The organism is Massilia sp. Masssp94, from assembly GCF_059491305.1.
On sequence record NZ_CP168501.1, the window covers coordinates 6,838,726 to 6,896,396 of the forward strand.

Here is a 57,671-nt window from a genome sequence, read left to right on the forward strand (position 1 = left end):
TCGGCGTCGGCGGCACCTTGTGGCTGCGCGACCAGGCGCGCCAGCGCGGCGGCGAACCCACGCTCGACAAGAGTCCGCCCGCCACGATCATGCTGGACGCTGCCGCCGCGACGCTGAAGCACGGCGGTGTCGACGCCTTGCGCGACCTCGCCGCCGGCAGCCGCCGCATGCATTTGTATGTGCTCGACGAACAGGGTCATGAACTGCTCGGCCGGCCCGTGCCCGCCAGGCTGCGCGAGGAAGTCGAGCGCAACCTGAACGGCGACGGCCACACGCACGCCGTCGCCCAGCTGACGAGCGCCGACGGCCGCCGCTACACGGCCTTCGCTTCGCGCGCATGGCATATGCCGGGCATGGACGGTCCACCTCCTCGCGGCTTCGGCACCGGGCCGGGCGGCGGGCCACAAGTGGCAGGCCCGGGCGATGGCGGACCGGGCGCGCGCACGGACGGCGCACCCGGCGGCCCCGGCGGTCCAGGCGGCGGCTGGTTCGGCCTGCCGCCCGAATTCGGCCGCCACGTGGGGCCCTGGCTGCCGATCGTCGCCGCCACGCTGGCCAGCCTGTTGTTCGCCGCCCTCCTCGCCTGGTATTTCTCGCGCCCGATCCGCGCCCTGCAGCGCGCCTTCGATGCCGCCGCAGCGGGCGACCTCGCGCCCAGGTTCGCCCACGCGGCGCCGCGCCTCATCGGCGACGAGCTCGCGGAACTGGGCCACGATTTCGACCGCATGAGCGCCCAGCTGCGCGCGCTGATGGACGGCCAGCGCCGCCTGCTGCACGACGTCTCGCACGAACTGCGCTCGCCGCTCGCGCGCCTGCAGGCCGCCATCGGCCTCGCGCACCAGCGGCCGGACCGGCTGCAGGCGTCGCTCGAACGCATCGAACGCGAGAGCGTGCGCATGGACCGCCTCGTCGGCGAGCTGCTGACCTTGTCGCGCCTGGAAGCGGCGACCACGTTGCCCGCCACCGAACCCGTGGACCTCGTCGAGATGGTCGACCAGATCGCCGACGACGCCCGCTTCGAAGCCGGCGCGGTGGTGGACGTCGACGCGCCGGAACCGGTCACGGTGCGCGGCGCCCCGGACCTGCTGTGGAGCGCCGTCGAAAACATCGTGCGCAACGCCGTCAAGCACGGTCCGGGCGGCCCCGTGGACGTCCGCGTGCATCCGGACGGCGGCCTCGTTCACATCGAAGTCCTCGACAAGGGACCCGGCATCGCGTCCGAACACCTGGGCGACGTGTTCGAACCCTTCTTCCGCTCCAACCCCACGCGCAACAACGTCGACGGCCACGGGCTCGGTCTCGCGATCGCCAAGCGGGTCGTGGAGACGCATGGCGGACGGATCTCGGCCGCCAACCGGGCCGAAGGCGGCTTGCGGGTCACGATCACGCTGCCGCGCGTGGTCTGATCAGCGCCCGTACCAATAGCGCGCGTGGTCGGTGCGGTAGCTGCGCCAGGCCACGTCCTCGCCGAAGTCCAGCACCAGCGCGCCCGCGTCGTCCGTCCTGAGTCGCTCGACCCCGAGCGCACCGTAACGCTCATACACCTCCAGCTTCGGGTGGTGGTAGCGATTGCGGTATCCGACCTGGAACACCGCGACTTCCGGCCGCACGGCCTGCAGGAAGGCCAGCGTGGACGACGTGCCGCTGCCGTGGTGCGGCGCCAGCAGGACGTCCGCGCGCAGGCGATCCGGGGCGCGCTCGACCAGCGCCGCTTCCTGCGCAGCCTCGATGTCGCCGGCCAGCAGCACCGTGCGCCGGCCGTTGCTGATACGGAGCGTGCAGCTGCGGGCATTCGTCTTCAGGTGCGCGTCATCGTAGCTGGCCGGCGTCGGATGCAGCATGTCGAACGCGATGCCGTCCCATTCCCAATGCTGGCCGGCGCTGCAGCGCACGTGGCGCGGCGCCGCGCGGACGATGGCGTGATCGGCGGGCAGCGACGAGGCGAGCCAGCCGGCGCCGACGCCTTCCAGCACCGCCAGCGCGCCGCCCGTGTGGTCCGTGTCGCCATGGCTGACGACGATCCCGTCGAGCGTGGCGATGCCGCGCATCCGCAGGTACGGCAGGATCACGCGGCTGCCGCCGTCCGCGCCCGGGGCGTACGCGGGGCCCGTGTCGTACAGCAGGCGGTGCCGCTCCGTTTCGACGAGCAGCGCCATGCCCTGCCCCACGTCGAACGCGGTCACGCGAAAGGTGTTGTCGCGGGGATGGTCCGGGAGCTGCAGCAGCATCGGCAGCAGCGCGACGGCCCCGGCCCAGCGGTGCGGCCAGCCGCGCGGCATCAGCAGCCACAGGATGCCGCCGAGTCCGAGCGCGAACACCCACGCCTGCGGTGCCGGCGCGCGCCACACGGCGCCGGGCCAGCCGGCCATCAGCCGCAGCAGCCAGGCGAGCATCTCCACCGTCCAGTGCGCGAGCAGGAGCAGCCAGTCGCCCGGCGGTCCGGGCACCAGGCTGCCGGCCAGCGCGAGCGGCGTCACGACGAAGCTGACGAGCGGGATCGCCACCGCGTTCGCGACCGGGCTCACGATCGACACCTGCCCGAACAACAGCAACGTCAACGGCACCAGCCCGGCCGTGACGGCCCATTGCGTCCGGCCGGCCAGCAGCAGCGCGCCGCGCGGACCCGCGGGCGGGGGCCCGATGCGGCCATGACCCGCGAACAGGATGACGGCCACGGCCCCGAACGACAGCCAGAACCCCGGCCACAGCACGGCCCACGGATCGAGCAGCACGACGACCGCGAGCGCCGCGCACAGCACGTGCGACACGGCCGCGAGACGCCCCATCCACAATGCGAGCGCGACGACGGACAGCATGTACAGGGTGCGTTGTGCCGGCACGCCGAAGCCGGCCAGCAGCACGTAGAGGAAGGCGACGGTGGTGCCGGCCAGCGCGGCGGCCTTCTGTGCCGGCAGCCGCAGCGGCAGGCGCGCATCGGTGAAGAACGAGCGGCGCCACAGCGCCGACATGGCCCACGCGGCGAGTCCCGCGATCATCGTGATGTGCAGGCCCGAGATCGAAATGAGGTGGCCGATGCCGGTGCGGTTGAACACCTGCCAGTCGGCCTGCTCGATGCCGCGCTGGTCGCCGATCACGAGCGCCACGATCACGCCCGCGTACGTGCGTCCCGCGAGCGCCGCCTGGATGCGCGCGCGCAGCGCCGCGCGGACGCGCTCGACGACCGCGCCGGGACCGGCCACGAACGCGTCCAGCAGCCGGTTGCCGTCGTCGGCCCGCACATAGCCGGTGGCGCGCACGCCCTGTTCCAGCAGCCACGCTTCGTAATCGAATCCGCCCGGATTCGCGTTGCCGTGCGGGTGCTGCAGGCGCACCGTCAATTGCCAGCGCTGGCCTGGCTGGACGTCGCCCACGGCCTGGCGTATGCCATAGCGGCCCTGGTACCACGACAGCGCGATGTGGGAAGGCACGCGTACCTGGTCATCGATGGTGCGCTCCACGCGGAAATCGAAGCGGACGCCCTGGTCGAAGCGGTAGGGCAGCGTCTCGACGATCCCGACGACCCGCACGTCGCGGCCCTCGTCGCGCCTGGCCAGCTCCGCCGACAGCGTCGCCTGGGCCAGGAAGGCGGCCCACGCGTAGCCGGACAGCAGGCCGGCGGCGGCGAGCGCGATGATGCGTGCCGGCGGGGAGCGGATCATGGCGGCGCAGGCCAGCACGAAGAGTGCCGTGGCTGCGCCGATAGCCATCCGGCCGGATGTCGGCAGCGTGGCGCTGGTTTGCAGGTACGTGACGCCGGCGACGAAGCCCAGGATGAAGCTGCGCATGGCAGGCGGGCCGGGAGCCGGCAGCCCTCACGCAAGCCGCGACGGCCCGACCGCGGGCGGCGCCATGCCGTCTTGCGCCTCCTGCCCGGAATCGGCAAGAAGCGCGACACATTCGGCTTCGGCAAGGCGCATCAGTTGCCAGCTACTGCGCCGCTGGATCACCTCCGGACCGGCAGAACGGCCGAATATGCCGACCGGTATCTGGAACGTCGCAGCCGGAAGCGTGCTCCCACGGGGAAACCAGCGTGTCCCGTCGAGGGCATGCGTCTCTCCGCAGCGCCACCAGCCGCTGGCGGGACAGACCTCGCCGGTCCGGACGTTCGCGCCGAGTGCCGCTGCCGGTGCGTGGACGGCGTCGTCTTCCAGGGCGGCACTGACCGGTCCGGGCGGGGCAAGCGTAACCAGCGTAGGCGTACGCGGCCGCAGGCGCTTGTCGACCAGTCTCCACATGGTCGGCCGCGACGGTTCGATGCTCGGCTGGAGGCCACGCAGCTTTTGCCACAGGGTCTGCCGCGGTAACAGCAACGCCTGCGGCATGCGGTCGCCTTTGCGAATCCACTGGACTGCACCGCCTTGCACATCCACACCGGGTCCGCCCTCACGGCATTTCCACCAGCCTGACTGTGGACAGACCTCCCCGGCCGAAGCCAATGCACCCAGCGCCGGTCCGGGCGGTTCAGGTGGAGGCTCGGCCGCCGGCGCCGGGCCGGACTTGCGCAAGCGGATGCTGGACGAGATACTGTCCCATAGGGCCAGAACGGCGTCTTCGTGCAGGCTGGAGTCGACTGGCTTACCGCCCGGACGCGGGTTGGTGCCTGTCTCCATGTTCAGCAACAGATGTGGCTGCAACAAATCGTCGACGCCCCCACCGGCCTCCCACATGAAGCCATAGCCGGTCGTAAAATTCAGTTCGCGCACGCGCTCGAGGACCTCTTCACCCTCGATTCCGTTGATGTTGCGTTTGCCCGAACGTATCTTAGTTACACGCAGCATCTCGTCGGCACTCGCTTCTGCATCCGCGAGAGCGACGCGCTCGAGCAACCCGTCGTCGACGTGGCCGCCCGCGACGCTGCTGAGAGCCAGCCCCATGTCAGGATGGCCTGGCAGGCCGAGATGAAAGACGACGTGTTCGTTCGTATGCTCAGGCAGCGGCTCCGCGAATACGCCGCGCCAGACACAAAACCCTGGAAACGCCGGGATGTCGTCGCTGCCACGCACGTGCAGGCGCGTCAATAATGCTTCAGCCAATCTTGCGTCGCCCTCATTGGCAACTTTTTTCGACAGGGTAAAACTAACCCCTTCCAGGTGAGCATGGACCTCCACCGCTACCCATTCGACATCGACACGACGCCCACCCTCGAATCCATAGGTGCGATCCCTGCCATATTCGAGCGCGCGCCCAATCATTCCGGCAATTCGTAGATCGCGTGCTTCGATCATCCCCCCTGCCCGGGCCGGGTCCGCATCGTTTTCTTGCGCGGCTATGGCGGACTCTCGTGTGTTGACCCGTGCCCGAAACGCCGCCTCGCTTTCTTCGACCGTATCGATCGAGAATCCGGATATCATTTCCCCGGAAAGGCTCGTTTCTGCCTCGCTCGGCACATCGACCAAGTAGCGTCCGACACATACCGTTTTCATCTGTTCGGTCATTTTTGCCACCTCGGATCTGTCTCGTATGCTGCGGACCTGACCGGCGGCCCAGGTTCCCGCACAGGCGAGAGCTGCGCACAATACGATGAGCTCTCGCCATCCGCGCTTCCTCGTTCGCGTCATGGCAACATCGACACCAGCTTGACGACAGGGTCGAAGGCTAACGATCGTGGCGACTGCCGCTCGAGCGCAGTCCTGTCGTCAAACCTACCGGTGTCAAACATTACCTCACCTGACCTGCATACTGGTTTGTCCAATGGCAAGCAAGCCTGTTGCCCTGCCGCGTACGCGTCGACACCGCTCGACACCAGGGGCAAGACGACTGCCTTCCGCAATCCGCGTTTCAATGTGCGCTTCATGGCAGCTTTTGTACCAGCTTGACGATAAGGTGATGTGTCAGCAACAGGATCGCGTCGGCATTGAACGCGCCCTGATGATCGAAACCACGGACATCGAATAGCTGGCCAACTTTACCGCGTGGACCCGCACCGGACTGGTGCGGCACGGTACCGTCACCAGCCACGTCCTGGCGTGCCGGTACGAAGTGCAGATTGGTGCGCCCCTCGACTTGCACGCGGCGCCCTCCGGACGGGCCGTAGCCGTTACCGACCGCGCCCCGCAGGTTTGATTCCGTGAAAACGGCGCCGGTGCCGGGGTCGCGCGCGACCCAGCGAACGGCCCCGAAGGACATATGTCCGGGATCGGCACCGTAGAAGGCATACGTGTTCGGATGATAGTAGGTGCCCAGCGTCTGACGATGAAACTCTTCGGCACTGCCGATTGCCTTCCACATGATTTCCCTGATTCCGGGACTGCCTTTGTACTTGCCGGCAGGGTCTGCGAGATCCGGGTCTGCCAGGCGGTACCATGCGTCGAAGTCGCGATACATGTCATAGGGATTACCGACCGGTAAATGCACAACATCCCGCGGTACATCCTTGTTATTGATCCGGCTGACCAGCGAGACATGCAGCCACGGTTGCGGATACAAATGGTTGGGCAGTAATTGCAAAGCACCTGGCGCGGTGGCCATGACCGCCATTGTGTCTTTCGGCATTTCACCGAGGATTTCAGCGATGTGCTCAGCTTTGACGTTGTCCACCTTCCCATTGCTTGGACTCCACTTCTCCGTTCCGCAAGCGATCCGGCGATAGCAAACAGGTGCGCCGAGTGCCGGCATCGCGCCATGAATCACCCCCAGGATCAGATCGGGTATCTCCTTGGCGCAAGCGCGCGCGACCAGGCCGCCCATCGAATGGGTCACCAGGATGACTTGTCGGCATTCGCGCTTGCGCTCCGTCCAGAACGCAATGATGCGCTCGATGCGTTGACGCAGCCGCCTGGCCGAGTCTGCGCACGATTCGAGCCAGTTATAGCCACACGCGTAAACCGGGTAGTAATAGCCAGCGTGCTTTTCCAGCTCTTCCTCGCTGACCTTGTCGATACCGCGCACGCCCCACTTGGCAGGGTCGCACTCCATGACGTCCTTCCAGTGGCGGCATATCACGCGCACGTTGTCGAGCTGATCCATTTCGAACGTATGGTTGAGACCCACATGCAAGCCGTAAAGCAGGTTTCCGTAGGAATCCCAGTGCACTTCGCCCCACGACCGTTGGCGCACCTCGGCCTCCGTCATCCCGTAATTGCGTGCCTCAAGAGGCAAATGGATGTCGCCGCGATTATCGGTCTCGAGCGTTCGGCCATCCAACAGTAGTTGCCGTGTCCCGGCATCGTATTTCTTCCATTTACGCGACGTATTCAACCCCTCGAACGTCCCATTCGGTGCCCGCCACGCCGGCTCCCCCGGATCCAGCACCTCGTTCGCCCGCATCGCCGGACTGGTCGCGGCCCGCAGGTTGCTCCCCATGATCCCCGGTACGACGATGACCGGAACGACCTTCGACGGCGGCAAGGTGAACAGCCCGCGTGTCGTGAACGAGGTGGGGGTCAGGACGGTTCGGCCCGTCCAGCTGCCGTCGGGCTGCGGGACGAGGTTGGGCAAGGGGCGGGTCGGGTCTGCCATGCGCGCTCCGTGGTCTGGGTTGAGTTTGCGGGAAATTCGGCGTCAACGGGCCGGGTCGTCGTCGGGGAGGAAGGCCATGGCGACGTCGCCGATCATTTCGCCGATCAGCAACGAGGTGCGGCCCTGTTCGTCGGTGCGTCCGGTGACGGTGCGGCCGTCTTCGAACGTCGCCTCGTAGCGTTGGTTCGGGACCGGCTTGCCGGTCTGCTGGTGCCGCAGCACCACGTATTCGTCCGTGTGCAGATGCGACGTCGGCATGCGCACGCCCTCCGGTGTCGCGCCGCCGGGGCCGACCTCGTCGAATTCGCTCGCCTTGAAGACCTGGCGGCCGCTCGTCTGCTGGGTGACCGTGCCGTCGGCCCAGTCGGTCTGCGCGCCCGGCGCGATGATCTTCACGGCCGGCGCTTCCAGCTCGATGCGTTCGGCGGCGATCAGGCTGATGCGGCCCGCCGACTTGATCTGGATATTGCCCACGTGCGTGTGCACGATGATGTCGCCGCGGCCCGCGACGAGGCGCACGCCCAGTTCGTGGGCGAACAGGCTCAGGCGGCGGGCGGCGCGCACGAAGATGTTGGCGCCGGCCGCGAGCTCGGCGTCGCCCGCGCTGACGACGTCCACCTTGCCGCCCGCGCCCAGTGCCAGGTTGTCGTTGCTGGCGACGATGATGCCGTTCGGCGCCGTCGCGGCCAGGATAGGTTCCCCGCCCCCCGCCGCGCCTTCCGCGACGTTGCTGCCGGCGTGCCACCGTTTCAGCTTGTCGACGAGGGCGGCAAGGCGCCGGCCCGTCGGCTCGTCGTCCGTATGGACGGCCGCCAGCTTGCCCACTTCGTCGAGGATGCCCTGCATGACGTCGGCCAGGCCCGCCAGTCCGGCGCGGTCGAGCTGGCCACCTTCCGCCTGCGGGCTCGCCTCCGCGCTGATCAGGACGCCCTGGGCGCCGCGCACGGCCACCGACAGGTCGCTGCGCAGCTCGGCGCCCTCCCCGCGCGGCGTGCCGGTGCCGTCGGCGCGCGGACGCGTCAGCCAGCCGAGGTTCAGTTCCGACGTGCCGTGGTCGCTGGCCAGCTGCGCGCTGATCTCGCCGCGCGTGTCGTCGAAGCGCAGCTGGTTGCCGCGCGCCCCCTGGATCTCGTGCGTGCGCGTGCCGGATACGTAGCGGTTGCCCGGCAGCGCGCCCGCCTGGCTGAACGCGGGCGGCGCCGTGCGCTGGTTGTACAGCTGGGCGAGGATGATCGGGCGGTCCGGGTCGCCGCCGAGGAAGGCCACCAGCACTTCGGAACCGACGCGCGGCAGCGACAGCGCGCCAGCCTGCTGCTGGCTGCCGTTGCCGTTGCCGGCCCAGTTGGACGCGACGCGTACCCAGGCCGAATCGGCCGGCGAATCGGACGCGCCGGCGCCGTGCGCATGGCGATGGTCGGCGACGCGCATGCCCGGGAAGCGGATTTTTACCCGGCCCAGCGCGTCGCAATGGACGTCCTCGCCGGCCGGCCCGACGACGATGGCGCTCTGCAGCGGCGGCTGCGGCAGGTCGGTGCGCGGATCGTAAGCGGGCACGATCGGAATGCCGCGCCGGACGGCGGAAAAGCTGACGCGCACGCGCGCCTGCCCGTCGCCAGCGCGCGGCGCCGGCAGCGCGCTCAGGGCGGCGTCCGCCGACACCTGTCTGGCGTGGCGTTCCAGTTCGCGCGGCAGGTTGTTGTCGGCCACGACGTGCAGTTCCGTGATCACAAAATCGCGCTCCGCGGCGGGGTGCGTGTCGATCTCGGGATGGCCTTCGAGCGCAAAATACTGGCCGGCGCAGAAGTCGCGCACGCTGCCCTCGCCCTGGAAGCACTTCGATTCGAATTCGTGGCGGCTCGTGCGCACCTGGCCCAGGCGCCAGTGGTCCTCGACGTCGTTGCCCGCGTGCGGCATCTCGATCAGGTAGTCGTCCAGCGACGCGGCGAGCGTGTTGCCGCTCGGGCCCTGGTCCACGTTGCTGCGCGCGGAGGCCGTCATGAACTGCGCGGCGCCGGGATTCTTGTAGTCCCAGCTGTGGCGCGTGGCGACGCCCGGCTGCAGGCGGCGCGCGGCGCGCCAGGAACTGACGGTGTCGCGGCCGTCCGCCATGCTGTCGCGGTGGTAACGCACCGTGCCGGCCGCGTTCTGCGGCAGGCCGTTCGGGTCGTTGAACAGCACCAGCGTGTGCGCGGGCGTGCGGTCGTGCGCGGGGTCGACGGGGCTGCCGCGGCTGCGTCCCGGCCGGAACACCCACGCGATGCCGCGCCGCTTGAGCAGGCGGCGCACGAACGCGGCGTCCGACTCGTTGTACTGCATGGTCTGTTCGCGCGGCGGGAACTGGCGCATGTCGAACAGCGGATCGAGTTCGAGTTCGAAGGCGTTGGCCAGCACCGTGTTCGACTGGCGCCATTCGTCGCACAACACCTGCACGATCTCCAACTCGTTCTGGTAGCGGAACACACGGCTGTTGGTGCGCTTTTCCATCACGGCGAACACGTCGCGCAAGACGAGCTCGTAGCCGGCCAGGCCGCCGTCGGCGTCGCCCGCGCGCGCCTCGGTGACGATGCCGCACACGCTGCGGAGCATGCCGCGGTCGGTGACGAACTGCAGTTCGGCCGGCAGCGCGATCAGGTCCTTCAGCGCGATGTGCGGGCTGCTGGCGAGGCAGGCGACGCGGTAGTCGATGCCGCCGCAGATCGCCTCGTGGCCCACGACCCGCTGGGGCAGCAGCACGTCCTCCGCGAGCTGGCCGCCTTGGGCCAGGCGCAGGCGCAACGGCCGGTGCGCGGTGCTCAGGACCTTCTCGTGCTGCAGAACCCGCAGGAACTCGCTCGCGCTTTCCACTGTCTCTCCCGTGAACACGCCGCGGCTGCGGCACGAGAATGGATTCTTCCATGCTTCAACCGGCGCGAGATTAACGTGCGTCAGGGTGTACAGGAGCGAACTTCGGCGCATGCGGATGGTCCCACGCTACGCGCCGCGCGGGTGCGCACCGCGCGCCGGCACGACTCGATGGAACCGGACACTCCCGGCGCGGTCGCGCCGTCATGAGGGCCGGGTAGGACCCATGTGCTTCATGCGCGGCGCGTGGCCGGCCCGGCATCAGCCCGGCATCAGCCCAGCAGCGCGGCCAGGCGCGGCATCGTCGCCAGCGCGCTCGCATGCGTCGCCGCGCGCACGGCGTCCGGATCGAGCCCGCGCATGTCGGCGAGCGCCGCACCGATCGCGGGCAATTGCTCCGGGCTGTTGCGGCCCGGGTGGAGCCACGCCGGCGCGATGTCCGGCGCGTCCGTCTCCAGCACGATGGACTCCAGCGGCAGGTCCACGGCGAGCCTGCGGATCTGCAGCGCGCGCGTAAAGGTCATGGCGCCGCCGAAGCCGAGGTGGAAGCCGGCGTCGATGAAGGCCTTCGCCTGCTGGAAGCTGCCGTTGAAGGCGTGCGCGATGCCGCCCGCGGGACGGATCTGGCGCACGTGCTTCAGCACCTGGTCCTGCGAGCGGCGCACGTGCGTGAGCACGGGAAGGTCGAAGTCGCGCGCGATGCGCAGCTGCTCGCGCAGGAAGCGTTCCTGCTTCGCGCGCATCGCGGGCTCGCACAGCATCGGAATGAAGAAGTCCAGGCCGATCTCGCCGATGGCCACGAAGTTCGGGTCCGCCAGCGACGCCTCGACCTGGCGCCGCAGTTCGGCGAGGTCGTCGTGCGTCGCCTGCGGCACGTAGATCGGATGGATGCCCAGCGCATAGCTGGCGTTGGGCAGGCTGCCTGCCAGAGCGCGCACGACGCCGAAGTTATCGCGCGCGACGGCCGGTATCACGATCATGCCGACCCCGAGTTCCTGCGCACGCTGAGCGATGGCTCCCGACGCCGTGCCGAATTCGTGGGCGTCGAGGTGGCAGTGGGTGTCGATCCACATGGAAGGGTCAAGCCCCGGCCGGCTGCAGGCCGTGCTCCGTCATGCGCAGCACGCGGTCGCAGCGGCGCGCCAGTTCCGGGTCGTGCGTGACGATGACGAAGGCGGTGCCGAGGGTCTTCGACAGTTCGAGCATCAGGTCGAAGATGCCCTGCGCCGTCGAGTGGTCGAGGTTGCCGGTCGGTTCGTCCGCCAGCACGCACGCCGGTTCCGTGACGAGGGCGCGGGCCAGCGCCACGCGCTGGCGCTCGCCGCCGGACAGTTCGCCCGGCCGGTGGATGGCGCGCTGCGTCAGGCCCACGCGCGCCAGGATCGCCTCGGCGCGCGCGACGGCGTCCGCGCGCTTCATGCGCCGGATCAGCAGCGGCATCGCGACGTTGTCCAGCGCCGTGAACTCCGGCAGCAGGTGGTGGAACTGGTAGACGAAGCCGAGCGAGCGGTTGCGCAGCTCGCCGCGGCGCGTCTCCGACAAGGTCGCGAAGTCCTCGCCCTGCAGCGTGACGCTGCCCGTGCTGGGCGTGTCCAGCCCGCCCAGGATGTGCAGCAGCGTCGATTTGCCGGAACCGGACGCGCCGACGATGGCCACGCGCTCGCCGCGGGCGATCGAGAAATCGATGTTGTCCAGCACCTGGACCGAGTAGTCTCCCTGGCGGAAGGTCTTGGCGACGTTGCGGCAGGCAAGTACAGCGGTATTCACATTCATGTCATTCATAGCGGAGTGCCTCCGCCGGTTTCACGCGCGACGCGGACCAGCTGGGGTAGATGGTCGCGACGAAGGCCAGCAGCACGGAGACGCCGCCGATCTTGGAGACGTCCGGCCAGCGCAGGTCGGACGGGATTTCGCTGATCAGGTAAATATCCTTGGACAGGAACTGCACACCGAGCAGGTGCTCGATGAACGGGACGATGACGTCGATATTGAGCGCCACCAGCACGCCCAGGCCCACGCCCGCCGCGGTGCCCATGATGCCGACGAGGGCGCCCTGGATCATGAAGATCTTCGTGATCGAGCGCGGCGACGCGCCGAGGGTGCGCAGGATGGCGATGTCGGGCTGCTTGTCGGTCACCGTCATGACGAGGGTCGAGACCAGGTTGAACGCGGCGACGGCGATGATCAGCGTGAGGATGATGAACATCATGCGCTTTTCCGTCTGCACGGCGGCGAACCAGTTGGCGTTCAGCTGCGACCAGTCGCGCATGATCAGCTCGCCCGACATGCTGCGCTTGAGTTCCTGCGCGACGAACGGGGCCTGGTGCATGTCGGCGATGCGCAGGCGCAGGCCGTTCGGCGCGTCGATCCGCACCATGCGCTGCGCGTCCTCGATGTTGATGAACGCGAGCGCCGAATCGAATTCGTAGTGGCCGGCCTCGAAGATGCCGCTCACCGTGAACACGCGCGAGCGCGGGACCATGCCGGCCGGCGTCGTCTGGCCCTGCGCCAGCAGCATGTTGACCTTGTCGCCGATGCCCACGCCGAGCGAGCGCGCGAGCGCGTAGCCGATGACGATGTTGTACTCGCCGGACTTGAGGCTCTCGATGCTGCCCTGGCGGATCTGCTTCGCCACGTCCGACACCTTGTGCTCTTCCGCCGGCAGGATGCCGCGGATGACGGCCGGCTTCATCGTGTCCTCGCGCACCAGCAGGCCCTGCGTCTCGACGAACGGCGCGGCGCCGCGTACGGCCGGGTTGCGGAAGGCTTCCTGCTCGGCCTGGCGCCAGTTCGCCATGGTGCCGCTCGCGTCGAACACTTCGATGTGCGCGAGCACGGACAGCATGCGGTCCGTGACCTCCTTCTGGAACCCGTTCATCACCGACAGCACGACGATCAGGGCGGCCACGCCGAGGGCGATGCCGGACACGGAGATCAGCGAGATGAAGGAAATGAAGCTGTTGCGGCTGCTGCGCTTGCCGGCGCGCGTGTAGCGCAAGCCGACCAGCCATTCGTACGGCAGTTTGTGGATGAGGCTCATGGGCTCCAGGGTAAATGCTTGGGTCCCGCAGTTTGCCACACAACGCTCATCCATGTGGGGCGTTGTCACAATTGGAAGTACTTTTTCTATCTTGCACACACCATAAAAAGTCCGGAACTCCGGACGCGGCAAGACTATCGAACCCAGACAGGAGGCCCACCATGGCATTTTCCGTCTTCGATTCGAAGGGCACGCCGCTCGACCGGCAGCACACCACGTGGCGCGACATGGTGCGCAGGCCGATCAGCAAGCTGGACGACGATGCCTTTACCCGCATGCGCATCATCCTCATGAACGGCATCGAGCTCGAGGCCCTGCGCTTCTCGCACATGGCCGCGCGCTGCAACATGGCGCTGCGCCAGCCGCTGGCCGACGTCAGGCGGGTCGAGCAGCACCAGGCCACGATGGTGAACTGGCTGCTGGCGCCCGATCATTCTCCGCTCGAGACGACCATCGCCTACGAACAGCTGGCCATCGAGCTGACGGCGAGCGTGGCCCGGGCCGAGCCGGACGACTACCTGTCCGGCGTGTATCGTTTCGGGCTGCTGGAAGACTTCGACCACCTGTACCGCTACGCGGCGCTGCTCGACCGCGTGGAGGGCAAGGATGCGAACAATATCCTGCAGAGCTATACGGACATCCTCCCCGGCCGCCCCACGCCCGAGCACCACCGCGCCCCGCGCGACGACCTGCGCATCCCGTACGACCGCAGCATGGCCGCGATGCTCAGCAAGCTGCATGCGCTGACGATCACGGCGGCCGAGGCGCAGACCCACAACTATTATATGAACGTGGGCCCGACGTTCGCCGACCCGGTCGCGCGCCAGCTGTATGCGGAGATCGCCTCCGTGGAAGAACAGCACGTCACGCAATACGAATCGCTGCTGGACCCGACGGAGACGTGGGTCGAGCAGTGGATGCTGCACGAGGCGAACGAGTGCTACACCTATTACAGCTGCGTCGAGACGGAGACGAACCACCACGTCAAGGCCATCTGGGAGCGCTGCCTCGACTACGAGCTGGGCCACTTCCACATGGCCGCCGACGCCTTCCGGCGCTACGAGCGGCGCGATCCGGCCGAGATCGTCGGCGATTTTTCAGGCCCGATCCCGTTCCGCAGCCAGCGCGACTACGTGCGGCAGGTGCTGGCCAGCGAAGTCGACCTGCGCGCGCTGGGCACGCAATTCGTGCCGAAGGCGCACGAAGACCAGGCCAGCATCGATTACCGCCGGCAGATGAACGGCGACGGCTCGCCCAGCGCGGCGGTGGCGGCCGGCTACGTCTGGACGCCGGGCACGGAACTCGTGAGCCATGGCGCCGCCACCACGACGGCCATCACGACGACCCTGCCCGCCAACCAGGGCGGCGTCGTCCAGCCCTGAACCGCAACGGAGACACCATGGCACAGCAGACCGAACACCTCGGCATGAACCGGACGGGCGTGCAGATGTCGCCCATCGACACGGCGGCCATGCAGGGCAGCGACAACGCGCCGATCCGCGGCGCGCCGGGCGACGAGCGCGCCCTGCTGGACGCGCGCGAGGCGCTCATCATGGACGCCGGCGACATCGGCTCCATCCCCATGCCGGGCTCGGTCGCGGGCGCCGTCAACATGGGCATGCACATGCTCAAGGGCGACCGGCCGCAGATCCTGCTCGACAAGCTGGGCGAACGCCTCGCGTTCGAACGCACGGGCACCCGTCTGTACGACGCGCTGCTGGCGAAATGCGACGTGATGCAGGGCGGCCCCGCCGGCATGACGCGCGACCACGTCGCCGCCATCCGCCGCGACGAAGCCCGCCACTTCCTGCTGCTGAAGGACGCGATCGAATCGCTGGGCGGCGATCCGACGGCGCAGACGCCCAGCGCGGACGTGACCGGCGTCGAGTCGCTGGGTTTCGTGCAGGTGCTGAACGATCCGCGCACGAGCCTCGCCCAGTCGCTGCACGCGCTGCTGACGGCCGAACTGGCCGATCGCGCCGGCTGGGAGACGCTGATCGCGCTCGCGGGCGAGGCCGGCCAGGACGACCTCGTGGCCGGCTTCACGCTGGCGCTGGAGGACGAGCACCGGCACCTCGTCCTCGTCCAGGGGTGGTATCACGAGGCGATCGGGCTGACGCCCGTTCCCGGGATGCTGCCGCCGGGCGGGTCGGCCGGCATGCCGCCCGATTCGACCACCGCGCCGACGACCTCGCCGGACGTGACGACGCCGGGACCGGGGGCGGACATCTGAGCCCATTTCGCCTAAAATAGAGGGATGGCCCACATTTCGCTCGTCCTGCCGTTCGCCCTCCCCGTTCCCGAATTCGCGCCCGACCTGACCCGCGCCCTGCAGGCGCCGGCGCTGGCCGCGCTGTTGTCGAAAATATCAGACGCGCGCTACCGCCCGCTCGACACCGACGCGCGCGTCCTGCCGCATGAGCTCTGGATCGCGCGGGCGCTGGGCGTCGCGCACGGGCTCGTGCCGGGGGTCGCGACCAGCGCGATGCGCGCAATCGGCCTCGATCCGGAGGACGGCATGTGGTTCGTCGTGAACCCGACCCATATCCAGATCGCGCGCACGCATTTGCAGATGGACGACATGCGCCAGCTCGACCTGCGCGAGGACGAAGCGCGCGCCCTGTTCGACAGCGCCCGGCCCTGCTTCGAGGACGCCGGCTACGCGCTCGCGTGGGGCGCGCCCGACACGTGGTTCATGCGCGCGGACGACTGGACGGAAATCGCGACGGCGAGCCCGGACGCGGCCGTCAACATGAACCTGACCGACTGGATGCCGTCCGGCCCGCAGGTGCGCGCGTTCCGCAAGCTGCAGAACGACGTGCAGGTGACGTGGTTCACGGACCCGGCCAACGCGGCGCGCGAGGCGCGCGGCCAGTTACCGATCAATTCCTTCTGGCCGTGGGGGAATGCGAGCATGGCGACCGAACACGCCCAGCAACTGGTGGCGAAGGTCTCCGGCAAGCCGCTCGTGCGCCCGCGCGTGGCGGCGTTCGACACGCCCGGCTGGCTGACGGCGCTGGCCGACCGCCGCCTGGGCAGCCTGGCGGACGTCGACGCGCTGCTGGACGGCGGCGACGACTGGCTGCTCGCCTGCGGCAACGTGGCGGCACCCGGCATCGCGGCCGACTGGCATGGCTGGCTGCAGCAGATGCAGCGCCTGGAGACCGGGCTGTTCGCGCCCTTGCTGGCCGCATTGAAAACCGGCCGCATCAAGGAGGTGCGCCTCGTGCTGAGCCACCGCGACGGCCACCTCGAAACGACGACGACCCCGCTGGCGCAACGTAAATTCTGGCGCCGCCCGACCCTGGAACGACTGCTTTGAAAACCCGCATCACCATCCGCCCCTGCCCCGTAAGACTATCCGAAATGCTGCGCCAGGGCGGGATCCACCCCGTCCTCGCGCGCGTGTACGCGGCCCGCGGCCTGACCGACCCGCGCGAGCTGGAGACTGGACTTCAAGCATTGGTACCGCCCGGCGCGCTGCGCCAGATCGACGCGGCGGCCGTCTACCTCGCCGACGCCATCGCGGCCGGCAAGAAGATGACCATCGTCGCCGATTACGACTGCGACGGCGCCACCGCCTGCGCCACGGCGATCCGCGGCCTCACCGCGATGGGCGCGCGCGTCGACTACATCGTGCCGAACCGCTTCGAATACGGCTACGGCCTGACGCCGGAAATCGTCGAACTGACGGCGCGCGAGAAAGCGCCGGACATCATCATCACGGTCGACAACGGCATCGCCAGCATCGACGGCGTGGCGGCGGCAAAGGCGCGCGGCATCGACGTCGTCGTCACCGACCACCACCTGCCGGGCGACGCGCTGCCGGACGCGCGCGTGATCGTGAACCCGAACCAGCCGGAATGCGGCTTCCCCAGCAAGCACCTGGCCGGCGTGGGCGTCGTGTTCTACGTGCTGCTGGCCCTTCGGGCGGAATTGCGCAAGCGGGGCGTGTTCGACGCGCAGACGCAGCCCAAGCTCGACAACCTGCTCGACCTCGTCGCGCTGGGCACCGTCGCCGACGTGGTGAAACTCGACACGAACAACCGCATCCTCGTCGCCCAGGGGTTGAAGCGCATGCGCGCGGGCCGGATGCACGCGGGTGTCGCGGCGCTGTTCCGCGTGGCGGGGCGCGAGGCGCGCTGCGCGTCGCCGTTCGACCTCGGCTTCGCCCTCGGCCCGCGCCTGAACGCCGCCGGCCGCCTGGAAGACATGGCGCTCGGGATCGAATGCCTGATCACGGACGACGAGGGCCGCGCCTGGGCCATCGCGCAGGAACTCAACGACATCAACTTGAAACGGCGCGAGATCGAGGCCGACATGCAGGGTACGGCCCTGCTGCACCTGGACGATTTCGAGCCGGCGGACGCCAGCACCATCGCCGTGTTCGACGACGGCTGGCACCAGGGCGTGATCGGCATCGTCGCCTCGCGCCTGAAAGAGAAATTCTACCGGCCGACGATCACGTTCGCGCCCGCGGGCGACGGCTGGATCAAGGGTTCCGGCCGCTCGATCCCGGGCTTCCACCTGCGCGACGCGCTCGACCTCGTGTCGAAGAAGGTGCCGGGGCTGATCGACAAGTTCGGCGGGCACGCGATGGCAGCCGGCCTGTCGATCCGCGGCGACCATTTCGACACGTTCGCGCAGGCGTTCGAAGCCGTCGGCCGCGCGTGGCTGACGGAGGCGCAGCTGGAGCGCGTCGTCGAGACGGACGGCCCGCTGGAAGACGATTTCTACAGCACGCAATTCATCGAACTGCTGGACAGCCAGGTGTGGGGCCAGGGGTTCGCGCCGCCCGTGTTCTGCGACGAATTCCGTGTCGTCAGCCAGCGCATCCTGAAGGACAAGCATCTCAAGCTGCTGCTGGAGCGGAATGGGCGGCGCTACGATGCCATCTGGTTCGGGCATACGGATGCGCTGGGCGACAAGGCGCGGGTGGCGTTCCGGCTCGATGCCAATGAGTACAACGGCGTGACCAAGGTTCAACTGCTCGTCGAGCACGCGGAACCTGTATAACCCGTCGTCCCCGCGAAAGCGGGGACCCATACTGAGCAACCGACTTCGGAACCTCAGCATGGATTCCCGCCTGCGCGGGAATGACGGTGTTACGTTACGGACCTAGCGGGTAAAAATCGGCGCCTGCGTCACCGCGCCCATCCCCTCGCCCAGGTAAAAGCTGGGATGCGGCGGCTGGTTATACCCCGCATTCTGCCCCGCCACCTGCGCCCGGTACTGCGGATCGTGCATCAAGGTCGGAATGCGCGCCGTCGTCGGCGCCGTCGTCGTGAACACGAGCAGGGCCGAGTTGTCGGCCGTGCGCCACACGACTTCCTCGCGCCAGTCGCCGAGGATGTCGGCCGACAGCACCGGCGTCGCCTTGGTCCCATTGTTCGACGCCGCCCCGTACGGTGCACCGTCGAGCAGGCGCACGACGCTCCCCGTCGCCGGCTGCCATTTGTTGATCACGGTGCCGTCGAGCAGTTCGCGGCCCAGGTCGCCATCCCACCAGCTGGCGAAATTCATGTTCCCCGGACGCGCCGTGGAAATCTGGTGCCCGTTCGCCGCCATCAGCCCGCCGCGCGACGCCCAGCATTCCTCGCCCAGGTAGTTCGGATCGATGTCCGCGCACACGCCGCGGCCGACGTCGGCGCCGCTGCCGCTGACGCCCCACAGGATCCGGCCCGTCGCCGCGTCGTGCATCTCGGAGCCGGTGGCGCCGTAGCAGGACGGGGTTTCGTGCACCATGTACGCCTGCAGGCCGGCGCGGGTCGGGTCCAGCTTGCCGACGTGCAGCGCGTCGCCGTGGCACAGGCCGGTGCTGTACAGCATGTGTCCATCGCTGCCGATCGCGGCCGCGCCGTAGACGATGTCGTCGCGGCCGTCGCCGTCGACGTCCGCCACGGCGAACCAGTGCGAGCCCTGGCCGCGCACGGCGCTGCCTTCCTTGTCCGTATCGAACACCCAGCGGCTGGACAGCACGCCGTCGCGGTAATCCCACGCCGCGACCACGGCGCGCGTGTAATAGCCGCGCGAGAAGATGGCGCTGGGCCGACGGCCGTCCAGGTAGGCGACGCCGCCCAGGAAACGGTCGACGCGGTTGCCGTAGTTGTCGCCCCACGCCGCCACCGAGCCGCGCGCCGGCAGATAATCCGTGGTCGCCAGCGCCTTGCCCGTGCGGCCATCGAATACCGTCAAATACTCCGGGCCGGACAGGATGTAGCCGTTGGCATTGCGGTAGTCGGCATTGGCGTCGCCGATCACCTTGCCCTGCCCGTCCACGGTGCCGTCGGCCGTCTTCAGCATCACCTCGGCCTTGCCATTGCCGTCGAAGTCGTACGCGACCACCGTCGTGTAATGGGCGCCCGCGCGGATATTGCGGCCCAGGTCGATGCGCCACAGCCGCGTGCCGTCGAGTTTATAGGCGTCGACATACGTGTTGCCGGTATAGCCCGACTGCGAATTGTCCTTGGCATTGGTCGGCTGCCATTTGACGATCAGCTCGTACTGGCCGTCGCCGTCCAGGTCGGCCGGCGTGCCGTCGTTGATGTCGTAGGTGTAGGCCTCACCCTTCGGCGTGACGCCGCCCGTCGGCCGCTGCACGGGAATGCGCAGGACGGGCTGGCTCCACGTGGCGCCGGCCGCTTCGTCCTTCTTTTCGTGCCCGTCGACGATCGCCCGCACGGTGTAGCGGGCCACCGGCGTGCCGTTGGTGTCCGTAAAATTGCTCGCCGTAAGTGGCGCGCCGTTCAGGCGGACGCCGTCGCGGTAGAGGTTGAAGCGGGTGCCGGGGTCGTCGACGCCCAGCACGCGCCAGCTGACGAAGACGCCGCCGCCGGTGGCGACGGCGACGACGCCGCGGTCGAGTTTTTCAACCTGCTTGCCCTGCGCGGCAAACGCGGATTGCGCGAGGGCGAGCGCCAGCAGCCCTAGCGGTGCAACGGTTCGGATCGGTATCATGTCGCCAGCCTGCTCGTCGTTGTTGTTGGGCGTTCGAGTATCTGGATTGGCCCGGGGAGTGTCAATTCGGTCCAGGCAAGCAGTCACAATGTTGAGCGGGGCGACTACTCTTTCTTGCCGCACTGACAGGGCGGCGCCTCGCCCCGGTCGAACACGATCTTCCACCGCCCCGGCGCTTCCAGCCGCCAGATCGAGTTGTAGCGTCCGACCACCCTGCCGCTGGGATCGTAGACAGGCCCGCCGCTATAGGCCAGGGTGCCGGAATCCACGACTTCCACCTGCTCCGGCTCCCACGAGAATGGCGCGCGTTCGCCGTCGTAATACTTGCGCCACGCATTGGCGACGGCCTCGCGCCCGCGCAGCGGGGTCGGGCCGGCAAAGAAGATGGCCTCTTCGGCCAGGAAGGATGTGAACGCGGCGTGGTCGCGCGCCTTCATCGTCGCGGCGAAGGCACGTTCGGTGTCCGCCACCTGTTTCTTCAGCTCGTCGTGCGACGGCCGCGCCGCGCTCGCCATAGCCAGCATCAGCGTGCTGATGCACATGACCCCAATCGACAGCAGACGCATCGCGCCCCCCTTTAACGTCGTTTACCAGGATGATGATTTGACAAGCCTTGAATTCTGGCACGGCAGTACGGTTTGTACAAGATGCTTGCACGATGTCCGAAAGCGGAGTATATATAATCCATAACCGGAGGATTCCTCATGAGCTTCGCCTACGCCTACCCCAAGAGCCGGTTCGAACCGGCGGTTCTTGTCGACCTGTCCGCCCGCTCCGAGCGCGAACGGCTGTCGGAATCGGCCCTGAAAGGTTTCTTTCGCCTGGCCGGCGCCTGGCAGATCCGCGACGAGGATGCGCGCGAGCTGCTCGGCGGCCTGTCGTCGTCCTCGTTTTACGAATGGAAGAAGCACCCCGCGCGGGTGCTGGAAGTCGACCGCATCACGCGCATCTCCTACCTGCTCGGCATCTATAAAGCCCTGCACATCCTGTACGGCGACAAGCTCGCCGACGAATGGATCCACCTCCCCAACACCAATCCCATCTTCAACGGCCGCACGCCGCTGGCCTGCATGCTGGGCGGCGGCCTGCTGGCGATGCAGACCGTGCGCCGCCTGCTCGACGCCCGCCGCGGAGGGCTGTGAGTGAAACTCATCCCGCGCCTGACCGCGCTGCGGCGGTTCGATACGTGCCGCCTGATCCCGTCGCGCTTCGCCGACCTCGAAGACTCGGTGCTGGCCCCGCTCGCCGATGACGATGGCATGCTGCGCGACCTGTTCGACCTCGACAACGCCACCAACGACCGCCTGCGCGGCGAGTCCGGCCTGCTGCCGGGGATCGGCGTCGACGAACTCGTGTTCGGCGTGCCGAACTTCCGCATCATCAACGCGGCCTACACGTATGCGCGGCCGGAAGGCAGCCGTTTCAACGACGGCGAACGGGGCGCGTGGTATTGCGCGTTCGAGATCGAGACGGCGCTGGCCGAGGTGGCGTTCCACAAGGCCGTCGAATACCAGGAAATCGGCCGCTTCGACGACAGCGTGAGTTACCAGGCCCTGCTGGCCGATTTCAGCGCCAGCTTCCACGACCTGCGCGGCGCCGATACCTGGGACGACTGCCTCGCGGCCGACAGCTACGTCGCATCGCAGGCGCTGGCGGCGGAGCTGCTGGAGGCGGGTTCGATGGGCGTCATCTACCCGAGCGTGCGGCGGCCCGAGGGCACGAATCTCGCATGCTTCCGCCCCGCATTGGTCGGCAATGTCCGCAAGGGCCATGCATATCGGTTAACATGGGCGGGTTCGCCGCTTCCCGCCATCGAACCCCTCTGAATCAGACATCACCATGAAAACCGATCCGCTCAAAGACACCGAACTGCACGACAAGATCAACCGCGAGACCGCCCGCGTGCACTGGTCCGAACTCGAACGCCATTTCGCCCACGGTGCCGTCGTGTATGTGAGCGAAGAACTGGACCTCGTCGAAATCGCCCTGCGCATCGCCCATGATGACAAGGACGCCATCAACCGCTGGATGAACGAAGGCAAGGTTGCCAAGGTATCCGACGTGCAGGCGAGCACCTGGCAGGCGTCCGACACCCTTCTGTGGGCGTCCGTCGTGAGCCCGTTCGTGCTGGTGCAGCCGGAAAAGCACGCCGTTCACTGAGAAAGTGTTGGCCAGCAAACACATTACCTTGGAGCAACTAGTTTTTAGGAAATGTGATCCCTCCGAATCCGCTATACTGGCGTGAAGTGAGGAAGTTTATGCAAAGCAACTTACAAGAAGACGATCCGATCCTGACCACGAGCGAAGTCGCGCGCCTGCTCGGCGTGGCGACGAGCACGGTGCAGATCTGGATGGAAAGCGGCGCGATCGAATCGTGGAAGACGCCGGGCGGACACCGCCGCACGCGCCTCTCCCTCGTGCAAGGCCTGATGCATGGCGACGACCAGGCCCGGTCGACCCCGAATCCCAGCACGGACAAGGAATACCAGCCGGCGCCGCAGCCGGGTTACCCCATCGGCGCCAACGAACGTGCGCGCCTCGCCGCGCTGGCCGCCACCGGCCTCGTCGACACCGACGAGGAAGCCCGCTTCGACCGCCTCGTCCGCCTCGCCTCGATGGTGACCGGCTCGCCGATCGCCCTCATCTCCCTGCTGACGTCGACCCGCCAGTGGTTCAAGGCCCGGGTCGGCCTCGCCGCCCGCGAGACGCCGCGCGACTGGGCGTTCTGCTCGCACGCGATCCTGAAAAACGAGCTGTTCGTCGTCGAAGACGCGATGGAAGACGAGCGTTTCCGCACGAATCCGCTCGTGCTGCAGGAACCGCACATCCGTTTCTATGCCGGCGTGCCGCTGCGCGACAAGTCCGGCCAGCCGCTCGGCACCTTGTGCGTGATCGACCGCGAACCGCGCCGCCTGCGCGCGGCCGAAGTGCAAGGTCTCATCGACCTGGCCGAGATCGCCTCGAGCGAGATCCAGGCCACGGGCCGCAACAGCCGCAACTGATCAATGCCGGTCTGCCGCGTGCGCGCGGTGGGCCAGCGCGTGCGCGGCCGCGCGCATGAGCATGTCCGCCCGCTGCGGGTCCGGCTCGGTCAGCGCCAGCTCCTGCAACGCCTCCGGGTACTCCAGCTCCGCCGCCCGCGCCAGCCACGCGCGCGCGGCCACGGCGTCGGGCGGCCCGCCTTCTCCGTCCGCCAGCATGTGCGCCAGCAGGAACATCGCGGCAGGTTCGCCGCCCTCCGCCCGTTGTTGCAGGCGGCGCCGCGCGGCGTCGGCGTCCGCGTCCGCGAACGCCGGCAGCGCCAGCGCGCACAGCAGCATGGCTGCGAACATTCTCTTCATTTCGACAGGTCGACCGCGTACAGCGCGAAGCCCTTGCCCTGGCCGTCGTCCGCGCGCAATTCCGTGACGTTGTCGATGCCTGCGGCGCGCGCCAGGTCCAGCTTGCCCGGCGGCGCGTGGAACACGACCGGCCCGGCCGTCGTCACGGGCGTGAAGCGCCAGCTGCGCGCGGCGCCGTCGGCCGCCCGCGTGAGCCGCCTGTGCGCGCGGATCCAGGCGATCAGCACGTCGCGGTTCGTGTCCGGCGACGCGATCACCGTCTTGCTGCCGTCGAGGCCCGGAAAGTTGCCGCCGCCGCTCGCCCGGTAGTTGTTCGTCGCGACGAGGAACGCCTGCCCGCTGGCCACCGGCTTGCCTTGCCACTCGAGGTTGCCGATGCGCTGGCCGGGCGGGCGCGTCACGTCGATCTCGTAATGCAGACCGGGGGCGGTGACCGTGTCGAAGTTATAGCTGGGGAAGCTGCCGTTGACGAGTTCCTGCGGTTCGGTGCGCCCCGGGTCGATGGTGTTGAAACGGTGCGCCGCCTTTTCCAGCCAGGCCGTCAACGCCGCACCGTCGACTTTGACGGCGTACAGCGCATTCGGGTACAGGTAGAGGTCCGCCGCGTTGTTCAGCGCGAGGCTGCCGGGCGCCACGTCCGTGTAATCGCCCGGTCCCGCCGCGCCGGCCTTGAACGCGGCGGACACGGACAGCACCGGCAGGTTCGCGTACTGCGGCAGGCTGGCCTTCACATAGGCGCGCACGTAATCCGCCTGCGCGGCGTTGACGGGTTGCAGCGCCGACGGATCGCCCAGGTCGGCGAAATACGTCGACATGCGGAAGTCCGTGCTGCCGACCGGCGTTTTCACATAGCGGATCGTCGCCTCGTGCTCGGCGCGCACGAGGTCGAGCACGGCCGGGTCGGCTGCCACGTACGATTTATCCGCCCGCTGCGTGGCGCGCGTCTCGACGACGGTATTGTCACGGGCGATCGTCCAGCCCTTGCCGTCGTGGCGCAGGTCGAAGCGGATCACGCCGAGGTGCTTGCCCCACAGGCTCGCCATCACGGTCGGCACGCCGAACACGGTGCCGCGCGCCTTGTCGACGTTCGGGAGATTAAACTGCGCCGCCGTGCTCGTGGGGTTCGGGAACTGCTGGTGCGCGTGGCCCAGCAGCAGCGCGTCGATGCCGGGGACCTGCGCGAGGTAGTAGTTGCCGTTTTCCATCGTGGGCGAGTACGGGCTCGCATCGAGGCCGCCGTGCGAGATCGCGACGATCACGTCGGCGCCCTTCCTGCGCATCTCCGGTATGTAGCGCCGCGCCGTCTCGACGACGCCTTCCGTGGTGACGCGGCCTTCGAGCCAGCGCTTGTCCCAGGACAGGATCGTGGGCGTGGTGAAGCCGATGATCCCGACCTTGACCGTTGCCTCGACGGGCTTGCCGGCGGCGTCCTCGGCCTGCACGCGCTTCTCGATGATGCGGTACGGCGCGAACAGGGGCTGGTGCGTCCTGACGCTCACGACGTTGGCCAGCACGATCGGGAAGCCGGGGCCGGCGCATGGCTTCTTCGCGCGCGGCACGCCGGGCACGTCGAAACGGTTGCCCGTGACCTGGCCGAGAAAGCCGAGGCCATAATTGAAATCGTGGTTGCCGACCCCGCCGCCGTCATAGCCGAGCCGCTTCATCACCTTGTGGATGCCCAGCAGCTCGCCGCATTTCACCGGCGCGACGACGGCCTGGTAATCGCCCAGCGCGCTGCCCTGGATCGTGTCGCCGTTGTCGAGCAACACCGTATTCGGGAACTCGCGCCGCGCCTGGGCGATCAGGGTCGCCGTGCGGTCCAGGCCCAGTGACGGGTCGGCCGCCAGCTTGAAATAATCGTAACCGACGACGTTCGCGTGGATATCGGTCGTCTCCAGGATCGCGAGCGTGGCGGTGGTGCCGGCCGGCACGGGTGCGGCGCTGGCGGAGACCATGGCCGCGAGCGGCAGCAGGCGGAACAGATGGGAAAGGTGGCGCGTCATGGGCTCGCATCATAAAGCATGCGCGCACTAAGGTATAATCTCCGGTTCGATTCAACCACAGAAAATTGCCACAGACCATGGAAGCTGAACGCATCAATGCCCTCTCCTCCCTGCTGAACGACCTGACCAGCCGTGAAGCCGAACTTCGGAGGTATCTTTGACTTCGACCGCAAAGCGGAGAAGTTAGAGCAGGTCAACCAGGAGCTGGAAGACCCCGCCATCTGGAACGACCAGAAACGCGCCCAGGAGATGGGCCGCGAGAAGAAGGCGCTGGAAGGCGTCGTCCTCACGCTGGAAAAGGCGCGCGCCGACCTGACGGACGCGGCCGACCTGTTCGAGATGGCTCGCGAAGAAGGCGATGACGCCACGATCGAAGCGGTCGAAGGCGATGCCGGGGAAATCAGGAAGGTCATCGAGGCGATGGAATTCCGTCGCATGTTCAGCAATCCGATGGACCACGCCAGCTGCTTCATCGACATCCAGGCCGGCGCCGGCGGCACCGAGGCCCAGGACTGGGCGTCGATGCTGATGCGCCAGTACCTGCGCTATTGCGAGCGCAAGGGCTTCAAGGCCGAGGTGATGGAACTGTCCGAGGGCGAGGTCGCCGGCATCAAGACGGCTACCATCAAGGTCGAAGGCGAATACGCCTACGGCCACCTGCGCACGGAAACGGGCGTGCACCGCCTCGTGCGCAAGTCGCCGTTCGACTCCGCCAACGGCCGCCACACGTCGTTCTCGTCGATCTTCGTGTACCCGGAAGTCGACGAATCGATCGAAATCGACATCAACCCGGCCGACGTCCGCATCGACACGTACCGCGCGTCCGGCGCGGGCGGCCAGCACATCAACAAGACCGACTCCGCGGTGCGTCTGACGCACGCCCCGTCGGGCATCGTCGTGCAGTGCCAGAACGACCGCTCGCAGCACCGCAACAAGGCCGAAGCGTTCGACATGCTGCGCGCCAAGCTGTTCGAACTGGAACTGCGCAAGCGCATGGCCGAGCAGCAGAAGCTGGAAGATTCGAAGACCGATGTGGGCTGGGGCCACCAGATCCGTTCGTACGTCCTCGACCAGTCGCGCATCAAGGACTTGCGCACCGGCTTCGAGACCGGCAACACGAAGAACGTGCTGGACGGCGACCTCGACGACTTCATCTCCGCTTCGCTGAAGCAAGGGGTGTAAGCCGATGGCCTTCATCTTCGACATGGACGGCACCATCGTCGACAACATGGCGTTCCACACGGATTCCTGGCTGGCGTTCTTCGAGCGCCACGGCAAGACGTACGACGCCGACGCGTTCTTCCGCGAGACGGCGGGCGCGCAGGGTCGCGAGATCCTGCGCGAACGCCTCGGCCCGGAGATCACGGACGACGAGATCGCCGTGCTGGCGCACGAAAAGGATGAACTGTACCGCGAGATGTACGGCCCGCACCGCAGCGCGATCCAGGGCTTCGAGGCTTTTGTGACGGCCGCACGCGCGCAAGGCGTGAAGCTGGCGGTGGCGACGTCCGCCCCGCCCGCGAACATCGTCTTCACGCTCGACGAGCTGGACCTGCGCCGCCATTTCGACGCCGTCGTCGGCGCGGCCGACGTCGCGCGCGGCAAGCCGCATCCGGACGTATTCCTGAAAGCGGCCGAGAAGCTGGGCGTCGACCCGCGCGACTGCATCGTGTTCGAAGACGCGCCGATGGGCGTGGAAGCGGCGCGCCGCGCCGGCATGAAGGCCGTCGTCATCACGACCACCCTGCCCGCCGAGGCCTTCCGCGAATTCGACAATATCGTGCGCATCGTGGAGCACTACGAAGACCTGGATGCCGCCAGCCTGTTGAACCCAAACTAGACTGATATCTGATATGAGCACCGAAAACCAAGAACAAAACGAGCCGTCGACTCTCGCGGCCGAGGACAACAAGATCATCGCCGAGCGTCGCGCCAAGCTGGCCGCGATCCGCGAAAAAGGCATCGCGTTCCCGAACGACTTCGTCCCGCAGCACAAGGCGGCCGATCTCACCGAGCAGTTCGGCGGCTGGACCCGCGAACAGCTGGAGGCGGAACCGCAGCAGGTCGTGCTGGCCGGCCGCATGATGCTCAAGCGCGAAGCGGGCAAGAAGGCCGCGTTCGCGACCTTGCAGGATGCGTCGGGCCTGCGCGCCGACGGCCGCATCCAGATCTACGTCACCCTCGACAACACGGGCGAGGAAGCGATGGAAGCGCTGCGCCACTACGACCTGGGCGACATCCTCGGCGTCGAGGGCACGCTGTTCAAGACCAAGACCGACGAACTGACGGTCAAGGTCACGACCCTGCGCCTGATCACCAAGGCCCTGCGTCCGCTGCCGGACAAATTCCACGGCCTCGCCGACCAGGAAACGAAGTACCGCCAGCGCTACGTCGACCTGATCATGAACGAAGAAACGCGCCGCACGTTCAAGGCACGCACGGCCGCGATCTCGTCGATCCGCCGCTTCATGCAGGACCACGGCTTCATGGAAGTCGAGACGCCGATGCTGCACCCGATCCCGGGCGGCGCCGCGGCGAAACCGTTCATCACGCACCACAACGCGCTCGACATGCAGATGTTCCTGCGCATCGCGCCCGAACTGTACCTGAAGCGCCTCGTCGTGGGCGGCTTCGACCGCGTGTTCGAAATCAACCGTAACTTCCGCAACGAGGGCGTGTCGATCCGCCACAACCCGGAATTCACGATGATGGAGTTCTACGCCGCGTGGACCGACTACAAGTGGCTGATGGACTTCACGGAAGCCGTGATCCGCCAGGCCGCCATCGACGCCCACGGCACCGCCGAACTGACGTACGGCGGCCGCGCGCTGGACCTCTCCAAGCCGTTCCACCGCCTGACGATCGTCCAGGCGATCAACAAGTTCGCCCCGCACTACACGGACGAACAGCTGCACGACATGGACTTCCTGAAGGCGGAACTGGCGAAGTTCGGCGTCAAGCCGCACGCCATCTCGGGCCTGGGCGCGCTGCAGCTGTCGCTGTTCGAAGAGACGGCGGAAGCGCAGTTGTGGGAACCGACCTTCATCATCGACTATCCGGTCGAAGTGTCGCCGCTGGCGCGCGCGTCGGACACGCGCGAAGGCATCACGGAACGCTTCGAGCTGTTCATGGTGGGCCGCGAGATCGCCAACGGCTTCTCGGAACTGAACGATCCGGAAGACCAGTCGGCACGCTTCCTGGCGCAGGTCGAAGCGAAGCAGGCGGGCGACGAGGAGGCGATGTACTACGACGCCGACTACATCCGCGCGCTGGAATACGGCATGCCTCCCACCGGCGGCTGCGGCATCGGCATCGACCGTCTCATGATGATCATCACCGATTCGCCGAACATCCGTGACGTGCTGCTGTTCCCGCATCTGCGCAAGGAAGATTAAACGCCACGCATCACAAAAAAAAGGCGCGGACTCGTCCGCGCCTTTTTTATTTCCCCCGACCGTTGAACCGTCATCCCCGCGAAAGCGGGGATCCATACGCAGGTTGAAAAATCAGCTCAGTATGGGTTCCCGCTTTCGCGGGAACGACGTTTCGGGTTATCGCACCACCCGATAGCAGGGCACGTACTCCTTGCCCGGCAACTTCATGCGGCTCTGCTCCACGAACGACTGCAGCAGCTTGTCCATCGGCGCCATGATCTCGTTCTCGCCATGGATCTCGAACTTGCCGAACTGTTCGATCGCACGGATGCCCTCTTCCTTCACGTTGCCCGCGACGACGCCGGAGAACGCGCGGCGCAGGTGCGCGGCCAGCAAATGCGTTTCCTGGTTCTTGTGCAGCGACAGGTTGCGCATATTCTCGTGCGTCGGGCGGAACGGCTTCTGGAATTCCGGATCGATGCGCAGGCCCCAGTTGAAGTAGTACGCGTCGCTGCGCGACTTGCGGAATTCGCGCACCTGGCGGATCCCCTGCTGCATCTCGCGCGCCACCGCATCCGGGTCGTCGATGATGATCTTGTAGCGGCGCTGCGCCGCCTCGCCCAGGGTCAGGCCGATGAACTGGTCGATCTGCTCGAAGTACTCGCGCGCCGGCGCCGGGCCCGTGAACACGAGCGGGAACGGCTGTTCCGCGTTGTCCGGGTGGAGCAGGATGCCGAGGATGTACAGGATCTCTTCCGCCGTGCCGGCGCCGCCGGGGAACACGACGATGCCGTGGCCCGTGCGCACGAAGGCTTCGAGGCGCTTCTCGATGTCCGGCATGATCACGAGGTCGTTGACGATCGGGTTCGGCGACTCGGCCGCGATGATGCCCGGCTCCGAGATGCCGAGGTAGCGGCCGCCCTGCAGGCGCTGCTTGGCGTGGCCGATGGTGGCGCCCTTCATCGGGCCCTTCATCGCGCCCGGACCGCAACCCGTGCAGATGTCGAGCTCGCGCAGGCCGAGCTGGTAGCCGACGTGCTTCGAGTAGTTGTACTCGACCCGGTTGATCGAGTGGCCGCCCCAGCACACGACGAGGTTCGGGTTGCGCTGCGGCTGGATCACGTTGGCGTTGCGCAGGATGTGGAAGACGGCGTCGGTGATGCCCTCCGGGCGCGTGAGGTCGAAGCGCGGATTGTCCGTCACTTCGAAATTCACGTAGACGATGTCGCGCAGGACCGAGAACAGGTGCTCGTGGATCCCCTTGATCATCTTGCCGTCGACGAAGGCGTGCGCGGGCGCGCCGCGGATATCGAGCTTGATGCCGCGTTCGCGCTGGATGATCTTGATGTCGAAATCCTTGTAGCGCTCGAGCAGCTCCTTGCCGTCGTCGATCGAACTGCCGGAGTTGAGCACCGCCAGCGCGCACTTGCGGAAGATCTGGTAGAGCCCACCCTGGCTCGTATCGAGGAGCTTGGCCACTTCGGCCTTGGACAGGACTTCCAATCGGCCTTCCGGAGAAATCAGCGTATCGACAACGTCGTAGTTCATGGTGTATTCCTTTTCTCTACTGTGAATCGGTGTGGCTTTTGCTCCAATATACGACAAGTCAACCGAGTTTGCGTCTCCGTTTTCGCTTATGCCGATTCCGCATATGGCTGAGCTGTAAAAAGCTGGCCCCATATGCACGATTTCCACTAAAATGCGACGCTAGCCGCGGTCCTTACCCAGGACGCGCAGGCCACGCAAAGACAATCACTCTTAAAAAGATTAGGGGAGGAACCGCATGAGCGGTGCAGCTACTTCAACCGCCGAACCGAAGGCGGTCCCGGAATTCAAGCAGATCATGGGCCATCCGGCGCCCCTCTGGATGCTGTTCATGACCGAATTCTGGGAACGCTTCGCTTTCTACGGCATCCGTTGGGCCCTGGTGCTCTACATCGTCGCCCAGTTCTACGGCGGAGACGGCTCAGGCCAGGCCGACGCCAACCTGACCTATGGTTCCTACCTCGCCCTCGTGTATGCCGGCGCCGTGTTCGGCGGCTACATCGCCGACCGCGTGATCGGCTACCAGCGCTCGATCCTCGTCGGCGCCTCGTTCATGGTGGCCGGCCTGTTCGCCATCACCATTCCCAACCCGGACATCTTCAAGCTGGGTCTCGCCACGATCATCGTCGGCAACGGCATGTTCAAGCCGAACATCTCCGCCATGGTCGGCCAGCTGTACGGCATCAACGACCAGCGCCGCGATTCCGGCTTCACGATTTTCTACATGGGCATCAACGGCGGCGGCTTCCTCGCCCCGATCCTGACCGGCGCGCTGGCGCAGAGCATGTCCAGCCAGACCGGCGTGCCCGCGTACAAGGTCGTGTTCTTCGCCGCCGGCGTCGGCATGATCCTGTCGCTGATCTGGTTCCAGATCGGCCGCCGCATGCTGAAGGGTATCGGCGCCGCCACCGGTCCTCTGGCCAATCCGGTACGCCTCGTCGGCGTCGTCATCGGTTCGCTGCTCGTCATCCCGGTCGTGTACTTCCTGCTGAAGCTCGGCGCGGAAAAGCTGCAGGGCGTGCTGTCGGTCCTCTTCATCATCCTCGCGATCATGCTGATGGTGGAAGGCATCCGCGGCGGCGCGGTGGTGCGCGACAAGACGATCGCCATGCTCGTCATCTTCTTCTTCAACGTGATGTTCTGGTGCTTCTTCGAACAGGCCGGCAGCTCGTTCACGTTCCTGGCCGAATACATCGTGCGCCGCGACTTCGGCGGCTGGACCTTCCCGACCGGCTGGTTCCAGTCCGTGAACACGCTGGCCATCATCGTGTGCGCGCCGATGGTCGCCGCCGTGTGGGTCGCGATGGGCCGCAAGAACCCGTCGATCCCGCGCAAGTTCGGCCTGGGCCTGATCTTCAACGGCCTCGCCTTCCTGCTGCTGATGTTCGCGCTGCAGCACCTCGTCGGCGCCGACAGCAAGATCCCGTTCTGGACGCTGTTCATGGTGTACGTGATCCAGTCCATCGGTGAACTGTGCCTGTCGCCGATCGGCCTGTCGATGGTGACCAAGCTCGCACCGACCCGCCTCGTGGGCCTGGGCATGGGCGGCTGGTTCCTGTCCACCGGTATCGGCAACAACCTGTCGGGCATCTTCGCTTCCGTGGTCTCGGGTGAAAAAGGCATGACCGTGGAATCGGCGCTGTCCGGCTACACGTTCGGCTTCTGGGCCCTGATCGGTGCCGGCGTGCTGCTGTTCCTGGTCGCACCGCTGATCCAGAAACTGATGCATGGCGTGAAGTAATCCCTACGCTTCGGCATCGACGGCGGCCCGCAGGCCGCCGTTGTCGTTTACACGAACGCCAGGTCATGCAGCTGGATCGTATCGTCGATCCAGTCCTCGCAGTGGCCGAACCGGTAACCGAGCGCCTGCGCGCGCGACGTGTCCAGCACCATGGCACCCGGCACGTCGAACGGCGACAGCCGCCCCATCTCCGCCGGCGGCACGCGCTGGCGCATGCGTACGGGCGTGTCGAGCACGGCGCCGACCCGCTCGTACAGGCTTTTTGCCGACAGCGCGCCGTCGCAGGCCGCATTGACCGGCCCCGTGAAATCCTGCATCCCGACCCACACGAGGAAGTCCGCCGCACCCTGCAGCGGCATGAAGGACAGCACGGCGTCCGGATTCGAGTATTCCAGCACCCCGTTCATGCGCGCCAGTTCCACGTAGTGCGCGAGGCGGCCGGTAAAGTCTTCCGGCCCGCCCAGCACGTGCGCCAGGCGCGGCGTGACGAGGGGCAGCGAGCCGTCGCGCACGAGATAGGCCTCCGCCTGCACCTTGCCCGCCACATAGCACTCGGTCGCGCGGCACGGGTCATGCCAAGGATAGCCGGTGTCGATCCGCTGCGCCTCGACGGCCAGGTCGCTCTCGCGCAGCGGCTCCGCATGGTCGTAGCCGAGGGCGCGGTAAGCGTCGATCGTGGACGCCATCACGTAGCGCCCCACCTTGCCCGCGAACGTGCGCACGGCGATGGCCGCGTCCAGCGGGTTGTAGCACATCTGGTCGTACACGATGTCGAACGGGCCGCGATGGGCGAACGCGTTGCGCATCGCGGTCTCGTTGCGGCGGTCGACGCGCACGCGCGCGACCCGGTCGCCGAACGGGTCGGGCGCATAGCCGCGCGTCGCGATGGTGACGCGATGGCCGGCGCGGAGCAGCCGCTGCACGAGCAGCTTGCCGATATAACGGGTACCGCCGATCACCAGGACATTCTTGGGCATGAAGTTTTCCTTAGTCTGTGGGCGAGGCTCGTAGCACTGTTTTGGTGAATCCGTTATATTCTGTAACTAGACCGGCAATTGTTCAAACGAGAAAAATAAATGATATGAATAAGAAAAACTTACGCTCGGGGATGGCGTGAAGCCGCTGCGCAGCCTCTCGGGCCTGATCGATTTCGATTGCGCCGCGCGCTGGGGCAGCTTCAAACTGGCCGCGCGCGAGCTGCACAAGACGCCCGCCGCCGTCAGCCTGCAGGTCAAGCAACTGGAAGAAGCCATCGGTTTTCCGCTGTTCGTGCGGCATCCGCGCCACATCGCGCTGACGGCCAAGGGGCAGGAACTGGCGATCGTCGTCGCGCGCATGCTGGCCGACCTGCGCGGCAAGGTGGCGGCACTGCAGCGGGGCGACGAGGAAGCGGTCCTTCGAATCTCGACCACGCACTCGTTCGCGATCAAGTGGCTCGTGCCGCGCATGTCGCGCTTCACCAAGCTGCATCCGGAGCTGGACCTGCGTATCGACTCCAACGACACGCCCGTGGACATCGAGGACGACGCCGTCGACGTGGCGATCCGCTATGGCCCCGTGCGCGACGACGACCCCGCCCTGCTGTTCCGCGAGCGGCTCGTGCCCGTGTACAGCCCGGACCTGCTGGCGGAGGGCCAGGATGCCCTGCAGTTATCCGACCTGACCCGGTTCCCGCTGCTGTGCGAACGCACGCCGGAAACGTGGCTGCAGCTGCTGAACGAGAACCGCGCGCTGAAAGGCGATTACGATTTTGCGCGCACGTACAGCCACTGGGGCGTGCTGGCGCAGGCGGCCGTCGCGGGCCAGGGGATCGGCCTCGTGCCGTACGGGATCGCGTTCGAGGACATCCGCGCGGGGACACTCCTTCAGCTCGCGTGCAGGAGCGCGCCGTTCGGCTACGGGTACCGACTGCTCGTCAATCCGCACAAGGAGGCGATGACGAAGGTCCAGCATTTCCGCGACTGGATCGTCGCGGAGATGGAGGCCATGAAGGCGACGATCGCCTGATTATTTCGCAGCCTTCTCGCGGCCCACGATGTACAACAGCACGCAGATCGCCGCATACGGCAGGATCGACAGCAGGTCCGCGCTGGCGCCCGCGAAGAACGGATTCGCGGCCTCGGCCCACTTGTTCATCGCATCGTCGAAGCCGGTCATCACGCCGGCCGTGATGGCGATGATGATGCCCGCCAGCGCGCCTCCAGCGATGTAGCCGGAGGCCAGCAAGGTGCCCGAGCTGCGGTCGCCCGCGGCCTGCAACTCGTCCTCGTTCAGGCCCTGGTACTGCGGCAGCCCGCTGTTGCGGCGGTCGACCATCCAGCGGATGATGCCGCCGATCGCGATCGGCAACGTGGACACGAGCGGCAGGTACACGCCCACCGTGAACGCGAGCGACGCGACGCCGGACATCTCCAGCACGACCGCGACCATCACGCCGAACAGCACGAGGGTCCATGGCAGCTGGTGGTCGAGGATGCCCTTGATGATGTACGACATCAGCACGGCCTTCGGCGCATCGAATTTCTTGACCTCGGTGCCGTCCGGCCGCGTGTGGTACTGGCCGTTGATGCCCGGGTCGACGAGCCAGGCGAGCGAGCCGTCGGCGCGCACGAGGTATTTGCCGGCGGGGCCGCCCACGGTGTCCGTCTTCTGCCAGACTTTATACGTTGCGTGATCGGATGCGGCTTGCGGGCCTTGCAGCTGCGCGGACTCCGTCAGCTTCGACGCGTCCGTCGTGATGTGCGGCGCGACCTGCGCGGCCGGCACGTACACGGTGCCGGCGTCGTTCAGCTTCAGCAGGATCGGGCCGAGGATCAGCGCGGACGCGAGCGCGCCGGCGAGGATCGCGTACTGCTGCAGCTTCGGCGTCGAGCCGACGAGGAAGCCCGTCTTGAGGTCCTGCGAGGTCGTGCCCGCGTTGCTGGCGGCGATGCAGACGATGGCGCCGACCGACAGCGCCGTCACGTAGTAGCGCCCGCCCGTCCAGCCCATCACGAGGAAGATCAGGCACGTGAACAGCAGGGTCGCCACGGCCATGCCGGAAATCGGATTCGACGACGAACCCACCTCGCCCGTCAGGCGCGAGGACACGGTCGAGAACAGGAAGCCGAACACGAGGATCAGCAGCGCGCCCAGCACGTTCATGTGCAGCGGCGTCGCGAACGTGATCACGGCGATGATGGCCAGGCAGCCGATCACCACCCATTTCAGCGGCATGTCCTGCTCCGTGCGCAGCGACGTATCCACGTTCGAGGATTTACCGATGCCGGCCAGGCCGCCCTTGAGACCATGCCAGATCGTGGGCAGCGAGCGCACGAGGGAAATCAGACCGCCGGCCGCCACGGCGCCCGCGCCGATGTACAGCACGTAGGCGCTGCGCACGTCGTCCGGGCTCATGTCGCGGATCAGCATCGTGCCCGGCGCCACGGGTACCGTCAGCGCGTCGCCGAAAAACTTGATCATCGGGATCAGGAGCAGATACGACAGCACGCCGCCGCCCGCCATGATCATCGCGATGCGCGGGCCGATGATGTAGCCGACGCCCAGCAGCTCGGGCGAGATCTCGGCGCCGGCCGAACCGGATTTCAGCGGCGCGTCGAAGATGAAGTTGACCGTGTCCTTCCACAGCTTCAGCGAGATGTTCATCACCTTGTACAGCAGGCCGAGGCCGAAGCCGCCGAAGATGATGAAGGCGCGCCGGCGGGCGTCCCTGGCTTCGTCCGAGTCCGCGTCGCGCACCTCGCCGGCCGCCTCGCGCGACGTTTCCGTGGCCGCCGCCTTCAGCACTTCGGCGCACGCGGTGCCTTCCGGGTATTTCAGTTCGCGGTGCTGGTCGACGATCATCGTGCGCCGCATCGGGATCATCATGAGGATGCCCAGCAGGCCGCCCAGCACGCCCACGAGCATCACGCGCGAGATCTCCAGGTCGAAGCCGAGGATCATGATCGCGGGCATGGTGCAGCCGAGGCCGAACGCGAGCGATTCGCCGGCCGAGCCGGCCGTTTGCGTAATGCTGTTTTCGAGGATCGTCGATTCGCGCCCGCCCATCTTCTTGGCGAGCCCGAACAGGGTGATCGCGATGACGGCTACGGGAATCGATGCGCTGACGGTCAGGCCCACCTTCAGCACGAGGTACAGCGACGACGCGCCGAAGACCATGCCGAGTACGGTGCCCATGATCAGGGCGCGCCACGTCAGCTCGGGCAAATGCGCCGACGCCGGAATATACGGTTTGACCGCGGGCGGATGGGGATCGTAGGGCATCGGAGGGATTTCCTTCAGGCGTGGGTAGTGGCAAACAGGACTGCCGGGATCGCCATGCAGCCCTTGAAAGCGTGACTATCTCACATGCCGTACGTTAAGAAAAGCGGATTATAATTTCTCAAACCGCCCGTGTTTACGGCCTCAACGGGGTTTTACGACCCGCATCAAGAGAGTTCAGTTTTGGCAACTATCCCCCGCCGCCAACGCGGCTTCCTGCTCCCCATCCTGGCCGTCGCGGCCGCAATCATCGTCCTGTTCATTGCCGGCGTCGCCGGCTACGTGGTGTTCCGCGTGCTGCCCAACGTGCCGGCGCTGGATGCCGTCACCGACTACCGGCCCAAGATCCCGCTCCGGGTCTATACGGCGGACAACGTCCTGATCGGCGAGTTCGGCGAAGAGCACCGCGATTTTGTCCCGATCAACAAGATCCCGGACCTGATGAAGAAATCGCTGCTCGCCATCGAGGACGCCCGCTTCTACGAGCACGGCGCCATCGACTGGAAGCGCGCGATGGGCGCCGTCGGCTCGAACCTGCGCGGCGGCTTCGGCTCCGGCGGCGCGTCGACGATCACGATGCAGGTCGCCCGCAACTTCTTCCTGTCGCGCGAAAAGCGCTTGTCGCGCAAGATCAACGAGATCGCGCTCGCGTACAAGATCGAGACCGCCCTGTCGAAGGACGAGATCCTCGAGCTGTACATGAACCAGATCTACCTGGGCCAGCGCGCCTACGGCTTCTCCAGCGCCGCACGCATCTATTTCAACAAGACGCTGGACCAGCTGTCGGTGGCCGAGATGGCCATGCTGGCGGGCCTGCCGCAGAACCCGGCGCGCCATAATCCGGTGGCCAATCCGAAGCGGGCGCGCGAGCGCCAGCACGCCGTGCTGGGCCGCATGCGCGCACTGAACTACATCACGGACGCGCAATACGAGAAGGCCATGGCCGAACCGCTGCGCGTCAACCAGCGCGGCGTCCAGGACTTCGGCACGCACGCGGAGTACGTGGCCGAACTGGCGCGCCAGGCCGTCTACAGCCAGTTCAAGGAAGACGCGTACACGAAAGGCATCAAGGTCTACACGACGATCCTGAAGCCCGAGCAGGACGCCGCCTACGCCTCCGTGCGCCGCAACGTGCTCACGTACGACCAGCGCCACGGCTGGCGCGGCCCGGAAGACCGCATGGAGCTGCCGTCCGATCCGGTCGAGCGCGAAGACGCGATCGGCGACGCGCTGGGCAAGCGCCCGACCAGCGATGGCCTGATCCCGGCCGTCGTGCTGTCGGCCACGAGCAAGACGGTGCGCGTGGAGACCGTCGACGGCGACACGGTGGACCTCACCGGCGCCGGCCTGAAATTCGCGCAGGCCGGCCTGTCGTCCAGCGCCAGGGAAAAGATGAAGCTGACGCCGGGCGCGATCATCCGCGTCGCGAAGGATGCGAAAGGCAACTGGAGCGTCACGCAGGTGCCGCAGGTGGCCGCGGCCTTCGTCGCCATCGATGCCGATACGGGCGCCTACCACGCGCTCGTCGGCGGCTTCGACTACAACTTCCAGAAATTCAACCACGTGACGCAGGCGTACCGCCAGCCCGGTTCCGGCATGAAGCCGTTCATCTACTCGGCCGCCGTCGACAAGGGCTATTCGCCGGGCACGCTCATCCTCGACGCGCCGCTCGACATGGCGGGCGAGGATGCCGGCAAGACGTGGTCGCCGCAGAACGACGACGGCAAGTGGGACGGTCCGATCACGATGCGCCGCGCGCTGGCCGAATCGAAGAACGTCCCGTCCGTGCGGCTGCTGCGCGCCGTCGGCGTGCCGTATGCGCACGAGTTCATCGCCAGGTTCGGCTTCGACCTCGCGCGCCAGCCGTCGAACTACACGCTGGCGCTGGGCACCGGCGCGGCGACGCCGCTGCAGATGGCGGGCGCGTACGCGGTCTTCGCGAACGGCGGCTACCGCGTGCAGCCCTACCTGATCGCCCGCATCGAGGATGCCGACGGCAAGATCATCCAGGAGACGAAGGCGCCCGCCGAACACACCGACGAACAGCGCGTGCTCGACCCGCGCAACGCCTTCATCACCGACAGCATGCTGCGCGACGTGACCCGCTACGGCACGGGCGCCGAAGCGACCAAGGCGCTGGGCCGCACGGACATCGCCGGCAAGACCGGTACGACCAGCGACGCCGTGGATGGCTGGTTCTCGGGCTATGGCGGCAACGTCGTCGCGGTCGCGTGGATGGGCTACGACGATCCGAAATCGCTGGGCGGGCGCGAATTCGGCGCCACCGTCGCGCTGCCGATCTGGATCGACTACATGCGCGTGGCGCTGGCCAAGCGCCCGCAGCAGGAAGAGCGCCTGGCGCCGGAGGGCGTCGTGCGCGAGAACGACGACTGGGTGTATGCCGAGTTCGCGGAAACGCCGGCCCTCGGCGGCATCGACCTCGACCAGGCGCCGGATCCGAACGCCGTACAGCCGGTGGACGGCACGGTCCCGCCGGGCCAGCCGGTGCAGCCGGTGCCGCAGCAACAGCAGCCGTCGAATACGCTGTTCTGAGCTGCCGCTCGCGCGCCGAACGGGCCGCCGCGTGCGGCCCGTTTTCATTGGCAGGCCGGCAATCGCATTGCAACAAATGGAAGAGATCGTGCGCCCAGTCCTACACGTCTGTACGAACTCATCCTATTTCGAACGCAAAAGTGTGCCCCCATGATGGCGTCACTTTTACAAAAGGAGTCAACATGAAAAAGTACCAAGCCCTCCTGATCGGCGGCCTGATGGCCATGTCCCTGGCTGCATGCAGCTCGACCGGCACCAGCGGTAGCGACAGCAGCAGCGCCAGCGGCAGCTCCTCGTCGGGCGCGATGTCCAGCGGCAGCAGCTCCGCCCCGGCCTCGACCGGCACGCCGGAATCCAACGCCACGGGCACCTCCAGCACGACGCCGACCGGCATCTCCGCCGGCGGTACCGGCAATTCGAACGCCACCGGCCAGGGTACCAACCCCGCACCTGCCCAGACCAGCGGCAACCAGTAATCGTCTCCGTCGTCCGGCCAACCCGGGCCGGACGACTCCGGCCAACCCGGCACGAGGGCGGCCCGCACGTTGTTCGACTATAATGGACGCTCGTCCTGACGAACCCGAACAGCACCGCGTCAATGCCCTTCGATCTCACCAAACACCTTCCCAAGCCCGGAACCCGTTTCGCCCTGCCCCAGCTGCATGGCTCGGCCGATGCCTATGCGCTCGCCGTCGCCGCCCTTGCGCTGAAAGCCAGGAAGCAGATGCTGACCGTGATCGTCGCGAATGCCAGCGACGGCCAGCGGCTGCTCGATGAAATTCCCTGGTTCGCGGAAGGCAAGCTGTCCTGCCACCTGTTGCCGGACTGGGAAACGCTCCCGTACGACGCGTTCTCGCCGCACCAGGACCTCGTGTCCGAACGCCTCGCCACGCTGCACGAAGTCCGCAACGGCCAGTGCGACGTGCTCGTCGTGCCCGCGACTACCGCGCTGGTGCGCCTCGCGCCGCCGTCGTTCCTGGCCGCCTACACATTCTTTTTCCGCCAGGGCGAAAGCCTGGACGAAGCGAAGCTGAAAGCGCAGCTGACATTGGCCGGCTACACGCACGTCACGCAGGTGATGTCGCCGGGCGAATACTCGGTGCGCGGCGGCCTGATCGACCTGTTCCCGATGGGTTCCGCGCTGCCGTACCGCCTTGACCTGTTCGGCGACGAGATCGAGACGATCCGCACCTTCGACGCCGACACCCAGCGCTCGCTGTATCCCGTGAAGGAAGTGCGCCTGCTGCCGGGCCGCGAATTCCCGATGGACGAGCAATCGCGCAGCGCCTTCCGCGGCCGCTGGCGCGAACGCTTCGAAGGCGATCCGTCGCGGTCGACGATCTACAAGGACATCGGCAACGGCATCGCGTCGGCCGGCATCGAATACTACCTGCCGCTGTTCTTCGACGAGACGGCCACGCTGTTCGACTACCTGCCGGACGAAACGAGCCTCGCCCTCGTCGGCGACATCGAGGCGGCCATCCAGCGCTTCTGGCTCGATACCGAATCGCGCTACAAATTCCTCAAGAGCGACCGCGATCGCCCGATCCTGGAACCGAAGGAGATCTTCCTCGGCGCCGAGGATTTCTTCGTGCAGGCCAAGCCGCACGGCCGCTGGGCCATCGCGCGCGACCCGTCGGCGGGCGCTTCCGAGCTCTCCGCAGCGGTCCCCGACATCGCCGTCAACCGCCGCCTCGACGATCCGCTCGCGAACCTGCGCTCGTACCTGATGCAGGCCGCGGGCAGGCGCGTGATGATCTGCGCGGAGTCGGCCGGCCGGCGCGAGACCCTGCAGCAGTACTTCAGCGAGTACAAGCTGGACCTCGCATCGATCGAAGGCTTCGACGGCCTGCGCGCGACGGAGGCGAAGGTCGTGCTGGGCGTCGCGCCGCTGCAGGCGGGCTTCGAGCTGATGGAAGAAGGCGCCGGCCATCTCGTGTTCATCACGGAGACGGAGCTGTACGCGGGCACCGGCCGGCGCGCGGGCAAGAAGAAGCAGGAAGCTGGCTCGCAGGTCGAGTCGATGGTGCGCGACCTGTCGGAGCTGAAGATCGGCGATCCCGTCGTGCACATCAATCACGGCATCGGGCGCTACCTGGGCCTCGTCAGCATGGACCTGGGCGAAGGCGAGACGGAATTCCTGCACCTCGAATACGCTAAAGAATCCAGGCTCTATGTGCCGGTGTCGCAGCTGCACGTGATCTCGCGCTATTCGGGCGCGTCGCCCGACGACGCGCCGCTGCACACGCTCGGCTCGGGCCAGTGGGACAAGGCGAAGAGAAAAGCCGCGGAACAGGTGCGCGACACGGCGGCCGAGCTGCTGAACCTGTACGCCCGCCGCGCCGCGCGCCAGGGGCATTCGTTCGAATACTCGGCCACGGACTACGAGAACTTCGCGCAAAGCTTCGGCTTCGACGAGACGCCGGACCAGCGCGCCGCCATCGCCGCCGTCATCCAGGACATGACGTCGGGCCGGCCGATGGACCGCCTCGTCTGCGGCGACGTCGGCTTCGGCAAGACGGAAGTCGCGCTGCGCGCCACGTTCATCGCCGTCATGGGAGGCAAGCAGGTCGCGATCCTCGCGCCGACCACGCTGCTCGCGGAACAGCACGCGCAGACGTTCTCCGACCGCTTCGCCGACTGGCCCGTGCGCATCGCCGAACTGTCGCGCTTCCGCACCGGCAAGGAAATCAACAACGCGATCAAGGGCATGGCCGACGGCACCGTCGACATCGTGATCGGCACGCACAAGCTGCTGTCGCCGGACGTGAAGTTCACGCGCCTCGGTCTCGTGATCATCGACGAGGAACACCGCTTCGGCGTGCGCCAGAAGGAAGCGCTGAAGGCCCTCCGGGCGGAAGTCGACGTGCTCACGCTGACCGCGACGCCGATCCCGCGCACGCTGGGCATGGCGCTGGAAGGCCTGCGCGACTTTTCCGTCATCGCGACGGCACCCCAGAAGCGCCTCGCGATCAAGACGTTCGTGCGCGGCGAGGACGGCTCCGTCATCCGCGAGGCCTGCCTGCGCGAGCTGAAACGGGGCGGCCAGATCTACTTCCTGCACAACGAAGTCGAGACGATCGAGAACCGCCTCGCGATGCTGCGCGAGCTGCTGCCCGAAGCGCGCATCGCCGTCGCGCACGGCCAGATGCACGAGCGCGACCTGGAAAAGGTGATGCGCGATTTCGTCGCCCAGCGCTACAACATCCTGCTGTGCACGACGATCATCGAGACCGGCATCGACGTGCCGACGGCGAACACGATCATCATGCACCGCGCCGACAAGTTCGGCCTCGCCCAGCTGCACCAGCTGCGCGGACGCGTCGGCCGCTCGCACCACCAGGCCTATGCCTACCTGCTCGTGAACGACGTGCTGGGGCTCTCGAAGCAGGCGCAGCGCCGCCTGGATGCCATCCAGCAGATGGAAGAACTGGGCAGCGGCTTCTATCTCGCCATGCACGACCTGGAAATCCGCGGCGCCGGCGAAGTGCTGGGCGAGAACCAGTCGGGCGAGATGCTCGAAATCGGCTTCCAGCTGTACTCCGACATGCTGAACGAAGCGGTGAAGGCGCTGAAGGCCGGCCGCGAACCGGACATGAGCGCGCCGCTGTCGTCGACGACGGAGATCAACCTGCACGTGCCGGCCCTGCTTCCGGCGGATTTCTGCGGCGACGTGCACGAACGCCTGTCGATCTACAAACGCCTCGCGAACTGCGAGGAGCAGGGCCGCATCGACGACATGCAGGAAGAACTCATCGACCGCTTCGGCAAGCTGCCCGATGCCGTGAAGGCGCTGATCGAAACGCACCGCCTGCGCATCGCGGCGAAGTCCGTCGGCATCGTCAAGATCGACGCACATGCGGATGCCGCCAGCCTGCAGTTCATGGAGAAGCCGCCGATCGACCCGATCAGGATCATCACGCTGATCCAGAAGAACCGCCACGTCAAGCTGGCCGGCCAGGACAAGCTGCGCATCACGGCCAGCATGCCGGACCTGGCCGCGCGCGTGAACCAGGTCAAGCAGACCATCAAACAACTCCTCGCTTAAATAGATTAAAGCAAACCAAATCATGTCCAAGAAGCTCGTCCTCCAGGGCCCGAACGCCGACCAGGCCGCACTCGCACAGATCGCCGCCATCGTCCGTCCGGCACGCACCACCGAAGTCCACGCGCACGCGCTCCGCTGCGACGGGTTCGACTTCACGCCGGAACTGAAAGCGCAAGTCGAGGCGGCCGCCCACGCCGCCGGCATCGACGCGACATTCGTCGACGCGAACCTGACCTTGGCCGATTTCAGGCTGGTCGCGATGGACATGGATTCCACCCTGATCACCATCGAATGCATCGACGAGATCGCGGACATGCAGGGTCTCAAGCCGCAGGTCTCCGCGATCACGGAAGCCGCGATGCGCGGCGAACTGGATTTCTCGGAAAGCCTCACGCGCCGCGTCGCGCTGCTGGAAGGGTTGCCGGTCGATGCGCTCGAGCGCGTGTACGAAGAACGCCTGCGCATCTCGCTGGGCGGCGAAGCGATGCTGCAGGCCGTGCAGGCCGCGGGCCTCAGGACGCTGCTCGTCTCGGGCGGTTTTACCTTCTTCACCGAACGCCTCAAGACGCGCCTGGGCCTCGACTACACCCACGCGAACGTGCTGGAAGCGGCCGGCGGCGTGCTGACCGGTAAAGTCGTCGGCGGCATCGTCGACGCGGAGGAAAAGAAGCGCACCGTCGAACGCGTGTGCGCCGAGCTGGGCATCGCCACGAAACAGGCGATCGTCATGGGCGACGGCGCCAACGACCTCAAGATGATGGGCGTATCCGGCCTGTCCGTTGCCTTCCGCGCCAAGCCCGTGGTGCGCGCGCAGGCCGACGTGGCGCTGAATGTCACGGGCCTCGACGGCCTGCTGGCCGTCCTCGCCTGACGCCTCTCCTGATCTGGCGCAAGGGCTATGCGGTGTGCATGTGTAGATTGATGGGGTCCGCTCGTCGATCACGGAGCCCGCGATGCTGTCACGCCGCACATTTCTCCACGCCTTGCCGGCACTGGCCGGCTGTCTGACGCTGCCGGCCGTCCGCGCCCAGTCTTCTAGCACCTGGTGCGCGACCTGGGGCACGGCGCCGGCCGGCCCGCCACCCTCCGCCAGCCTGCAGACGTTCAGCAACCAGACGCTGCGCCTGATCGTGCACACGAGCATCCCCGGCAACCGCGTGCGCGTGCGGCTGTCCAACGAAATGGGCAGCGGGCCTTTGCGCATCGGCGCCGCGCACATCGGCCTCCGATCCAGCGGCGCCAGCCTCGTCGCCGGCAGCGGGCGCGACCTGACGTTCGGCGGGTCGCCGGGCGCCACCGTCGCACCGGGCGACCCGCTGGTCTCCGACCCTGTTGACTTCGCCGTGCCCGCGCTGGCCGACCTGGCCGTCAGCCTCTGGCTGCCGGGCAGCACGCAGGCGGCGTCGATCCACGACCTCGCGCTGCAGACGAACTACGTGTCCGCCGCCGGCAATTACGCGGGCGCGAACACCCTGCCCGTACAGCGCACGCTGGCCTCGTGGCCGTTCCTGACCGAAGTCGACGTGACGAGTGCCGCCGGCACGCCGTCCGCCATCGTGGCCCTGGGCGATTCGCTGACGGATGGCGTGCGCAGCACGAGCAACGCCAACCGCCGCTGGACCGACTACCTGGCGCGCCGCCTGCGCACCGAAACCCTGCCCGGCAGCCCGCCCATCGCCGTCGTCAACCGGGGCATCAGCGCGAATTCGCTGCTGACGGACTATCCGACGGCGCTCCTGTCCGGCCGCGACGCACTGGAACGCTTCGACCGCGACGTGCTGGCCACGGCCGGCGCGCGCTGGCTGTTCGTCCTCATCGGCATCAACGACATCGTCTATAGTTCTGCGTCAAGTCCCATCCCCGCGGAATCCCTGCAAGCGGGCTGGCTGCAACTGATCGCGCGGGCGCGCACGCGCGGCATGCAGGTCATCGGCGCGACCTTGCTGCCGTACGAAGGCCATCCGTATTTCACGACGGCGCGCGATGCCGTGCGCCAGCGCGCCAACGCATGGATCCGGACGTCCGGCGCCTGGGATGCCGTGGCGGACTTCGATGCCGTGCTGCGCGATCCGGGCCGTCCCACGCGGCTGCTGCCGGCCTACGACGGCGGGGATCACCTGCATCCGAACGATCTCGGCTACGAAGCCGTGGCGAAAGCGATACCGTTGGGCTGGTTCGGTGTATAGTTTGCCTGTGGCAACAATTCAGGTGAATATCATGGCCATCTCTTCCATCTCATCGACGACCACCTCGACGCCAAACACGTCCGTGACGACGAAACCGCCCGAGACGGCGACGCAGGATCCGGCGACCCGCGTGACGTTATCGAACCTGTCCGAACAGGCAAGCATCGTCGCGACACTCGGCAACCGCGACAGCGGCGTCCAGACGTATGACGCGGCTGGCCTGCTGAACGCGGTCGCGCAGGCCGGCATGGCGCAGGCGGGCACGGCGGCGCCGGCGTCGACCGATCCCGCCGCATCCGTGGACACGTCCGCGGAATCCAGCACATCCGTGGCGGCCGCCGTGCCGGGCGACTGGGGCACGATCCTGAAATCGAATCCCGCGTTGACGAGCGTCGCGGTCGAGGACGCCGTCGCGCAGGGCATCGTCAACACGATCAATGTCTACGTGTGACCGCTACATGGACTGCGCGTAATGCTTGTAACAGCGGTGACCTCACGAGCGCCAGGGCGCTCGTGAAGCTGCGCGACGACCGCAGGGAAGCCAGCGGCGGAACGCAGGAAGCGCATCATCGCCGCGCCCACCGGACGCAAGCCGGCGGCGCAGAGTCGCTGACCTGCAGCGCGTCCGCAACGACCGCGCCCACCCTAGCTCCGGACTCCACCATCGACGTATCGGCCTGACCGTCCACCTTGGCCCGGCATGCCGCCGGACCTGTCTCGCACTAACAAATCAGCAACTTTGTGACATTCCGCGTATATGCATATTCGGAATTCTCATGCTCGCCAACGGCCTTTGCGTGGCCGGCAATGCGGGCATCCTCCCCAGAATAGCCGTATTTCGTCTATCACAACAAGCAAGATTGCCCTTCGTGCATCAATTTCACAACAGTATAGACAGGTGACGATTGTGAATACGGCTGGGCGCTCGTTACACTGCGTCACGCCTGGCCGGCATCCAACCCGGTGCGGTTGGGCGTTCTCACAACAACAACCATCGACGAGAGAATAAGGATGACCCAACTCCGCGCCGTACCCGTCTTTACCCGCACTCTGCTTGCTTCCTCGCTGTTCCTGGCCTTCTCTCCCGCCTGGTCTCAAGAGACCCCCGCCGATCCTCCCCCCGCCACTGCTGCGCAGGCACAGCCGGCCGCCGACAACGGCATGGCGTCCGTCGTGGTGCTGGGCTCGCGCTCGACCGCGCGCACGGCGCTGGACTCGGCCGCGCCGGTCGGCCTGATCGGCGCCAAGGACATGGCGATGGCCGGTCCGGTGGAACTGGGCAAGCTGCTGCAGACGCTCGACCCGTCCTTCAACTTCTCGACCACGTTCATCAGCGACGGCACGGACATCATCCGCCCCGCCACCCTGCGCTCGCTGGGCCCCGACCAGCTGCTCGTGCTCGTGAACGGCAAGCGCCGCCACCAGCAGGCGCTCGTCAACGTGCAGCAGACCATCGGCCGCGGCTCGGCCGGTACGGACATCAACGCGATCCCGATGTCGGCGATCCAGCGCATCGAGGTGCTGCGCGACGGCGCCGCCGCGCAGTACGGTTCCGACGCGATCGCCGGCGTGATCAACATCGTGTTGAAGAACCAGACCAACGAAACGCAGCTGTCCGGCACCGTCGGCGGCACGACCGAGGGCGGCGGCGAGCTGCGCCAGGGCAGCGTCAACAAGGGCTGGACGATCGGCGACGGCGGCTACATCAACCTGACGGCCGAGGCCCGCCACCGCGGCGAAACCAACCGCGCAGGCGTCGACTCCCTCCGGGTCGACCCGCCGCGCGTCACGCAGCGCATCGGCGACAGCCTCGCGAAAGACAAGTACTTCTGGTGGAACTCGGCCGTGCCGGTGTCGAGCCAGGGCGAGTTCTACACGTTCGGCGGCGTGTCGCACCGCACGGGCGATTCGGCCGGTTTCTTCCGCTCCGCGGGCGACGGCCGCAACGTGCCCGCCGTCTACCCGAACGGCTTCCTGCCGAACATCCGCACCACCGTCAAGGATGCGTCGCTGGCCGTCGGCTACCGCCGCGACCTGGCGAACGACTGGAAGGTCGACGTCTCCCTGAACCACGGCCGCAGCGAACTGGATTTCCACGAAAAGAGCACGATCAACGTCAGCTACTGGTTCGAACCGAAACCGGGCGGCGGCATCTACGCCGAATCGCCGCTGGAAGCCGATACCGGCAAGCTGAAATTCAAGCAGACGACCTTCAACGCCGACCTGCGCGGCCCGCTGGACGTCCTGGGCAGGACGATCAACTTCGCGACGGGCTTCGAATGGCGCCGCGACGGCTATGCGATCGACGCCGGCGACCCGGTCTCGTACCAGTACGGCCGCACGAACAATCCGGCCATCGTGATCAAGGACCAGACGGGCGGCGCGGCCGCGTCGGGCACGCAGGGCTTCCCCGGCTACACGCCCGCTACCGCCGTCGACGATGCACGCCACAACATCGCGCTGTACGCCGACGCCGAATACAACATCACGCCGCAGCTGCTGGTCGGCGCCGCCGCGCGCTGGGAAAAATACTCAGACTTCGGCAGCACGACGACCGGCAAGCTGTCGCTGCGCTATGACCCGAGCCGCCAGGTGGGCTTCCGCGGCACCTTGTCGACCGGCTTCCGCGCACCAAGCGTGCAGCAGAAGTTCTACAGCTCCGTGTCGACGAACCTGAACGGCGCCGGCGTGCTGACCGAGACGCTGACCGCGCGCGAAGGCAGCGCCGTCACCAAGGCCTTCGGCATCCCGAACCTGAAGGAAGAAACGTCGAAGAACGGCAGCGTGGGCATCATCCTGCGTCCGGCCTCGAACTTCTCGGTCACCGCCGACCTGTGGCGCATCGACATCGACAACCGCATCGTGTTCTCGTCGAACATCGCACCGGAATCGGGTGGGTGCGCGACGGCCGCCGCGTGCCCGATCAAGGCGATCCTCGATCCGCTCAAGGTCGGCCAGGCGCAGTTCTTCACGAACGCGATCGACACCGAAACGAAGGGCCTGGACATCGTCGCCGAGCACACGACGCGCTGGCCGGCCACGACGCTCGTGCTGTCCGCGCAGCTGGACTTCAACCGCACGTCGGTGACGGGCCGCCATTCGGATTCGCCGGTGCTGACGGGCGCCCAGCTGTTCGACGATTCGCAGGTGACGCTGATCGAACGGGGCCAGCCGCGCCAGCACCACGTGCTCGCGGCCGACCTGACGCACGGCCAGTGGAACGGCAACGTGCGCGCCAACTGGTATGGCGAAGTGCAGGGCCAGGGCTTCACCGCCCCGTTCGTGCAGACCTGGGACGGCAAGTGGATCGTGGACGCCACCGTGCGCTACAACTTCTCGAAGTCGACCAGCCTGACCGTCGGTTCGAACAACATCTTCAACACGTTCCCGACCAAGTGGGACCCGGTCAAGGCCGCGCCGTTCCCGCAACTGGGCTTCACCTACTGCTGGGAGACCTGCCCGTTCGGCATCAACGGCCGTTCGTGGTCGGCCCGCCTGGACGTGGCCCTGTAAGCGCGGGACGCGGGCGCGCGTCGTCTCCGGACAGGCGCAGCGCCCAGCGGATCGCCTCCGTGTACATGCGCGCCACATCGGGATCGTCGAAGGCTTCCTTCGCGTGGCCGATCGTGGACGCGAACACCCGTCCCTGGCCGTACTGCCTGATCCACGCGACGGGGACGTCGCGGTCGGGCGGCAGTTGCTCCGGGATGCGCGTCATGTCCAGCCGCTCGCCGTCCATGCTGAGCAGGACTTCCGAGTCGGCGCGCGAGAAATTCTTCACGACATAGAGTTCGTCCTGGCGGATCCAGCGGGCCGGCAGGAACGACGTCATCGGGGTATCGCGGTTCTCGGTCCGCAGCGGGAACGGGAACAGCGGCCACGCGTGGTTGTTGAATGGATGGGAAACGAACACGCCGCCCACCATCTCCACATAATCCTTCCAGCCGGCATTCGCGTCGACGCCGCCGTGGATCGCGACCAGGCCCCCGCCCGCGCGCACGAAGTCGAGCAACGCGGCTTTCTGCGCGGCGTCCAGGCCCCAGTCGCCGGTCGCGCTGACGACGACGATCGCATCGAAGTCGCGCAGGCCCACGGGCTGGAAGCCGGCCGTCATCGGCTGGCCGCCGCGCCCGTTGACGAGGCTGAATTCCGTGCGCATCTCGGTGTCCCACAGATGCGTCGCACGGCCCCAGTTGTAGACGGCGGCCATGCCGGCCGGGATCGAATCGTGATGCCAGCCGCGCGCGCCGCCCAGCACCAGCACGTGCTTGGGCGACGGCGAGCGCATCCCGGGCGGCACCGGGGACGCCGGCGCCGCGCCCGGCGGCGGAGGCGTGACGGCGATGGGGCCCGCGTTGGCGGGCGGTCCGGCCCAGGTGCCGTTCGATACGGTTTGGGCGGATGCGCCGCCCATCGTTGCGGCCAGGACGAGCGCGGCCAGCGCACCGGCGCGCACCATCAGTACGGCCCCCGGATGAAGTCGCGCACGTGGGCGCGGTAGACGCCCGCGAGCTTCCCGTGCAGGTCCGCCGGCAGCGGCCGCACTGCCGCAGCGTCCACGTTGGCCCGCACCTGCTCCGGGCGGCTCGCACCGGGGATCACCACCGACACCTGCGGGTGGTCGAGGATCCAGCGCAGCGCCATCTGCGCCATCGTCATCCCGGCCGGCACCAGCGCCGCCACCTGCTCCGTGGCCGCGATGCCGCGCTCCAGTTCCAGTCCGGCGAACGTCTCGCCCACGTTGAACATCGCGCCGTCGCGGTTGAAATTGCGGTGGTCGTCGTCGCGGAACGTCGTCGCCCGCGTGATCTTCCCGCCCAGCAGGCCGCTCGCGAGCGGCAGGCGCACGACGATGCCGACCTTCTGCTCCGCCGCGCGCGGGAACAGTTCCTCGGCCGGCTTCTGGCGGAAGACGTTGAAGATCACCTGCAGCGACGTGAGGCCGTCCTGCGCCAGGCAGATCAGGCCCTCTTCGACCGACTCCACGCTGGCACCCCAGCGCTTGATCAGGCCCTCCTGCTGCAGTTCGCGCAGCCAGTCGAACACGTGACCCTGGCGCATCACCTCCGTCGGCACGCAATGCAGCTGCGTGAGGTCCAGCGCGTCCACCCGCAGGCGCTCGAGCGAACGCTGCGTCGCTTCGCGCAGCGACGCGCGCGTGTAGCCGTCCGGGTAGATGCCCGCGCGGCCCAGTTTCGTCGCCACGACGATATCCGGCTCCTTGCGGCCGGCGAGGAAGCGTCCGATCGAACGCTCGCTCGCGCCGTCGCCGTAGACGTCGGCCGTGTCGATGAAGCGCACGCCGGCGTCGATGGCCGCCTGCAAGGTCTGCTGCGCGATGTCGTCGTTCCAGTCGTTGCTCCAGCCGCCGCCCAGCTGCCAGCAGCCCAGGCCGATCTCCGGTACCGTCAGGCCGTCCTGGCCCAGTTGTCGTCGTTGCATGGTCTTCCCTCGGTTGTGGGTGAATTTGGTGCGCTACTCTACCCCAGTTCGTAGGGTGGGCGGCCCTCCGCCCACGCGTGACGCCGGCAAAACGCATACGTCACGCGTGGGCCCGGGGTAACCGCGCTACACCGGCACCGGCGGCTCGGCATCGGCGGGACGGCGGCGCGCGGCCAGGCTGGCACTCGTCGCGGCGCCGATCGACGACGCGACGATCAGCGCGATCGCGAGCCATTGCGACACGTCGAGGTGCTCGCCCAGCAGCACGAGGCCCATCAGCGCGCCGATGGCCGGCTCCGCGCTGAGCAGCGTGCTGAACGTGTTGGCCGGCAGGCGGCGCAGCGCGACCATCTCGAGCGAATACGGGATCGCGCTGGACAGCACGGCGACGGCCACGCCGAACAGCAGCACCGAGGGTTCCAGCAGCGCCGCGCCCGCGTGCGCGATGCCGACCGGCGCCGCGATCAGCGCGCCGAGCACCGTGCCCCAGCTCGACGCGGCCGCGCCATAGGCCGCGCTGGCGCGCTTGCCCGCCAGGATGTACACGGCCCAGCAGGCGCCCGCGCCGAGCGCGAACGCGATGCCGCGCCAGTCGACGGCCGGCGCATTGCCGCCCAGCGGCAGCAGCAGCGCGAGGCCCACGCACGCGAGCGCGATCCAGGCGAAGTCCAGGCGCCGGCGCGACGTCGCCACGGCCACGACGAGCGGCCCCGTGAACTCGACGGCGATCGCGATCCCCAGCGGTACGTACGCCAGGGCCGAATAAAAGCTCAGGTTCATGGCGCCCAGCGACAGGCCGTATTGCAGCAGCGCGCGCCTGTCGCCGCGCGGCTTGAAACGCCACGGCCGGAACACGATCGCGAGGATCACGGCGGCGAAGGTCAGCCGCATCGCGGTGGCGCCGGCCGCGCCGACGACGGGGAACAGGTGCTTGGCGAGCGAGGCGCCCGTCGTCAGCGAGACGAGGGACAACAACAGGGCCGCGTAGGGGAAAATGGACGAACGCGTGAAAGAGGACATCGAAAAGCGGCGTGTAGCGAAACGTGCGACGATATCATCAAACCGGCCCCCTCCGCCGGCGCTACGATGGGATGGGACCGGGTAACGCTCTTTTTCCGGAACATGAACATCTGTAACAGCCTGTAAAACAACAGGCACGCGCCAACGGATTCTTTATAGTTGGCAGGTGAGGAGAACCGCCATGATCAAGCTCGCTATTATCGTTTCCTGCGCCGCCGCCCTGACCGGCTGCGCCACGTATTACCCGGCGCCGGCCAACTACGGCACGCGCGCCTATGCGCAACCCGACGCCAACGGCTGGCAGGTCGTGTCCGTGACGCCGGTGGCGCCCGGGACCGGTGCGGCCGCGGCAGCATCGGGCGACGCCGGCCGCGTGACCTATTCCCCGGCCCCGGCGACCGTCGTGACCCAGCCGGTGTACGTCGCGCCGCCCGTGTACGCGCCCGCGCCGATCTACGCGCCGGCCCCCGTCTATGCCGACCCGCTGTGGTATCCGCCGATCTCGATCGGCCTCGGCTTCAGCTGGAACCACTGGAGCGGCGGCCATCGCGGCGGCTGGGGCCATCGGGGCGGGTGGCGTCACCGCTGACCTCCGCCGTACCGAAAAGGCTGCGCTTCGGCGCAGCTTTTTTTTCGTCCGTACCCCTGCTGCCTGACGCTTTCCTTACGCGTTTGCATGAATGACGCATGTTGCATCGCGTCACATCAATCGATTGCTGTTGTCTGATTGCTATTCTACAATCGGCTCACGATGGGCCCGGCACTGGTCCGCGGCGCCCGGCGTAAAACGAGAATACGACTACGGAGACGACAATGAATTTCAAGGTAAAGGCATTGGTTGCAGGGGTAGTGTTGGGTTTTTCGATGTCGGGCATGGCGGCGGAGCCGGTCAAGATCGGCGTGTCCGGTCCGTTCACGGGCGGGTCGGCGCCGATGGGCGTGTCGATGCGCGATGGCGTCCGTCTCGCCGTCGCTGAAATCAATGCCAAGGGTGGTGTGCTGGGCCGCAAGGTCGAACTGGTCGAACGCGACGACGAAGCGAAGAACGAACGCGGCGTGCAGGTCGCGCAGGAACTCATCAACAAGGAGCGCGTCGTCGCCACCGTCGGCTACATCAACACCGGCGTGGCCCTCGCCTCGCAGCGCTTCTACCAGCAGGCGAAGATCCCCGTGATGAACAACGTGGCCACCGGCTCCATCGTCACGAAGCAGTTCGCGAACCAGCCGCAAAACTACATCTTCCGCAACTCCGCGAACGACACCATCCAGTCCGCGATGATCGTCGAGGAAGCGATCGCGCGCCGCGGTTTCAAGAAGCCCGCGATCCTCGCCGACTCCACCAACTACGGCCAGCTGGGCCGCGAAGACCTCGAGAAGGTGCTCGAGAAGAAGGGCGTGAAGCCGGTCGTCGTCGAGAAGTACAACATCGGCGACGTCGACATGACGGCGCAGCTGCTGCGCGCCAAGCAGGCCGGCGCCGACGTCGTCCTCACCTACGGCATCGGCCCCGAGCTGGCGCAGATCGCCAACGGCATGCAGAAGCTCGGCTGGAAAGTGCCCATCGTCGGCAGCTGGACGCTCGCGATGGCCAACTTCATCGACAACGCGGGCAAGAACGGCGACGGCACCCGCATGCCGCAGACCTTCATCCAGAACCCGGACACGCCGAAGCGCAAGGCGTTCATCGACGCCTACATCAAGGCCTACAACCCGCCGGGCGGCCGCATGCCGTCGGCCGTGTCGGCAGCGCAGGGCTACGATTCCGTGTACCTGCTGGCCGCCGCCATCCAGCAGGCCGGCAGTACCGAAGGACCGAAGATCGCCGCCGCGCTGGAAAACCTCACGCTGCCGGTCGAAGGCGTCGTCACCACCTACAACAAGCCGTACTCGCATGCGGACCACGAGGCCATCAACTTCGAGAACACCAAGTTCGGTGAAGTGAAGGATGGGCGAGTGGTGCAGGCCAAATAACGTCGTCCCCGCGAAGGCGGGGACCCAATTTTGTTTGCGCCGTCGTTACGCACGCAAATTAGGTTCCCGCCTGCGCGGGAACGACGTTACTGGATTCACGCGTCTGCTCCCGGAGGAACCATGGAGATCCTGCTCCAACTCGTCGTGTCCGGCATCGCACTCGGCATGATCTATGCCGTGATCGCGTTCGGCTACCAGCTCACGTTCGCCACGTCCGGCACCCTCAACTTCGGCCAGGGCGAGGCGCTGATGCTCGGCGCGCTCGTCGGCCTGTCGCTCGTCGGCACCATCCACGGCGGGCCTTATCTCGGCTACTGGCTGATGATTCCCATCGTCGTCCTGTTCGGCGCGCTGCAGGGCGTGTTCGTCGAATGGATCGCCGTGCGGCCCGCGATCCGCATCAAGTCGGAATTCGGCTGGATCATGTCGACCATCGCCCTCGCCATCATCTTCAAGAACGTGGCCGAGAACATCTGGGGCAAGGACGTGCTGCCCTTCCCTTCGCCGCTGTCGTCCGAACCGTTCACCGTGCTCGGCGCGAACGTGCAGCCGATGCAGGTCGCCGTGATCGTCGGCGCGCTCGCCATCATGTTCGCCGTCGAGATCTTCAACCGCAAATCCATCTACGGCAAGGCCGTCGTCGCCACCGCGAACGACCGCGACGCGGCGGGCCTCATGGGCATCAACACCGGCATGGTCATCACGTTCTCGTACGCGCTGTCGTCGGCGACGGCCGCCTTCGCCGGCGCCCTCGTCGCGCCGCTGACGCTCACGAGCGCCACGATGGGCGCGTCGCTGGGCCTGAAGGCGTTCGCCGTCGCGATCATCGGCGGGCTGACGTCGGGCATGGGCGCCATCGTCGGCGGCATCATCCTCGGCATCGCGGAGACGGCGACCGGCTTCTACCTGTCGACCGGCTACAAGGAAGTGCCGGGCCTCGTCCTGCTGCTGCTCGTGCTGGCCGTGAAGCCGTCCGGCCTGTTCGGCAAGGCCGCCATCAAGAAGGTATGACGATGAACAAGCTGACCTGGGGCGGCGCGATCGCGGGCATCGCGCTGCTGGCCGCCTTTCCCGTGCTGGTCGGGAACCCGTACTACATCCACCTCGTCGAGACGATCCTGATCTACGCGATCCTGCTGTTCGGCCTCGACATCGTCGTCGGCTACACGGGCCAGGTGTCGCTGGGCCATGCCGGCCTGTTCGGCGTGGGCTCGTACGTGACGGGCGTGCTGGTGATGAAGCTGGGCGCCGCGTGGTGGCTCACGCTCCCCGCCAGCATCGCGGGCGCGGCGCTGTTCGGCGCGATCCTCGCCCTCCCCGCCCTACGGGTGACGGGGCCGTATCTCGCGATGGTGACGCTGGCCTTCGGCACCATCGTGCAAATCCTCATCAACGAGATGACCTTCCTCACCGAAGGCCCGATGGGCATCATGCTGACGAAGCCCAGCGTGGCCGGCCACGAGCTGACGGAAGTCGAGTACTACTATGCCGTGGCCGCGCTGATGATCGTGTCGCTGCTGCTCGTGCACCGGCTGCTGAAATCGCACATCGGCCGCGCGTTCGAGGCCCTTCGGGACAGCCCCATCGCGTCGGACTGCATGGGCGTCTCCGTGTACCGTTATAAAGTGTATGCATTCGTGATCAGCGCCGGCTTCGCGGGCCTCGCGGGCAGCCTCTATGCGTATTCCGAACAATACATCTCGCCCAACACGTACAACTTCGAGCTGACGATCCTGTTCCTGCTCGCCGTGATCATGGGCGGCCGCAAGACCCGCAGCGGCGCGCTGATCGGCGCCGTGATCGTCGTGATGCTGCCGAGCCTCCTGTCCGACATCGACCTGTTCCGCCGCATCGCCGTCGGCGCCGCGATCCTCGCCGTCGTCGTCGCGGGCCTGTTGCTCGCGCGCCGCAAGACGACCGCGCGCCGCGTCATCGTGCCCGTCGTGGCGACGCTGGCGCTGGCCGTCGTCTCCTACAAGCTGCAAAGCATGGTCGACTGGCGCCTCACGATCTTCGGCCTCATGACGCTGTTCGTCGTCTACTACCTGCAGGAGGGCATCGTCGGCTTCCTGCGCGACGTGCTGGGTCGCGGGCGCCAGCATGCGCGCGCGCTGGCCGACCACGGCGGCGATCCTTTTGCAGGCGTCCCGCAGGCGGAAGCCGCCGGCGGCGACCTGCTGAAAGTCGAGCAGGTGCTGATGCAGTTCGGCGGCCTGAAGGCGCTGAACCAGGTCGACCTGACCGTCGCGCGCGGCACCGTGCACGGCCTGATCGGACCGAACGGCTCGGGCAAGAGCACGATGATGAACGTCCTCACCGGCATTTATAAACCGACGGCCGGCCGGGTGGTCTTTGCCGGCAGCGGCATCACGGGCCGCACGCCCGCGCAGATCGCGCTGGGCGGCATCGCGCGGACGTTCCAGAACGTGCAGCTGTTCGGCGAGATGACGGCGACGGAAAACATCCTCGTCGGGCTGCACCACAGCTTCCGCTCGAACGTGTTCGACGCCATGCTGCACACGCCGCGCCGTTTGCGCGAGGAACTGGCCGCACGGGCGCGCGCCGCGGCGATCCTGAGCTTCGTCGGCCTCGCCGACCTGGCGGACGAGGAAGCGCGCAACCTCCCCTACGGCAAGCAGCGCCTGCTGGAGATCGGCCGCGCGCTGGCGCTCGACCCGCGCCTGCTGCTGCTGGACGAACCGGCCGCGGGCCTGACGGCACCGGACATCCGCGAGCTGATGGCCATCATCCGCAAGATCCGCGACCACGGCATCACCATCGTCCTCATCGAGCACCACATGGACGTCGTGATGTCGATCTCGGACACCGTCACCGTGCTGGATTTCGGCCAGAAGATCGCCGAAGGATCGCCGGCGCGCGTGCAGTCCGACCCGCGCGTGATCGAGGCCTACCTGGGCGGTGCCGGCGAACCCGCCGCATCCGCCGCCGTCTGAGGAGACCGCATGCTCACCATCGACAACCTGCACGCGGCCTATGGCAAGGTCGAAGTGCTGCACGGGATCTCGCTCGAGGTCCCGAAGGGCAAGCTCGTCACGCTGATCGGTTCCAACGGGGCCGGCAAGACGACGACCATGCGCGCCATCTCCGGCATGATCAAGCCGCGCGGCGGTAAAGTGACCCTGGCCGGCCGCGACATCACCGGCATGGATTCGCATCGCATCGCGCGCGCGGGCCTCGCCCATTCGCCGGAGGGGCGGCGCGTGTTCGCGACGATGACGGTCACGGACAACCTGCTGCTGGGGGCCTTCCCGCGATTCACGCGCTCGCGGCCGAAAGGCGACGTGCAGCACGACCTGGAGCGGGCACTCGAACTGTTCCCGCGCCTGAAGGAACGCCGCACGCAGCTGGCCGGCACCCTGTCGGGCGGCGAGCAGCAGATGCTGGCGATGGCGCGCGCCGTCATGCTGAATCCGGACGTCGTGCTGCTGGACGAACCGTCGATGGGCCTCGCGCCCATCCTCGTGGACGAAGTCTTCCGTATCATCGCGCGCCTGAAGACGGAAGGCGTCACCATGCTGCTCGTCGAGCAGTTCGCCCAGGCCGCGCTGAACGTGGCCGATTACGGCTATGTGCTGGAGAACGGCAGCATCGCCGTGCACGGCCCCGCCGCGAGCCTGAAGAACGATCCGAAGGTGGTCGCGGCCTACCTGGGCGGCGCCCACTGACGGATCGCATCCGCCAGCGCATCGAGGTCTTCGGGCCCGTTGTACAGGTGCGGCGTCACGCGCACGATCTCGGTGCCGCCGAATTTGCGGATGACGGTGAAGATGCGGTGGTCATCCATCAGCCGCCGCACGACCTCGGCGGCGGGCACGCCGTCGATGCCGAACGCGCCCAGCGCGCCATGCAGGGCCGGATCGCACGGGGTGT

At 67.2% G+C, this 57,671-nt stretch carries 44 protein-coding genes (2 of these 44 only partly in view); 26 read left to right on the forward strand and 18 right to left on the reverse strand.

Annotated features, from left to right (window positions below):
- Positions 1-1,406 carry the 3' portion of a sensor histidine kinase gene (locus ACEN9G_RS30005; RefSeq protein WP_483127444.1) on the forward strand. It extends 61 nt beyond the left edge of the window, so the window shows 1,406 of its 1,467 coding nt (coding positions 62-1,467); its start codon lies beyond the left edge, outside the window; the stop codon is at positions 1,404-1,406.
- Here the strand turns inward: ACEN9G_RS30005 and ACEN9G_RS30010 are convergent, their stop codons facing one another.
- From ACEN9G_RS30010 to ACEN9G_RS30040, 7 genes are all read right to left on the reverse strand, one after another.
- The gene (locus ACEN9G_RS30010; protein WP_483127445.1) at positions 1,407-3,785 is read right to left on the reverse strand and encodes a DNA internalization-related competence protein ComEC/Rec2; all 2,379 of its coding nucleotides are present in this window, start codon (positions 3,783-3,785) and stop codon (positions 1,407-1,409) included.
- Between the two features lie 27 nt (positions 3,786-3,812).
- On the reverse strand, positions 3,813-5,435 hold the full coding sequence (locus tag ACEN9G_RS30015; RefSeq protein WP_413341258.1) for a T6SS immunity protein Tli4 family protein: 1,623 nt from the start codon (positions 5,433-5,435) through the stop codon (positions 3,813-3,815).
- A gap of 355 nt (positions 5,436-5,790) precedes the next feature.
- Entirely contained in the window at positions 5,791-7,458 is a 1,668-nt protein-coding gene (locus ACEN9G_RS30020; protein WP_413341257.1) for an esterase/lipase family protein, read from the reverse strand.
- Between the two features lie 42 nt (positions 7,459-7,500).
- The gene (locus ACEN9G_RS30025) at positions 7,501-10,413 is read right to left on the reverse strand and encodes a type VI secretion system Vgr family protein (protein WP_483127446.1); all 2,913 of its coding nucleotides are present in this window, start codon (positions 10,411-10,413) and stop codon (positions 7,501-7,503) included.
- 158 nt (positions 10,414-10,571) lie between these two features.
- Positions 10,572-11,372: a TatD family hydrolase gene (locus tag ACEN9G_RS30030; RefSeq protein WP_483127447.1), complete on the reverse strand. Its 801-nt coding sequence runs from the start codon at positions 11,370-11,372 to the stop codon at positions 10,572-10,574.
- Positions 11,373-11,379: 7 nt separating this feature from the next.
- On the reverse strand, positions 11,380-12,072 hold the full coding sequence (gene lolD, locus ACEN9G_RS30035) for a lipoprotein-releasing ABC transporter ATP-binding protein LolD (RefSeq protein WP_413389109.1): 693 nt from the start codon (positions 12,070-12,072) through the stop codon (positions 11,380-11,382).
- A gap of 1 nt (position 12,073) precedes the next feature.
- Complete coding sequence (locus ACEN9G_RS30040) at positions 12,074-13,339, reverse strand: lipoprotein-releasing ABC transporter permease subunit (RefSeq protein ID WP_413344801.1); 1,266 nt, start codon at positions 13,337-13,339, stop codon at positions 12,074-12,076.
- A 161-nt stretch (positions 13,340-13,500) separates the two neighbouring features.
- On the opposite strand from ACEN9G_RS30040, the gene ACEN9G_RS30045 reads away from it, so the two are divergent.
- Genes ACEN9G_RS30045 through recJ form a run of 4 tightly spaced genes read left to right on the forward strand, consistent with a single transcriptional unit; the run spans position 13,501 to position 18,355 of the window.
- Complete coding sequence (locus tag ACEN9G_RS30045) at positions 13,501-14,721, forward strand: hypothetical protein (protein WP_413344802.1); 1,221 nt, start codon at positions 13,501-13,503, stop codon at positions 14,719-14,721.
- Between the two features lie 17 nt (positions 14,722-14,738).
- Positions 14,739-15,572: a ferritin Dps family protein gene (locus ACEN9G_RS30050; protein WP_413388404.1), complete on the forward strand. Its 834-nt coding sequence runs from the start codon at positions 14,739-14,741 to the stop codon at positions 15,570-15,572.
- Between the two features lie 24 nt (positions 15,573-15,596).
- On the forward strand, positions 15,597-16,661 hold the full coding sequence (locus tag ACEN9G_RS30055) for a hypothetical protein (protein WP_483127448.1): 1,065 nt from the start codon (positions 15,597-15,599) through the stop codon (positions 16,659-16,661).
- A 44-nt stretch (positions 16,662-16,705) separates the two neighbouring features.
- On the forward strand, positions 16,706-18,355 hold the full coding sequence (gene recJ, locus ACEN9G_RS30060) for a single-stranded-DNA-specific exonuclease RecJ (RefSeq protein ID WP_440968095.1): 1,650 nt from the start codon (positions 16,706-16,708) through the stop codon (positions 18,353-18,355).
- A 102-nt stretch (positions 18,356-18,457) separates the two neighbouring features.
- On the opposite strand, the gene ACEN9G_RS30065 is transcribed toward recJ, so the two are convergent.
- Positions 18,458-20,296: a rhamnogalacturonan lyase gene (locus tag ACEN9G_RS30065; RefSeq protein WP_413343231.1), complete on the reverse strand. Its 1,839-nt coding sequence runs from the start codon at positions 20,294-20,296 to the stop codon at positions 18,458-18,460.
- A gap of 104 nt (positions 20,297-20,400) precedes the next feature.
- Positions 20,401-20,838: a YybH family protein gene (locus ACEN9G_RS30070; RefSeq protein WP_413343233.1), complete on the reverse strand. Its 438-nt coding sequence runs from the start codon at positions 20,836-20,838 to the stop codon at positions 20,401-20,403.
- 162 nt (positions 20,839-21,000) lie between these two features.
- Here ACEN9G_RS30070 and ACEN9G_RS30075 point away from each other — a divergent pair, with 162 nt between their 5' ends.
- The 4 genes from ACEN9G_RS30075 (at position 21,001) to ACEN9G_RS30090 (ending at position 23,298) form a co-directional block, all read left to right on the forward strand.
- Positions 21,001-21,438, forward strand: a complete 438-nt coding sequence (locus ACEN9G_RS30075; protein ID WP_413343235.1) for an MbcA/ParS/Xre antitoxin family protein — start codon at positions 21,001-21,003, stop codon at positions 21,436-21,438.
- A complete protein-coding gene (locus ACEN9G_RS30080) occupies positions 21,439-22,122 on the forward strand; it encodes an RES family NAD+ phosphorylase (protein WP_413343237.1) in 684 nt (227 codons plus the stop codon).
- Positions 22,123-22,135: 13 nt separating this feature from the next.
- Positions 22,136-22,456: a DUF2288 domain-containing protein gene (locus tag ACEN9G_RS30085; protein WP_413343239.1), complete on the forward strand. Its 321-nt coding sequence runs from the start codon at positions 22,136-22,138 to the stop codon at positions 22,454-22,456.
- A gap of 98 nt (positions 22,457-22,554) precedes the next feature.
- The gene (locus ACEN9G_RS30090; protein WP_413343241.1) at positions 22,555-23,298 is read left to right on the forward strand and encodes a GAF domain-containing protein; all 744 of its coding nucleotides are present in this window, start codon (positions 22,555-22,557) and stop codon (positions 23,296-23,298) included.
- On the opposite strand, the gene ACEN9G_RS30095 is transcribed toward ACEN9G_RS30090, so the two are convergent.
- Entirely contained in the window at positions 23,299-23,628 is a 330-nt protein-coding gene (locus ACEN9G_RS30095) for a hypothetical protein (protein WP_483127449.1), read from the reverse strand.
- A gap of 5 nt (positions 23,629-23,633) precedes the next feature.
- Positions 23,634-25,640 (reverse strand): bifunctional 2',3'-cyclic-nucleotide 2'-phosphodiesterase/3'-nucleotidase, encoded by a 2,007-nt coding sequence (locus ACEN9G_RS30100; protein ID WP_483127450.1) that lies wholly within the window; start codon positions 25,638-25,640, stop codon positions 23,634-23,636.
- Between the two features lie 77 nt (positions 25,641-25,717).
- Here ACEN9G_RS30100 and prfB point away from each other — a divergent pair.
- The 3 genes from prfB (at position 25,718) to lysS (ending at position 29,035) form a co-directional block, all read left to right on the forward strand.
- Positions 25,718-26,822 (forward strand): peptide chain release factor 2 gene (gene prfB, locus ACEN9G_RS30105; RefSeq protein ID WP_413338133.1). Its coding sequence is split into 2 segments (ribosomal slippage): positions 25,718-25,798 and positions 25,800-26,822, totalling 1,104 coding nucleotides; the frame shifts between segments, so codons are not numbered across the junction.
- Between the two features lie 4 nt (positions 26,823-26,826).
- On the forward strand, positions 26,827-27,480 hold the full coding sequence (locus ACEN9G_RS30110; protein ID WP_413338131.1) for an HAD family hydrolase: 654 nt from the start codon (positions 26,827-26,829) through the stop codon (positions 27,478-27,480).
- A 13-nt stretch (positions 27,481-27,493) separates the two neighbouring features.
- The gene (gene lysS / locus ACEN9G_RS30115) at positions 27,494-29,035 is read left to right on the forward strand and encodes a lysine--tRNA ligase (protein WP_413338130.1); all 1,542 of its coding nucleotides are present in this window, start codon (positions 27,494-27,496) and stop codon (positions 29,033-29,035) included.
- A 156-nt stretch (positions 29,036-29,191) separates the two neighbouring features.
- On the opposite strand, the gene ppnN is transcribed toward lysS, so the two are convergent.
- Positions 29,192-30,562, reverse strand: a complete 1,371-nt coding sequence (ppnN, locus tag ACEN9G_RS30120) for a nucleotide 5'-monophosphate nucleosidase PpnN (protein ID WP_413338128.1) — start codon at positions 30,560-30,562, stop codon at positions 29,192-29,194.
- Between the two features lie 235 nt (positions 30,563-30,797).
- Between ppnN and ACEN9G_RS30125 the strand changes: the two genes are divergently transcribed.
- Positions 30,798-32,300 carry a peptide MFS transporter gene (locus ACEN9G_RS30125; RefSeq protein WP_056131783.1) on the forward strand — a complete coding sequence of 501 codons (1,503 nt, stop codon included), beginning with the start codon at positions 30,798-30,800 and terminating at the stop codon, positions 32,298-32,300.
- A 47-nt stretch (positions 32,301-32,347) separates the two neighbouring features.
- Here ACEN9G_RS30125 and ACEN9G_RS30130 read toward each other — a convergent pair whose 3' ends face one another.
- Positions 32,348-33,277: an NAD-dependent epimerase/dehydratase family protein gene (locus ACEN9G_RS30130; protein ID WP_413338126.1), complete on the reverse strand. Its 930-nt coding sequence runs from the start codon at positions 33,275-33,277 to the stop codon at positions 32,348-32,350.
- 136 nt (positions 33,278-33,413) lie between these two features.
- On the opposite strand from ACEN9G_RS30130, the gene ACEN9G_RS30135 reads away from it, so the two are divergent.
- Positions 33,414-34,307: a LysR substrate-binding domain-containing protein gene (locus tag ACEN9G_RS30135; RefSeq protein WP_056131778.1), complete on the forward strand. Its 894-nt coding sequence runs from the start codon at positions 33,414-33,416 to the stop codon at positions 34,305-34,307.
- Here the strand turns inward: ACEN9G_RS30135 and ACEN9G_RS30140 are convergent, their stop codons facing one another.
- Complete coding sequence (locus ACEN9G_RS30140) at positions 34,308-36,563, reverse strand: OPT family oligopeptide transporter (RefSeq protein WP_413338123.1); 2,256 nt, start codon at positions 36,561-36,563, stop codon at positions 34,308-34,310.
- 180 nt (positions 36,564-36,743) lie between these two features.
- Between ACEN9G_RS30140 and ACEN9G_RS30145 the strand changes: the two genes are divergently transcribed.
- From ACEN9G_RS30145 to ACEN9G_RS30175, 7 genes are all read left to right on the forward strand, one after another.
- The gene (locus ACEN9G_RS30145) at positions 36,744-39,113 is read left to right on the forward strand and encodes a penicillin-binding protein 1A (protein WP_413338121.1); all 2,370 of its coding nucleotides are present in this window, start codon (positions 36,744-36,746) and stop codon (positions 39,111-39,113) included.
- Positions 39,114-39,295: 182 nt separating this feature from the next.
- Positions 39,296-39,589 (forward strand): hypothetical protein, encoded by a 294-nt coding sequence (locus ACEN9G_RS30150; RefSeq protein ID WP_413338120.1) that lies wholly within the window; start codon positions 39,296-39,298, stop codon positions 39,587-39,589.
- A 122-nt stretch (positions 39,590-39,711) separates the two neighbouring features.
- Positions 39,712-43,161, forward strand: a complete 3,450-nt coding sequence (gene mfd, locus ACEN9G_RS30155; protein ID WP_413338118.1) for a transcription-repair coupling factor — start codon at positions 39,712-39,714, stop codon at positions 43,159-43,161.
- Positions 43,162-43,183: 22 nt separating this feature from the next.
- Positions 43,184-44,032: a phosphoserine phosphatase SerB gene (gene serB, locus ACEN9G_RS30160; RefSeq protein ID WP_413338116.1), complete on the forward strand. Its 849-nt coding sequence runs from the start codon at positions 43,184-43,186 to the stop codon at positions 44,030-44,032.
- An 82-nt stretch (positions 44,033-44,114) separates the two neighbouring features.
- Positions 44,115-45,347 carry an SGNH/GDSL hydrolase family protein gene (locus tag ACEN9G_RS30165; protein ID WP_483127451.1) on the forward strand — a complete coding sequence of 411 codons (1,233 nt, stop codon included), beginning with the start codon at positions 44,115-44,117 and terminating at the stop codon, positions 45,345-45,347.
- 31 nt (positions 45,348-45,378) lie between these two features.
- A complete protein-coding gene (locus ACEN9G_RS30170) occupies positions 45,379-45,798 on the forward strand; it encodes a hypothetical protein (RefSeq protein WP_413343682.1) in 420 nt (139 codons plus the stop codon).
- A gap of 560 nt (positions 45,799-46,358) precedes the next feature.
- Positions 46,359-48,860, forward strand: coding sequence for a TonB-dependent receptor plug domain-containing protein (locus ACEN9G_RS30175; protein ID WP_413343680.1), 2,502 nt, complete (start codon positions 46,359-46,361; stop codon positions 48,858-48,860).
- On the opposite strand, the gene ACEN9G_RS30180 is transcribed toward ACEN9G_RS30175, so the two are convergent.
- The 3 genes from ACEN9G_RS30180 to ACEN9G_RS30190 all read right to left on the reverse strand — a co-directional run bounded on the left by ACEN9G_RS30180 (position 48,817) and on the right by ACEN9G_RS30190 (position 51,809).
- Complete coding sequence (locus tag ACEN9G_RS30180) at positions 48,817-49,806, reverse strand: ThuA domain-containing protein (protein WP_413388376.1); 990 nt, start codon at positions 49,804-49,806, stop codon at positions 48,817-48,819. The genes ACEN9G_RS30175 and ACEN9G_RS30180 overlap by 44 nt on opposite strands.
- A complete protein-coding gene (locus ACEN9G_RS30185; protein WP_413346258.1) occupies positions 49,806-50,789 on the reverse strand; it encodes an aldo/keto reductase in 984 nt (327 codons plus the stop codon). The genes ACEN9G_RS30180 and ACEN9G_RS30185 overlap by 1 nt, the downstream gene beginning before the upstream one ends.
- A gap of 126 nt (positions 50,790-50,915) precedes the next feature.
- Positions 50,916-51,809: an EamA family transporter gene (locus ACEN9G_RS30190; protein WP_413388375.1), complete on the reverse strand. Its 894-nt coding sequence runs from the start codon at positions 51,807-51,809 to the stop codon at positions 50,916-50,918.
- A gap of 181 nt (positions 51,810-51,990) precedes the next feature.
- Between ACEN9G_RS30190 and ACEN9G_RS30195 the strand changes: the two genes are divergently transcribed.
- The 5 genes from ACEN9G_RS30195 to ACEN9G_RS30215 all read left to right on the forward strand — a co-directional run bounded on the left by ACEN9G_RS30195 (position 51,991) and on the right by ACEN9G_RS30215 (position 57,466).
- The gene (locus ACEN9G_RS30195; protein ID WP_413388374.1) at positions 51,991-52,398 is read left to right on the forward strand and encodes a hypothetical protein; all 408 of its coding nucleotides are present in this window, start codon (positions 51,991-51,993) and stop codon (positions 52,396-52,398) included.
- Positions 52,399-52,622: 224 nt separating this feature from the next.
- Positions 52,623-53,780 carry an ABC transporter substrate-binding protein gene (locus ACEN9G_RS30200; protein WP_413343036.1) on the forward strand — a complete coding sequence of 386 codons (1,158 nt, stop codon included), beginning with the start codon at positions 52,623-52,625 and terminating at the stop codon, positions 53,778-53,780.
- A gap of 120 nt (positions 53,781-53,900) precedes the next feature.
- Positions 53,901-54,791, forward strand: a complete 891-nt coding sequence (locus ACEN9G_RS30205; RefSeq protein ID WP_056131728.1) for a branched-chain amino acid ABC transporter permease — start codon at positions 53,901-53,903, stop codon at positions 54,789-54,791.
- A complete protein-coding gene (locus ACEN9G_RS30210) occupies positions 54,788-56,734 on the forward strand; it encodes a branched-chain amino acid ABC transporter ATP-binding protein/permease (protein ID WP_413343033.1) in 1,947 nt (648 codons plus the stop codon). The genes ACEN9G_RS30205 and ACEN9G_RS30210 overlap by 4 nt, the downstream gene beginning before the upstream one ends.
- 9 nt (positions 56,735-56,743) lie before the next feature.
- A complete protein-coding gene (locus ACEN9G_RS30215) occupies positions 56,744-57,466 on the forward strand; it encodes an ABC transporter ATP-binding protein (protein ID WP_413343032.1) in 723 nt (240 codons plus the stop codon).
- Here ACEN9G_RS30215 and ACEN9G_RS30220 read toward each other — a convergent pair.
- A protein-coding gene (locus tag ACEN9G_RS30220) for an aminotransferase class V-fold PLP-dependent enzyme (protein WP_413343030.1) crosses the window boundary here: on the reverse strand, positions 57,445-57,671 show its 3' portion. It continues 940 nt past the right edge of the window; the window shows 227 of its 1,167 coding nt (coding positions 941-1,167); its start codon lies off the right edge, out of view; it ends in the stop codon at positions 57,445-57,447. The genes ACEN9G_RS30215 and ACEN9G_RS30220 overlap by 22 nt on opposite strands.

Excerpts from the sequence above, each read along its gene's own strand:
- ACEN9G_RS30010 (WP_483127445.1), bottom strand. The coding sequence starts at position 3,785 with ATGCGCAGCTTCATCCTGGGCTTCGTCGCCGGCGTCACGTACCTGCAA.
- ACEN9G_RS30015 (WP_413341258.1), bottom strand. The coding sequence starts at position 5,435 with ATGACCGAACAGATGAAAACGGTATGTGTCGGACGCTACTTGGTCGAT.
- ACEN9G_RS30020 (WP_413341257.1), bottom strand. The coding sequence starts at position 7,458 with ATGGCAGACCCGACCCGCCCCTTGCCCAACCTCGTCCCGCAGCCCGAC.
- ACEN9G_RS30025 (WP_483127446.1), bottom strand. The coding sequence starts at position 10,413 with ATGCGCCGAAGTTCGCTCCTGTACACCCTGACGCACGTTAATCTCGCG.
- ACEN9G_RS30030 (WP_483127447.1), bottom strand. The coding sequence starts at position 11,372 with ATGTGGATCGACACCCACTGCCACCTCGACGCCCACGAATTCGGCACG.
- lolD (WP_413389109.1), bottom strand. The coding sequence starts at position 12,072 with ATGAATGTGAATACCGCTGTACTTGCCTGCCGCAACGTCGCCAAGACC.
- ACEN9G_RS30040 (WP_413344801.1), bottom strand. The coding sequence starts at position 13,339 with ATGAGCCTCATCCACAAACTGCCGTACGAATGGCTGGTCGGCTTGCGC.
- ACEN9G_RS30045 (WP_413344802.1), top strand. The coding sequence starts at position 13,501 with ATGGCATTTTCCGTCTTCGATTCGAAGGGCACGCCGCTCGACCGGCAG.
- ACEN9G_RS30050 (WP_413388404.1), top strand. The coding sequence starts at position 14,739 with ATGGCACAGCAGACCGAACACCTCGGCATGAACCGGACGGGCGTGCAG.
- ACEN9G_RS30055 (WP_483127448.1), top strand. The coding sequence starts at position 15,597 with ATGGCCCACATTTCGCTCGTCCTGCCGTTCGCCCTCCCCGTTCCCGAA.
- recJ (WP_440968095.1), top strand. The coding sequence starts at position 16,706 with ATGCTGCGCCAGGGCGGGATCCACCCCGTCCTCGCGCGCGTGTACGCG.
- ACEN9G_RS30065 (WP_413343231.1), bottom strand. The coding sequence starts at position 20,296 with ATGATACCGATCCGAACCGTTGCACCGCTAGGGCTGCTGGCGCTCGCC.
- ACEN9G_RS30070 (WP_413343233.1), bottom strand. The coding sequence starts at position 20,838 with ATGTGCATCAGCACGCTGATGCTGGCTATGGCGAGCGCGGCGCGGCCG.
- ACEN9G_RS30075 (WP_413343235.1), top strand. The coding sequence starts at position 21,001 with ATGAGCTTCGCCTACGCCTACCCCAAGAGCCGGTTCGAACCGGCGGTT.
- ACEN9G_RS30085 (WP_413343239.1), top strand. The coding sequence starts at position 22,136 with ATGAAAACCGATCCGCTCAAAGACACCGAACTGCACGACAAGATCAAC.
- ACEN9G_RS30090 (WP_413343241.1), top strand. The coding sequence starts at position 22,555 with ATGCAAAGCAACTTACAAGAAGACGATCCGATCCTGACCACGAGCGAA.
- ACEN9G_RS30095 (WP_483127449.1), bottom strand. The coding sequence starts at position 23,628 with ATGTTCGCAGCCATGCTGCTGTGCGCGCTGGCGCTGCCGGCGTTCGCG.
- ACEN9G_RS30100 (WP_483127450.1), bottom strand. The coding sequence starts at position 25,640 with ATGACGCGCCACCTTTCCCATCTGTTCCGCCTGCTGCCGCTCGCGGCC.
- ACEN9G_RS30110 (WP_413338131.1), top strand. The coding sequence starts at position 26,827 with ATGGCCTTCATCTTCGACATGGACGGCACCATCGTCGACAACATGGCG.
- lysS (WP_413338130.1), top strand. The coding sequence starts at position 27,494 with ATGAGCACCGAAAACCAAGAACAAAACGAGCCGTCGACTCTCGCGGCC.
- ppnN (WP_413338128.1), bottom strand. The coding sequence starts at position 30,562 with ATGAACTACGACGTTGTCGATACGCTGATTTCTCCGGAAGGCCGATTG.
- ACEN9G_RS30125 (WP_056131783.1), top strand. The coding sequence starts at position 30,798 with ATGAGCGGTGCAGCTACTTCAACCGCCGAACCGAAGGCGGTCCCGGAA.
- ACEN9G_RS30130 (WP_413338126.1), bottom strand. The coding sequence starts at position 33,277 with ATGCCCAAGAATGTCCTGGTGATCGGCGGTACCCGTTATATCGGCAAG.
- ACEN9G_RS30140 (WP_413338123.1), bottom strand. The coding sequence starts at position 36,563 with ATGCCCTACGATCCCCATCCGCCCGCGGTCAAACCGTATATTCCGGCG.
- ACEN9G_RS30150 (WP_413338120.1), top strand. The coding sequence starts at position 39,296 with ATGAAAAAGTACCAAGCCCTCCTGATCGGCGGCCTGATGGCCATGTCC.
- mfd (WP_413338118.1), top strand. The coding sequence starts at position 39,712 with ATGCCCTTCGATCTCACCAAACACCTTCCCAAGCCCGGAACCCGTTTC.
- serB (WP_413338116.1), top strand. The coding sequence starts at position 43,184 with ATGTCCAAGAAGCTCGTCCTCCAGGGCCCGAACGCCGACCAGGCCGCA.
- ACEN9G_RS30165 (WP_483127451.1), top strand. The coding sequence starts at position 44,115 with ATGCTGTCACGCCGCACATTTCTCCACGCCTTGCCGGCACTGGCCGGC.
- ACEN9G_RS30170 (WP_413343682.1), top strand. The coding sequence starts at position 45,379 with ATGGCCATCTCTTCCATCTCATCGACGACCACCTCGACGCCAAACACG.
- ACEN9G_RS30175 (WP_413343680.1), top strand. The coding sequence starts at position 46,359 with ATGACCCAACTCCGCGCCGTACCCGTCTTTACCCGCACTCTGCTTGCT.
- ACEN9G_RS30180 (WP_413388376.1), bottom strand. The coding sequence starts at position 49,806 with ATGGTGCGCGCCGGTGCGCTGGCCGCGCTCGTCCTGGCCGCAACGATG.
- ACEN9G_RS30185 (WP_413346258.1), bottom strand. The coding sequence starts at position 50,789 with ATGCAACGACGACAACTGGGCCAGGACGGCCTGACGGTACCGGAGATC.
- ACEN9G_RS30190 (WP_413388375.1), bottom strand. The coding sequence starts at position 51,809 with ATGTCCTCTTTCACGCGTTCGTCCATTTTCCCCTACGCGGCCCTGTTG.
- ACEN9G_RS30195 (WP_413388374.1), top strand. The coding sequence starts at position 51,991 with ATGATCAAGCTCGCTATTATCGTTTCCTGCGCCGCCGCCCTGACCGGC.
- ACEN9G_RS30200 (WP_413343036.1), top strand. The coding sequence starts at position 52,623 with ATGAATTTCAAGGTAAAGGCATTGGTTGCAGGGGTAGTGTTGGGTTTT.
- ACEN9G_RS30205 (WP_056131728.1), top strand. The coding sequence starts at position 53,901 with ATGGAGATCCTGCTCCAACTCGTCGTGTCCGGCATCGCACTCGGCATG.
- ACEN9G_RS30210 (WP_413343033.1), top strand. The coding sequence starts at position 54,788 with ATGACGATGAACAAGCTGACCTGGGGCGGCGCGATCGCGGGCATCGCG.
- ACEN9G_RS30215 (WP_413343032.1), top strand. The coding sequence starts at position 56,744 with ATGCTCACCATCGACAACCTGCACGCGGCCTATGGCAAGGTCGAAGTG.